Annotated in this window: 41 protein-coding genes (1 of these 41 running past the window's edge); 23 read left to right on the top strand and 18 right to left on the bottom strand. The window is 64.8% G+C overall.

Going from position 1 to position 57671, the window contains the following annotated elements; genetic code table 11:
- Nucleotides 1-80: 80 nt before the first annotated feature.
- From E4O92_RS10375 to E4O92_RS10400, 6 genes are all read right to left on the bottom strand, one after another.
- A complete protein-coding gene (locus tag E4O92_RS10375; RefSeq protein WP_135189696.1) occupies nt 81-2813 on the bottom strand; it encodes an ATP-binding protein in 2733 nt (910 codons plus the stop codon).
- Entirely contained in the window at nt 2810-3397 is a 588-nt protein-coding gene (gene kdpC, locus E4O92_RS10380; RefSeq protein ID WP_135189697.1) for a potassium-transporting ATPase subunit KdpC, read from the bottom strand. The genes E4O92_RS10375 and kdpC overlap by 4 nt, the downstream gene beginning before the upstream one ends.
- A gap of 15 nt (nt 3398-3412) precedes the next feature.
- On the bottom strand, nt 3413-5524 hold the full coding sequence (gene kdpB / locus E4O92_RS10385; protein WP_167759756.1) for a potassium-transporting ATPase subunit KdpB: 2112 nt from the start codon (nt 5522-5524) through the stop codon (nt 3413-3415).
- A gap of 18 nt (nt 5525-5542) precedes the next feature.
- A complete protein-coding gene (gene kdpA / locus E4O92_RS10390) occupies nt 5543-7303 on the bottom strand; it encodes a potassium-transporting ATPase subunit KdpA (RefSeq protein ID WP_135189698.1) in 1761 nt (586 codons plus the stop codon).
- Nucleotides 7303-7392, bottom strand: a complete 90-nt coding sequence (locus E4O92_RS10395) for a potassium-transporting ATPase subunit F (protein WP_135189699.1) — start codon at nt 7390-7392, stop codon at nt 7303-7305. Before E4O92_RS10395 ends, kdpA begins: the two co-directional genes overlap by 1 nt.
- A 125-nt stretch (nt 7393-7517) precedes the next feature.
- Nucleotides 7518-8054, bottom strand: a complete 537-nt coding sequence (locus tag E4O92_RS10400) for a hypothetical protein (RefSeq protein ID WP_135189700.1) — start codon at nt 8052-8054, stop codon at nt 7518-7520.
- A 779-nt stretch (nt 8055-8833) separates the two neighbouring features.
- Between E4O92_RS10400 and E4O92_RS10405 the strand changes: the two genes are divergently transcribed.
- Entirely contained in the window at nt 8834-9268 is a 435-nt protein-coding gene (locus tag E4O92_RS10405; protein WP_135189701.1) for a YybH family protein, read from the top strand.
- Nucleotides 9269-9393: 125 nt separating this feature from the next.
- Here E4O92_RS10405 and E4O92_RS10410 read toward each other — a convergent pair whose 3' ends face one another.
- Nucleotides 9394-9999 carry a hypothetical protein gene (locus E4O92_RS10410; RefSeq protein ID WP_135189702.1) on the bottom strand — a complete coding sequence of 202 codons (606 nt, stop codon included), beginning with the start codon at nt 9997-9999 and terminating at the stop codon, nt 9394-9396.
- A gap of 206 nt (nt 10000-10205) precedes the next feature.
- On the opposite strand from E4O92_RS10410, the gene E4O92_RS10415 reads away from it, so the two are divergent.
- From E4O92_RS10415 to udk, 3 genes are all read left to right on the top strand, one after another.
- Nucleotides 10206-12026, top strand: a complete 1821-nt coding sequence (locus E4O92_RS10415) for a DUF885 domain-containing protein (protein WP_135189703.1) — start codon at nt 10206-10208, stop codon at nt 12024-12026.
- A gap of 156 nt (nt 12027-12182) precedes the next feature.
- Nucleotides 12183-13202: an RsiV family protein gene (locus E4O92_RS10420; RefSeq protein WP_135189704.1), complete on the top strand. Its 1020-nt coding sequence runs from the start codon at nt 12183-12185 to the stop codon at nt 13200-13202.
- Nucleotides 13203-13677: 475 nt separating this feature from the next.
- Complete coding sequence (gene udk, locus E4O92_RS10425) at nt 13678-14421, top strand: uridine kinase (protein ID WP_229483229.1); 744 nt, start codon at nt 13678-13680, stop codon at nt 14419-14421.
- Nucleotides 14422-14649: 228 nt separating this feature from the next.
- Here the strand turns inward: udk and E4O92_RS10430 are convergent, their stop codons facing one another.
- The 4 genes from E4O92_RS10430 to E4O92_RS10445 form a co-directional block, all read right to left on the bottom strand.
- A complete protein-coding gene (locus E4O92_RS10430; RefSeq protein WP_135189705.1) occupies nt 14650-16056 on the bottom strand; it encodes a sensor histidine kinase in 1407 nt (468 codons plus the stop codon).
- Nucleotides 16037-16741, bottom strand: coding sequence for a response regulator transcription factor (locus tag E4O92_RS10435; RefSeq protein ID WP_307721746.1), 705 nt, complete (start codon nt 16739-16741; stop codon nt 16037-16039). The genes E4O92_RS10430 and E4O92_RS10435 overlap by 20 nt, the downstream gene beginning before the upstream one ends.
- A gap of 213 nt (nt 16742-16954) precedes the next feature.
- Entirely contained in the window at nt 16955-20272 is a 3318-nt protein-coding gene (locus tag E4O92_RS10440; protein ID WP_167759757.1) for a DUF8487 domain-containing protein, read from the bottom strand.
- A gap of 25 nt (nt 20273-20297) precedes the next feature.
- Nucleotides 20298-22751: a beta-galactosidase gene (locus E4O92_RS10445; protein ID WP_229483231.1), complete on the bottom strand. Its 2454-nt coding sequence runs from the start codon at nt 22749-22751 to the stop codon at nt 20298-20300.
- Nucleotides 22752-22974: 223 nt separating this feature from the next.
- On the opposite strand from E4O92_RS10445, the gene E4O92_RS10450 reads away from it, so the two are divergent.
- Entirely contained in the window at nt 22975-23721 is a 747-nt protein-coding gene (locus E4O92_RS10450) for a FadR/GntR family transcriptional regulator (RefSeq protein ID WP_135189707.1), read from the top strand.
- 28 nt (nt 23722-23749) lie between these two features.
- Here E4O92_RS10450 and E4O92_RS10455 read toward each other — a convergent pair whose 3' ends face one another.
- The 3 genes from E4O92_RS10455 to E4O92_RS10465 all read right to left on the bottom strand — a co-directional run bounded on the left by E4O92_RS10455 (nt 23750) and on the right by E4O92_RS10465 (nt 29626).
- The gene (locus tag E4O92_RS10455; protein ID WP_135189708.1) at nt 23750-25207 is read right to left on the bottom strand and encodes an efflux transporter outer membrane subunit; all 1458 of its coding nucleotides are present in this window, start codon (nt 25205-25207) and stop codon (nt 23750-23752) included.
- A gap of 170 nt (nt 25208-25377) precedes the next feature.
- On the bottom strand, nt 25378-28497 hold the full coding sequence (locus E4O92_RS10460; RefSeq protein ID WP_135189709.1) for an efflux RND transporter permease subunit: 3120 nt from the start codon (nt 28495-28497) through the stop codon (nt 25378-25380).
- The gene (locus E4O92_RS10465) at nt 28490-29626 is read right to left on the bottom strand and encodes an efflux RND transporter periplasmic adaptor subunit (RefSeq protein ID WP_135189710.1); all 1137 of its coding nucleotides are present in this window, start codon (nt 29624-29626) and stop codon (nt 28490-28492) included. The genes E4O92_RS10460 and E4O92_RS10465 overlap by 8 nt, the downstream gene beginning before the upstream one ends.
- A gap of 394 nt (nt 29627-30020) precedes the next feature.
- Between E4O92_RS10465 and E4O92_RS10470 the strand changes: the two genes are divergently transcribed.
- On the top strand, nt 30021-30701 hold the full coding sequence (locus tag E4O92_RS10470) for a response regulator transcription factor (protein ID WP_135189711.1): 681 nt from the start codon (nt 30021-30023) through the stop codon (nt 30699-30701).
- Nucleotides 30694-32091, top strand: a complete 1398-nt coding sequence (locus E4O92_RS10475; RefSeq protein WP_135189712.1) for a sensor histidine kinase — start codon at nt 30694-30696, stop codon at nt 32089-32091. The genes E4O92_RS10470 and E4O92_RS10475 overlap by 8 nt, the downstream gene beginning before the upstream one ends.
- On the opposite strand, the gene E4O92_RS10480 is transcribed toward E4O92_RS10475, so the two are convergent.
- Nucleotides 32063-32914 carry a TlpA family protein disulfide reductase gene (locus E4O92_RS10480; RefSeq protein ID WP_135189713.1) on the bottom strand — a complete coding sequence of 284 codons (852 nt, stop codon included), beginning with the start codon at nt 32912-32914 and terminating at the stop codon, nt 32063-32065. The genes E4O92_RS10475 and E4O92_RS10480 overlap by 29 nt on opposite strands.
- A 128-nt stretch (nt 32915-33042) precedes the next feature.
- On the opposite strand from E4O92_RS10480, the gene E4O92_RS10485 reads away from it, so the two are divergent.
- Nucleotides 33043-33708: a response regulator gene (locus E4O92_RS10485; RefSeq protein WP_135189714.1), complete on the top strand. Its 666-nt coding sequence runs from the start codon at nt 33043-33045 to the stop codon at nt 33706-33708.
- A 116-nt stretch (nt 33709-33824) separates the two neighbouring features.
- On the opposite strand, the gene E4O92_RS10490 is transcribed toward E4O92_RS10485, so the two are convergent.
- Complete coding sequence (locus tag E4O92_RS10490; protein WP_167759758.1) at nt 33825-34448, bottom strand: tetratricopeptide repeat protein; 624 nt, start codon at nt 34446-34448, stop codon at nt 33825-33827.
- Nucleotides 34449-34814: 366 nt separating this feature from the next.
- On the opposite strand from E4O92_RS10490, the gene E4O92_RS10495 reads away from it, so the two are divergent.
- The 15 genes from E4O92_RS10495 to E4O92_RS10565 all read left to right on the top strand — a co-directional run bounded on the left by E4O92_RS10495 (nt 34815) and on the right by E4O92_RS10565 (nt 55507).
- Entirely contained in the window at nt 34815-35771 is a 957-nt protein-coding gene (locus E4O92_RS10495) for a helix-turn-helix transcriptional regulator (RefSeq protein WP_135189716.1), read from the top strand.
- Between the two features lie 400 nt (nt 35772-36171).
- A complete protein-coding gene (locus tag E4O92_RS10500) occupies nt 36172-37521 on the top strand; it encodes a hypothetical protein (RefSeq protein ID WP_135189717.1) in 1350 nt (449 codons plus the stop codon).
- Nucleotides 37522-37532: 11 nt separating this feature from the next.
- Nucleotides 37533-38687, top strand: a complete 1155-nt coding sequence (locus tag E4O92_RS10505; protein ID WP_135189718.1) for a hypothetical protein — start codon at nt 37533-37535, stop codon at nt 38685-38687.
- A gap of 338 nt (nt 38688-39025) precedes the next feature.
- A complete protein-coding gene (locus E4O92_RS10510) occupies nt 39026-40141 on the top strand; it encodes an alginate lyase family protein (RefSeq protein ID WP_206076846.1) in 1116 nt (371 codons plus the stop codon).
- Nucleotides 40142-40401: 260 nt separating this feature from the next.
- Nucleotides 40402-41439 carry a LacI family DNA-binding transcriptional regulator gene (locus E4O92_RS10515; protein WP_135189719.1) on the top strand — a complete coding sequence of 346 codons (1038 nt, stop codon included), beginning with the start codon at nt 40402-40404 and terminating at the stop codon, nt 41437-41439.
- A 26-nt stretch (nt 41440-41465) separates the two neighbouring features.
- Nucleotides 41466-42221, top strand: coding sequence for an SDR family NAD(P)-dependent oxidoreductase (locus E4O92_RS10520; protein ID WP_135189720.1), 756 nt, complete (start codon nt 41466-41468; stop codon nt 42219-42221).
- Nucleotides 42222-42237: 16 nt separating this feature from the next.
- Nucleotides 42238-44232 carry a DUF4962 domain-containing protein gene (locus E4O92_RS10525; RefSeq protein ID WP_135189721.1) on the top strand — a complete coding sequence of 665 codons (1995 nt, stop codon included), beginning with the start codon at nt 42238-42240 and terminating at the stop codon, nt 44230-44232.
- Between the two features lie 12 nt (nt 44233-44244).
- Nucleotides 44245-45210 carry a sugar kinase gene (locus E4O92_RS10530; RefSeq protein WP_135189722.1) on the top strand — a complete coding sequence of 322 codons (966 nt, stop codon included), beginning with the start codon at nt 44245-44247 and terminating at the stop codon, nt 45208-45210.
- A 56-nt stretch (nt 45211-45266) separates the two neighbouring features.
- Nucleotides 45267-46586 (top strand): MFS transporter, encoded by a 1320-nt coding sequence (locus E4O92_RS10535; RefSeq protein ID WP_135189723.1) that lies wholly within the window; start codon nt 45267-45269, stop codon nt 46584-46586.
- A complete protein-coding gene (locus tag E4O92_RS10540; RefSeq protein WP_135189724.1) occupies nt 46583-47359 on the top strand; it encodes a polysaccharide lyase family 7 protein in 777 nt (258 codons plus the stop codon). The genes E4O92_RS10535 and E4O92_RS10540 overlap by 4 nt, the downstream gene beginning before the upstream one ends.
- Nucleotides 47360-47412: 53 nt before the next feature.
- The gene (locus tag E4O92_RS10545) at nt 47413-48135 is read left to right on the top strand and encodes a ribonuclease activity regulator RraA (RefSeq protein ID WP_135189725.1); all 723 of its coding nucleotides are present in this window, start codon (nt 47413-47415) and stop codon (nt 48133-48135) included.
- A gap of 345 nt (nt 48136-48480) precedes the next feature.
- Complete coding sequence (locus E4O92_RS10550; protein WP_167759759.1) at nt 48481-51126, top strand: TonB-dependent receptor domain-containing protein; 2646 nt, start codon at nt 48481-48483, stop codon at nt 51124-51126.
- Between the two features lie 205 nt (nt 51127-51331).
- Nucleotides 51332-52327 (top strand): LacI family DNA-binding transcriptional regulator, encoded by a 996-nt coding sequence (locus E4O92_RS10555; protein WP_135189727.1) that lies wholly within the window; start codon nt 51332-51334, stop codon nt 52325-52327.
- Nucleotides 52328-52427: 100 nt separating this feature from the next.
- Nucleotides 52428-54254 carry a hypothetical protein gene (locus E4O92_RS10560; protein WP_135189728.1) on the top strand — a complete coding sequence of 609 codons (1827 nt, stop codon included), beginning with the start codon at nt 52428-52430 and terminating at the stop codon, nt 54252-54254.
- 83 nt (nt 54255-54337) lie between these two features.
- Entirely contained in the window at nt 54338-55507 is a 1170-nt protein-coding gene (locus E4O92_RS10565; RefSeq protein ID WP_135189729.1) for a glycoside hydrolase family 88/105 protein, read from the top strand.
- A 215-nt stretch (nt 55508-55722) separates the two neighbouring features.
- On the opposite strand, the gene E4O92_RS10570 is transcribed toward E4O92_RS10565, so the two are convergent.
- Nucleotides 55723-57489 carry a bifunctional metallophosphatase/5'-nucleotidase gene (locus tag E4O92_RS10570; RefSeq protein WP_135189730.1) on the bottom strand — a complete coding sequence of 589 codons (1767 nt, stop codon included), beginning with the start codon at nt 57487-57489 and terminating at the stop codon, nt 55723-55725.
- A 58-nt stretch (nt 57490-57547) separates the two neighbouring features.
- Nucleotides 57548-57671, bottom strand: the 3' portion of a protein-coding gene (locus tag E4O92_RS10575) for a DsrE family protein (RefSeq protein WP_167759760.1). 326 nt of this gene lie beyond the right edge of the window; 124 of the gene's 450 nt are visible here — the last part of the coding sequence; the start codon falls outside the window, past its right edge; its stop codon occupies nt 57548-57550.

Raw genomic sequence — 57671 nt, forward strand, 5'->3', positions numbered from 1 at the left:
GGCCTACTCAGGTCAGGACGCTGCACGTCCGTACAGTGCTTTCTTTCACGTTACGCGATGTGCAACCGCCAGGGCCGGGCTCAGCCATGTTCCTCGGCCTGCATCGCGGCCGGCACCGCCGGTGGCGTGCCCAGCGCCAGCTCGACCACGAAAGCCGCTCCGCCACCCGGCTGGTTGCCGGCCCGGATCGTACCGCCATGCGCCTGCACGATCGCGCGGCAGATCGCCAGGCCCAGGCCCACCCCCGGCGTGGCCGACTCGCGGTCGCCGCGCGTGAACTTGTCGAACACCGCCTCCTCCTGGCCCTGCGGCAGGCCCGGGCCGTTGTCAAACACCCCAATCTCAAGCTGCGCGCCACGCACCGCGGCCGACACCGTCACCGTGCTGCCCGGCGGCGTGTACTTGCCCGCGTTTTCCAGCAGGTTGGACAGCACGCGTTCGATCAGGACCGCATCGAACTGCACCAGCGGCAGGTCGTCCGGCACGCGCGTGACCACGTGGTGCCCGGCCAGCGCCGCTTGATTGTTCCGCAGGGCGGCGCCGATCACCTCCCCGACCGCGTGCCACTGCAGGTTCAGCCGCACGTCGCCGCTCTGGATGCGCGCCATGTCCACCAGGTTCGCCACCATGATGCGCATGCGCGCCGACTCGTCACGCAGCGCCTGCGCCGTCGCGCGCTGCGCGCTGGGCAGCGGCGGGCTTGATCCGGCCAGCGACTCGCCCAGCGATTCGGCCAGCGCCACCAGCGAAGTGAGCGGCGTGCGCAGGTCATGCGACAACGCCGCCAGCAGCGAGTTGCGTAGGCGCTCGGACTCGATCCGCACCAGCGCGCCCTGGGCCACCTCGATGTAGTGCACCCGTTCGAGCGCAATCGCCGCCAGCGCCGCGAACATGTCGAGCTGGCGCCGCTCTTCCGGCGCCAGCAGCCAGCGCGGCTCCTCGGCCTCGATCGCGAGCACGCCGCGCGTGCGCATCTGGGTCATCAGCGGCAGATAAAACACCGGGCTGCCCGGCAGCGTGTCGGTCCCCATCCCCGCGCTGGCGTCGTGGTCAAAGGCCCACTGCGCGATCGCCAGGTCCAGCTCCGGCATCAGGCTGGCCTGTTCCTCTTGCGGCGGCAGCAGGTGGCCGCCAGCGTCCGGCAGCAGCAGCACGGCGCGCGCGCCGAACGTGCGCCCGATCGCGTCGCGCGTGAGCTGGTGGATCTGCTCCCGCTGCAGCACCCCCGAGAGCGCGCGCGAAAACTCGTACAGCGCCCGCACCCGGCCCTCGCGCCGCGAGGCGACCCAGGCCTGGAAGCGCAGGCCCGCGGCCAGATGGCCGGTGATCAGGCCGACGGCCAGCATCACGCCAAACGTGACCACGTACTGCACGTCCGAAAACGCGAACGTGAAGCGCGGCGGCACGAAGAAGAAGTCGAACGAGATCACGCCCACGCAGGTGGCGGTGACCGAAGGGCCGCGCCCGAACGTCATCGCCGTCATGAGCACAATCAGCAGGACCAGCATCGCGATGTTTGCCCGGTCCAGGTAGTCCGCCGCCGGCAGCGCCGCCAGCGCCATGCCAAAGCTGGCCAGCGCCGCCACGCCATGGCCGAGCAGGCGCTTGCGCAGCGCCACCGGCGGCCCGGCATGCAATGCGGCCAACGAGAACCTCGGGCCGTGCTCCGCGCCTTCCGCGGCGCCCACCTCGATCAGGTCGATGTCCGGCGCCAGGCGCTCGAACCTGCGGCTGCGCGGCTGGCGCCACGGCCATATTTCGCCGCCGTGCCCGATCGCGATCTTCGACAGGTTGTGGCTGCGCGCGTAATCCACCGCCACCGGCTCGACCTGGCTGCCGGCCATGACCGCGGTCACCGCGCCCAGATCCTGCGCCAGCTTGAGCGCCCGCAGGATCTGTTCGCGCTGCTGATCGGGCAGGCGCTGCAGCGACGGGGTCTCCACATATACCGCGTGCCATTCAGCGCCCAGCTGCCCGGCCAGCCGGGCGCTGCTGCGCACCACGCGCTCGGCCTGCGCCCCGGGTCCCACGCAAGCGAGCAGCGCGGCGCCTGTCTTCCACACCGTGCCGATCGATTGCTCCACCCGGTAGGCGCGCACGTCGGTTTCGATGCGGTCCGCGGTGCGGCGCAGCGCCAGCTCGCGCAGCGCGATCAGGTTCCCCTTGCGGAAGAAGTTCTGGGTCGCGCGCTCGGCCTGCGGCGGCTGGTAGACCTTGCCTTCCTTCATGCGCGTGAGCAGCTCTTCGACCGGCAGGTCGACCAGCACCAGCTCGTCGGCCTGGTCGAACACGGTGTCCGGCACCGTCTCGCCGACCCGGATGCCGGTGATCCCGCCGATCACGTCGTTCAGGCTTTCCAGGTGCTGGACGTTCACCGTCGTGAACACGTCGATGCCGGCGCCGAGCAGTTCCTCGACGTCCTGCCAGCGCTTCGGGTGGCGCGCGCCGGGCAGGTTCGAATGCGCCAGCTCGTCGACCAAAATCAGTTCCGGCCGCCGCTGCAGCGCGGCATCGATGTCGAACTCGGACAGGCTCCGTCCACGGTATTCGATCGGCTTGCGCGGCAACATCTCCAGCCCGGTCAAGAGGGCCTCGGTCTCGGGCCGGCCGTGGGTCTCGACCACGCCCACCAGCGGATGCCTGCCGGCCGCGCGCAGCTCCTGCGCCGCCACCAGCATCGCATAGGTCTTGCCGACCCCGGCCGACGCACCGAAGTACACGCGCAGCTTGCCGCGCGCGGCCTTGCGTTCCTGGGCCTGCACCTGTGCCAGCAGGGCGTCCGGGTCCGGCCGCAGGTTCTCCTCTAGGCTCATGGCTGCCGCCTTGCCATGCCTGCGTCCAGCGCCAGGTTCAGCGCCAGCACGTTCACGCGCGGCTCGCCGAACAGGCCCAGCGCGCGGTCATGGCCGAGTGCCTCGATCAGCGCGCGCACCTGCTGTTCGGGCAGCCGGCGCGCGGCCGCCACCCGGCCGGCCTGGTAGCGCGCGGCGGCCAGGCTAATGTCAGGATCGAGCCCGCTGGCCGAGGCGGTAACCAGATCGACCGGCACCGGCGCGTGGTTGCCCGGGTCGGCGCGCCTGAGCGCCGCGATGCGTTCCTTGACTGCCGAAACCAGCGCCGGGTTGGTCGGCCCCAGGTTCGAGCCGGCGGAGCCGGCGCCGTTGTTGGGCATCGGCGTGGTGGCGGACGGCCTGCCCCAGAAGTAGCGCGGCGCACTGAACGCCTGGCCGATCAGGCTTGAGCCCACCGGCTGGCCCGCAACCAGTACCAGGCTGCCCTGCGCCTGGTGCGGAAAGGCCGCCCGTCCGATGCCGAACACCACAGCCGGATACACCACCCCGCACAGCACCGTCAGCACGAAGAACAGGACCAGCACGGGACGAACGATGGAGGACATGGTTTCTCCTCTTGACTAGACAAGGCGCAGCGCCGTCAGCAGCATGTCGATCAGTTTGATCCCGATGAACGGCAAAATGATCCCGCCCATGCCGAACAAAAGCAGATTGCGCCGCAATAGCGCGGTGGCGCCGACCGGGCGGTAGCGCACGCCGCGCAGCGCCAGCGGAATCAGGAACACGATGATCAGGGCGTTGAAGACCACCGCCGACATGATCGCCGAATCCGGCCCGTGAAGGCGCATGACGTCCAGCGCCGCGAGCTGCGGATAGGTGCCGACGAACACGGCGGGGATGATCGCGAAATACTTGGCGATGTCGTTGGCGATCGAGAAGGTGGTCAGCGAGCCGCGCGTCATCAGCATCTGCTTGCCGATCTCGACGATTTCGAGCAGCTTGGTCGGGTTCGATTCAAGGTCGACCATGTTGCCCGCCTCCTTGGCTGCCTGGGTGCCGGAGTTCATCGCCACCGCCACGTCGGCCTGAGCCAGCGCCGGCGCGTCGTTGGTGCCGTCGCCGGTCATCGCCACCATCCGGCCTTCGCCCTGGTAACGGCGGATCAGCTTGAGCTTGTCCTCCGGCGTCGCCTCGGCCAAAAAATCGTCCACCCCGGCCTCGGCCGCGATGGCGGCGGCCGTCAGCTTGTTGTCCCCGGTGATCATCACCGTCTTGATCCCCATCCGGCGCAGCTCGACGAAGCGTTCCTTGATGCCGCCCTTGACGATGTCCTTGAGCTCGACCACGCCCATCACGCGCGCGCCATCAGCCACCACCAGCGGCGTGCTGCCGCGGCGCGACGCGTCTTCCACGCAGCGCGCCACCTCGGGCGGGAACGGCTGCCCGAGCTGCTCCACGTGGCGCCGCACCGCTTCGGATGCGCCCTTGCGGATCGCGCGCCCGCCGATATCCACCCCGCTCATCTTGGTGGCTGCGGAAAACGGCAAAAAGTCCGCGTTCAGGCTCTCGAGCGGCCGTTGGCGGATATTGAAGCGCTGCTTGGCCAGCACCACAATACTGCGCCCTTCCGGCGTCTCGTCGGCGAGCGAAGCCAGTTGCGCCACGTCGGCCAACTCGTGCTCGGCGACTCCCGGCGCGGGCAGGAACGCCGCCGCCTGCCGGTTGCCGAGGGTGACGGTGCCGGTCTTGTCCAGCAACAGCACGTCCACGTCGCCGGCCGCTTCCACCGCGCGGCCGGAAGTGGCGATCACGTTCGCGCGCATCATGCGGCTCATGCCCGCCACCCCGATTGCCGACAACAGGCCGCCGATCGTGGTCGGGATCAGGCACACCAGCAGCGCGATCAGCGCGGTGACCGCGACCGGCCTGCCCGCCCCGGCATTCTCCACCGCAAACAGCGAGAACGGCAGCAGCGTGACCGTCACCACCAGGAATACGATGGTCATCGCGACCAGCATGATCGTCAGTGCGATCTCGTTGGGCGTCTTCTTGCGCTTGGCGCCCTCGACCATCGCGATCATCCGGTCGAGAAAAGTTTCGCCCGGGTTGGAGGTAACCCGCACCACCAGCCAGTCCGACAGCACACGGGTGCCGCCGGTGACCGACGAAAAATCGCCGCCCGATTCGCGGATCACTGGCGCCGATTCGCCGGTGATCGCGCTCTCATCGACCGAGGCCACGCCCTCGACCACGTCGCCGTCAATCGGGATAAGGTCGCCCGCCTCCACCAGGATGTGGTTCCCCTTGCGCAGGTCATCAACGCCGGCCGGCTGCCACTGCGCGCCATGCTTGCCATTCGCCAGCTTCTTGGCCATCGCCTTTTCCTTCAGCCCGCGCAGCGATGCCGCCTGGGCCTTGCTGCGGCCCTCGGCCAGCGCCTCGGCGAAATTGGCGAACAATACCGTGAACCACAGCGACACCGCCACGCCCAGAATGAAGCCGCGCGGCGCCTCGCCGACGCCCAGCAGCGCCTGCAGGTACAGCAGGCTGGTGAGGATGCTGCCCACGTAGACCACGAACATGACCGGACTGCGCAGCTGGGTGCGCACGTTCAGCTTGCGCAGCGCATCGAGCAGCGCCGGGGCGATGAGGGTGGTGTCGAACATCGTCAGGCGCTTGCCGCCCAGCGTCGGCCGGGGCATAGGGCCCGCGTGCGTATGAGCTTGGGACATCTCGGACTCCCTGTATGATCAATGCGGAAACAGCTGCAGGTGCTCGACGACCGGCCCGAGCACAAGCGCCGGCACGTAATTGAGCACGCCCACCAGCACCACCACCCCGATCAGCAGCACCACGAACAGCGGCCCGTGGGTTGGCATGGTGCCCGCGGTCACCTGCAGGCGGTGCTTGCCCGCCAGCGCACCGGCGATGGCCAGCACCGGCACGATCACGGCAAAGCGGCCGAACCACATAACCAGGGCCAGCAGCCAGTTATAGAACGGCGTGTCGGCGGCCAAGCCCGCGAACGCGCTGCCGTTGTTGTTGGCGGCCGAACTGAACGCGTACAGGATCTCCGAAAAGCCGTGCGCGCCGGGGTTCGCAATGCCGGCCCTGCCCGCGCCCGCCATCACCGCAATCGCGATCCCCGCCAGCACCAGCGCCGGCGTCACCAGGATCGCGATCGAGGTCATCTTGATTTCGTAGGCCTGGATCTTCTTGCCCAGGTATTCGGGCGTGCGGCCGATCATCAGGCCGGCGATGAACACCGCCATGATCGCGAACACCAGCATACCGTACAGGCCCGAGCCGACGCCGCCGAAAATCACTTCGCCGAACTGCATCAACAATAAAGGAATCATCCCGCCGAGCGGCATCAGCGAGTCGTGCATGGTATTGACGGCGCCGCAAGACGCCGCGGTGGTGACCGCTGTGAACAGCGTCGAGGCGTCGATCCCGAACCGTACCTCCTTGCCTTCCATATTGCCGCCCGACTGCAGCACGCCTACGTGCTGGTCGACGCCAAGCGCCTGCAGCGCCGGGTTCAGCTGCTGCTCGGCGCCCCTCACGAAACACGTCATCACCACGAACAGCACCGTCATTGCGGCCACAATGGCCCAGCCCTGGCGCCGATCGCCGACCAGCCGGCCGAAAGCAAAGCACAGGCCCGCCGGAATCAGGAAGATCGACAGCATCTCGACGAAATTGGATAGCGCCGTCGGGTTCTCAAACGGATGCGCCGAATTGGCGTTGAAGAAGCCGCCGCCATTCGTGCCGAGCAGCTTGATCGCTTCCTGCGACGCCACCGGGCCCATCGCGATGGTCTGGGTGTTTGCGGTGGCCAGCCGACCGGGCATGGCCTGCGTGTAGGTCACCGGATCGATCAGCTGCACGTTCCGGTAGCCTGAAAAGTTCTGGATCACGCCCTGCCACATCAGGAACACCGAGAACAACAGCGACAGCGGCAGCAGCACGTACAGCGTGATCCGCGTGAGGTCGACCCAGAAATTGCCGATGGCTTGGGCCGACCTGGCGGAAAATCCGCGGATCAGCGCGAACACGACGGCGATGCCGGTCGCCGCCGAAAAGAAGTTCTGGCAGGTGAGCGCGAGCATCTGGGTCAAGTAGCTCATGGTCTGCTCGCCGCTGTAGCCCTGCCAGTTGGTGTTGGTGACAAAGCTCACCGCCGTGTTGAAGGCCGAGCCCGCGCCAACGTTCGGCATATGCTGCGGATTGAACGGCAGCCAGGCCTGCACACGCTGCAACAGGTAGACCACGAAAGCGCCGAGCGTGTTGAACACCAGCAGGGCCAGGGCATAGTCCTTCCATCCCATACCCTGCTCAAACCGCACGCCGGCCACCCGGTACAGCGCGTTTTCGGCGTGATTCAGCCACCCGAATCCGGGCAGCGGGCCGCCTTCGGCCACGCGCGCCAGCAGCGCGCCCAGCGGCCAGGACAGCGCCAACAGCGCCACCAGGAACAGCACCAGCAACGTGATTACGCGGCTGTCCATCACAAATCCTCTGCCATCATCAATGCGTACAGCAGGTACACCAGTAGGCCTACGGCGGCCAGCGCGCCGATCAGGTAAATCAGGCTCATTTTCGTTCCCCCAGCCGGGCGCAGCCCACGGCCATGGCCCAGGTCAGGCCGAAGAACACGGCGATCGCGACGATAACGAGAATGTCCATTCGATCCCTCGAATGCGCGGTGCGGAAGGAACCAGCTTAGCGGGAAAAGCCGTGGCGGCGCGCCGCAATCGCGATGTCGACAATTCGGCGCAAGAGCCGCGGGCCCCGGCTCCGTGCGAACCGGGCGCAAGGGTAGAGCCCAAAGATGTGCTGATACAGCCCGGCGGCCTCAAGACTGCCTGCGGGGGTGAACAGCACCTGCATGCAGGGATTGAACATGCGCGCCTCATCGAGCCGCGCGGCCAGATCGCATTGCGCGCACGCCGCGACAACGATCTGGGCCGCGATCACGGCCTGGCGAAACAGCAGAGAATCGGCGACGACCGCATCGATCACGACGTCACGATAGCCGCGCTCGAAGCATTCGAGATCGGCGCCGAACGTTGCGGCCGATGCCACGCGTATCGGCAGGATCGGGCGCGCGCGGTCCAGGCCCAGGCGGAGAAAAGCGTGCTCGGGGCGAGCGTACAACAGCAGCACCTTGCGTCCACTACGCACCCGCAGGCGCGCCAGGTTTTCCGCCAGCCAGGCCCCGCGAAACGCCCCCGGCTGGTCGAGGGTTGTAACGATCATGGCCAGGCTCCGTGTTCCGGCTCGCAGGCCGATCCCTGCCAGTCCAGCCGCTTAGACCTGGAAAAGGCTGCAAGGTGCGCCAGGGTTTGCAACATGGCACACTACCGACGGGCGTCATTAGGAAGTAGTGCCCAGCGGTTGAAAAGTTTGAGTGGACTGCCCGGGGCGGAGGTGAATAAGTGTGCCCAAACCTACTTGCCATGTGAGCAACAGACCTCGTACACTGGGTCTTGCCGAAAGACCGCTATCGGCAGAAGCAGACACTTGAATTTCATTGAGGATTTCAATATGAACCTGCGTAGACCACATCTTCGCCCGCTTGGTGCGTTTGGATTCACTCTACTTTTTGCGGGTTTGTACTTCTGCTGCACGTTCCTACTGTTTCCCTTGCGCTCCGGCGCCCTAACAAATCCGTCAGGCCATGCGCTCCTTATTTGGCTGCCCGTTGCGCTTTGCGGTTCAGTGTATTCGATGACGGTTGTCGATTCCGCGCCCCGTCTCTCTAGGGTGCTTCGTACTGCTGTGGCGTCCACGCTCGCGCCCTCACTGGCGTTCGCGTTTTTCCTGTTTGTAGGTTTCGCGTGGCTCGGATGGAAAATGTAATTGCGAGAAAATGGTTGGCTATTCGACGACACCTGTCATAAGTCCGCTTTGGGTCGGTTCCCGTCACTCAGCAAGGACCGAAATCGACCAAGAGCCGAAATTCCGTGGTTGAGGCAGAATGTGCTTTTGTCGCCCGACAGCAAGCGCCCGATGCGGCAGACTCTTGGAGAATCGACATGATTCAATTGAGACATCCCGAAGACGCGCTCCAGGCGTTTCAGACCTCTTGGAACAGCCACGACATGGAGTCCTTCCGAGCATTGTTCCACGCGGATGCGACATTCGTGAACCGGTTCGGACACTATGTGCGCGGCATCGAGGCGATTATCGAGCTGCATGCGCCCATTCATGCAAGCATCTACAGCGATTCGAGGCTAGAGAACGAGCTAATCGACGTGGTCGCGATCGGCCACGATGCGGCGATCGTGCACTTCTGGAGCCGCCTGATGGTTGGTGCAGCACATCCAGCGGGGCCGCACGATGTCGACACGCTGATCCTTGCCGTACTGACGAGGCAGGTTGACGAGTGGCGAATCAAAGCGCTTGAGAACGTCACCCTGGTGAATCCTCGCACGGGGGAAGCCGTTTTGCGAGACCGCCAGGAATTTTGATTGAGCGACGAAATTGCTTCGCGCTGAAGCTAACGATAGTGGTCAGGTATCGGCTGATTGTGCGCAAGAGATGCTTCGCAATCTGACTTCGACTTAAAGAACCGATAAAAACGCTCTTGTCTGGTTTATTTTCCCGGCGCGGACGTCGATGCCGGCTCAACGGCGATCGCCAAGGCTTCAGAATAAACGGCCCGCACCTGGTCTCCCTTTTTGACGCGCTTTAGCTGGTCCGGATCTTGTACCTCAAGATCGACCAGATTGCCTTGGGGCCCGCGCAATGTGACCACCTTGTTCTTGGGATCGACGGCTACCACGTCCGCGAGAATGTCGACCTGCGTGCCCACCTTGCCGCCCGGCTGAGCGCCGACCGGCGCCCTCGTCACCTCCGTCGTTCCTGAACCCTTGGCGGGGGCTGAACCGCCCTTTTCCAGATTCAGTGAAAGGGCCTGTGTGTATTGAGCGGTGACCTTGTCGCCCACCTTGATCTTGTCAAAATTCCTCACCTCGTCGCCCGCCTGTATGTCGATGATTCTCCCATCGGCCCGCTTAAGACTGATCGTCCTGGTGGCCGGAACGATGCCTACCACGGTGGCGGTCGTCTTGACTGTATGTTCGGCCCTTGCCCCTCCCGGCGATCTGGAAATGTTTGACGATTCAGTCGATGTTTGGGCAGGCAGCAAAGGCGCGACGGCAAACAGGGAGGCGAGAACGGAAACGTGAAGCGTCTTCATGACACACCCCTTGGAATGTCCGCAATGGGGTACGGACCGGCGTTCCACAAGCTTAATTGGCAAGCCGACAGTCTCAAATGGGACTTTGGCCCACAGCCGCGCCGGAGGAAACTGGACTTATAATTCCTATCAGAAATCAAAATACGCCAGCCAAGGCGAACGGCAGGAAGACACCCAGGGCTGCTCATACTTCTTAAGGAACCAAGATGTCTCGTATCCACGCTTCGCTGCGCGCCAGCGCAATGGCTGCCGCACTGTTGACTGGAGTCGTTTCCAGTCCCGCTGTCCTCGCAGCGCCCCAACCCGCCGCCGCGTCGAAACAGGCAGCAAAGCAACTCGATCGCCTCGCCCAGGCGTTCTACGACGCGCGCGCCAAATTCGACCCGCTGCTGTATGCAACCGCCAACGGCGACAGCCGCTATAACGACCAGATCGGCATGGCGATCGCGCCAGCGGTGCGCGCCTCGCAGTTCGCGCTGTACCACAAGATGCAAAAGCAACTGCAGGGGATTGACCGTACCGGGCTCTCCGCGAGTGGCCAGCTCAACTACGACCTGCTCGGTTTCGAGATCGCCGCCATGCTGGATCTGGAACCTTTCCCCGAACATCTGCTGCCGCTGAATCAATTCGACAACGTGCCCAGCACGCTTGCCAACTATGCCAGCGGTACCGGCTCGCAACCGTTGACCAATCCAAAACAGTACCGCGACTACCTGAGCCGGCTGAATCAATTGCCGGGCTGGATAGACCAGGCAATCGCCAACATGAAACAAGGCATGCGCCAAGGTGTCGTCCTGCCCAAGGCGCTGACCGCGAAGATGCTGCCGCAGTTTCAGCAATTGAGGAGCGCCAAGCCAGAGGCAAGCATCTTCTACACGCCGGTCAACATCATGCCGGCCCAGTTCTCAAGCAAGGACAAGCAGGAGCTGACTGCCGGTTATCGCCAGGCTGCCGCGAAGATCGGCACGGCAATCGACCGCCTAGGCCAGTTCATCGAGAACGAATACCTGCCCGCAAGCCGCGACACCGCGGGATTCGGCGCAATGCCAAACGGCCAGGCCTGGTACCTTGCGCGCATCAAGCACAACACCAACCTGCCGCTCACCGCCGGCGAAATCCACGAACTGGGCCTCAAGGAAGTGGCGCGCATCGAACAGCAGATGGCCGAACTGGGCCCGAAGCTCGGTTACACCGGACCCGCCAAGGGGCTGGCGCAATGGGTGAGCGCGCAGGACAAGTTCAAACCATTCAAGACCGAGGCCGAGGTGCTCGACGCCTACCGCCAGATCTACGCGAGGGTCGAGGCAAAGCTGCCCCAGTACTTCAGCCTGATGCCCAAGGCACGGCTTGACATCCAGCTGGAACCGGAGCTCACGCGCGAAACCGCATCGGATCACTACACCCCGCCGGCGGCCGACGGTTCGCATCCGGGTGTCTTCTGGGCGGTGGTGAACGACCCGAAGAAGTACAACGATGTGGGCATGGTGAGCCTGCTCATGCACGAAGGCGTGCCCGGCCACCACTTGCACGCCGCGCTTCTCAAGGAATTGCCGCTGCCGGACTTCCGCAAATTCGACACCGAACATTTCAATGCGGCGGCCTACACGGAAGGCTGGGGCTTGTACAGCGAGACGCTGGGCAAGGAATTCGGCTTATACGACGATCCGCGCTTCTATTACGGCCACCTGAACGCCGAACTGCTGCGTGCAGTGCGGTTGGTGGTCGACACCGGCATGCACGCCCAGGGCTGGTCGCGCGAGAAGGCGATTGCGTACATGGCGGACACGCTCGGCACCGGCGAACAGCGCGCCACCAACCAGATCGAGCGCTACATGGCCTGGCCAGGGCAGGCGCTCAGCTACAAGATTGGTGCACTGAAGATTCTCGAACTGCGGGAAAAGGCGCAGAAGGCGCTGGGGCCGAAGTTCAGCTTCCAGAAATTCCACGAGGTGGTGTTGAGGGATGGCACGCTGCCCCTGCCGATTCTGGAGGCGCAGGTCGAGCGCTGGATCGCCAGGGAAAAGTGACAGTATGGTGAAGGACAGCAATCGGCCAGGTACGGACGGTCGCGCAAGTCTCAAACGTATGACAAAACGTGCCAATATACCTTTGTGGAAATAAAGCCGTTCCATGAAGGACGTACAATCGCCGAGCTGCAGTTCAATTTCTCGTGCGAGGTCTCGATGAAAGCGTTGACGTTTGGTATCTTGTTGCCCGTGGCAGCGTATGCCGCGTACGCTGATGTGCCTCGGAAAGAAGATTTCATGGCGGCGCGCGACCGCATAGAATGGAACGCTGGCGCGTTGTACGACGGCCGATTCGAGGACGGCGTCGCGTTCGAGATCGAGCTGGCCTATCCTGCACCCGCAGGGGTGTCGAAGCGCGACGCCGACGGCTTCGTCCAGACGGTCTGGGAGCCGCGCCATTACCAAGGCGAGCCGTCGGGACTGTTTGCCGTCAATGCCGGCGACGCCACAATGCGCCTGAAGGTTCTGGATGAGCATAGCGCGGAGAACGGCGCCATTTATACGATCACGCTGGCGCCCGACCGCGCAACCGGCCGAGGCACCCTGACGGTGCCGGCCGGCAAGCCACGTTCGTTCACCCTGCGGCGCAGCGTGCCCTACACCGGTATCGTGGTAACGCGGCCAGCACCACCCGACTTGGTCGACAATTCCTACTACAAGCAAAAGGGCTTCGTGTTCTCGACCTTCTTCCCGACACTGGGCGATCCGGCCGCGGACGCCTGGATCCGTGGGCGCGCCGGCATCTGTCGTGACGAGGGCGAATGTAGTAATAACGTCCGTATCCAGTGGCGCTCACCCTCGCTGGTGTCGCTCACGTCGATGGTGTGGGGCGATTCGGGCGGTGCCCACGGCGATGGGTATTTCGAGACCCGGCAATACCGGCTCGACGGCCGGACCATGACGCCGCTCGGTCTGGACGCCTTCATCGACTTGGGCGACGATTGTCGGGCGACGATCTCGGCGTACATGGTTGCTAAGCTACGTGCGAAAGCGATGCCTCAGGCCGACAAGGGCACGTTGGATGGACGGGACGCAGCCCCGTTCACGCCGACCTCCAACGGCATCGCCTTTCATTTCAATTTGTACGAACTAGGCGGGTACGCGTATGGCGCACCGACGGTGTTCGTGCCGCGCGCGCAGATGGGGGCATGCGTGAAGTACCTGCCGGCCGATTGAAAACGAGAGGATGCAAACGGAACAGTGTCGGCTGGCGCTGATAGCCAAGCATACCGGTGAGCAACCGACGCGCCGAGTAAATGCCTGCTCCGGGCAGGATGGAGTTGGTCGTTGAACGGCGGGCCCCGGCCAGAAGCGGACATCTCTTCTATAAAAAATATCGGTTTTTGAGGTGGTAAATGAGTGCAAGGTATGCGGACGGAGCGGGGTATCTAGCAATGTACCCCGAACTGAGGCGCTGGATAAATATGTGCGTCTGCTGCCAATTTAGCGGTTACAAGCCTGAGATGCCGCCAAACGATGGCCCTCTTTTCAAAGGGCAGAATTTGAGACGCTAACTTTTCGCCACTTGAGGTGAACTCTGAAGGTCTATGCCCTCAGTGCAGCGCTGCGTTGAGCCGATAGCTGCCTGCTGTTGTTTGAAGGGCTGCTTCGGGTCGAGAGCCGCCGGCCGCGACAGGCAATAGCGGACCAGATGCAGACGTTCACGGCCTCCGGCATCCGTCACAGGATTGCCGAACACTTCATTTTGGATCAATCGGCCCCAGCCAGTGCGCCGCTCCGGTATCATTCAGGGATGAATGAGATTTCTTTTTTCCCGTATGTTATCGGTGTCGCTGGGGGAAGCGGCAGTGGCAAGTCAACGGTGTCCCAGCAAGTGCTAGCTTCGTTCGGCGCTGACACTGTGTCGGTCGTGATGCAGGACGATTACTACCGCGACCAATCCGATCTCTCCCCTGAAGTCCGCCGCAAACAGAATTACGACCATCCGCAGGCCTTCGACTGGCCACTGCTGGTACAGCACGTCCAGGCCCTGCGCAATGGCGAAGCGATCGAGATGCCAGAGTACGACTTCACGATCGACAACCGCTCTAACAAGACCATTCTGGTCAAACCAGCCCCGGTCATCGTGATCGAAGGGCTGTTTGCCTTGTATGAGGCGGACTTGCGCAAAATGATGTCGCTGAAGATCTTTGTCGACACCGCCCCTGACGTCCGCTTCATCCGCCGCATGCAAAGAGATATTACCGAACGCGGCCGCACGCTGGAGAGCATCGTCGGCCAGTATTTGGAAACAGTACGCCCGATGCACAAGCAATTCATCGAGCCAACCAAGCGCTACGCCGATGTCATATTGCCCCACGGCGCTAATGGCCCGGCAGTCGATGTGATTACGACCAAGGTAGCGAGTGTCATCGGCCAGTTAAAGCGGGCCTGATCTTATAGCCTAAAATTCTCCTGCCACGGCCAATGACGGCCAGCCCGAACTGGCGCTGGCCGCCAACTATGTTTTGCTCGCCCGGCCCCCGGGCACGCTACAGAGTGCGCCACTTTGCCCAACCCGGCCCCCATCGTCAATGCGGGCGCGCTGAGCTGTGGCGAGCGCGCCAATTGCCTTTCAGCCCTTATAAATGAGGTGACAACAGGCCGGGTTGACTGTCTGGTATCAGTCGGCTTGCGAAGCCGGGCCGGACTCGCGAGAGACCGGCACCAAGGGCAACAACAGGCTTGCCTCCAGCCCGGGATTGGCGTTGGCCAGCGCGAGCCGGCCGCCGTGCAGTTGGGCAATCGCAGTGACGATCGACAGCCCCAATCCGTTGCCCGGCAGGTGGCGGCTGCGGTCGACCCGATAGAAGCGTTCGCACAGCCGGTCCAGCTCAGATGGCGGCACGCCGGGTCCGTTGTCGCGCACCGCCAGCGCCATGACATCAGCCATGCGGCGCACGCTCACTTCCACCCGCGCGCCCGGCCCGCCGTACTTGATCGCGTTGTCGATCAGGCTGGCCAACGCGCTGCCCAGCAGATCGCGGTCACCCCGCGCGGGCAACGGCCCGTTGGCCGACACGGCCAGCGTCACGCCCTGCTCCTCTGCGACCGCCTCGTACAGTTCCACCATATCGGTCGCGATCGTGTGCAGGTCGAGCGTCTCGAACGACGCCGCGCGCACGCCCGATTCGGCTGCCGCGATCTGCAGCAGCTTGTCGAACACCGCAATCACGCCGTCAATGTCCTCGATCGCCTCCCGCGCACCGGCAGCCAGCTCGCCCGGACCAGTCGCCGCCTGTAGCGCATTGTCGAGCCGGACCCGGACCCGGCCGAGCGGCGTGCGCAAGTCGTGCGCAATTGAGTTTGACACGTGGCGCACGCCCTCCATCAGGTCCTCGATCCGGTCGAGCATCCGGTTGATGTCGGCCGACAGGCGCGCGAACTCGTCATCGCCCTGCACCGCGACCCGGCGCGACAGGTCGCCGGCCTCGACATGGCCCACGGTCCGCCTGATCTTGCCGATGCGCGATTCGACCTGTCGCCGGAACAGCAGCGCACCGGCGCACGCAAGCAGCACCGACACCACGGAACTGACCGCGAGCGCGCGCTCGATGACTGCCCTGATCCCGTCCAGTTCGCGCAAGTCGCGGCCCACGACGATGCGCGATCCGTCGTCCAGCAGGCGCGTGACCAGACGCCCGGAGACCCGCACGCCATCGCGCTCCAACTCGGCGAAAACGAGCCGGTCCGGCGGCGGCAAGGCCCCCGGCCATGCCGGCAGATTGCCGACCACCCGGCGCCCTTGTGGCGAGAGCAGCAGGAAAATCTCCGTATCGCTGTCGCTGCGGTCGGAGAGCTCGGCTTCAATCTCGCGCAGCAGCGCATGCTCTCCCCCGGCGCGGTAACGCCCGGCCAGGCGCTCGGCGATGGAACTGATCTTGGCGTCGATCGAGCGCTCGAATACCCCGACGGTACCAAAATAGAACACCGTGGAGATGGCGGCGATCGACAGCGCCATCAGCAAGCCGTACGCGATCGCAATGCGCACCGCGATCGAATCGCGCAGGCTACCCCGAGATAGCGGCATCGCCTGCCAGCACCTTGAGCGTGTACCCTGCCCCGCGCACCGTATGGATCAGCGGCGGATAAAAGCCCTTGTCGACCTTGCCACGCAGGCGGCTGATCTGCACGTCGATCACGTTGGTCTGCGGATCGAAGTGGTAGTCCCATACGCCCTCGAGCAGCATGGTGCGCGTGACAATCTGGCCTTCGTGGCGCATCAGGTATTCGAGCAGGCGGAACTCGCGCGGCTGGAGCGCGATTGGCGTGCCGCGCCGCGTAGCGCGCATGGCGCGCGCATCGAGCAGCAGGTCGGCCACCTGCAGTTGGGTGTTCTCGCGCGCCGGGGCGCTGCGCCGCACCAGGTTTTCCACGCGCGCCAGCAGTTCGGCCATCGCGAACGGCTTGGCCAGATAGTCGTCGCCGCCCGCATGCAGGCCGCGCACACGCTCGTCGACGCTGTTCAAGGCGGACAGGATCAGCACCGGTGTCGCGTCGCCGCCGCGGCGCAGCATCTCGATCAGCGCGACGCCATCGACTTCACCGGGCAGCATGCGGTCCAGGACCACCACGTCCCAGCTGCCGTCCTGCAGCAGGCGCTGGGCTTCGACGCCGTTATCGCAAGACGTGACGGCATAGCCGCTGCGCTGCAGTCCGCTGCACAGGTAGCGCCGGGTCTCGGCGTCGTCTTCGATTACGAGGCAATGCAACATGGGATGGGCTGGCCGGAACGGTCCGCTCGGCTGGGATATCCCGCGGACTATAGCACAGGGCAGCATGGCGTTGATTACCGAACCGTAATGTTCAGCCGGCGACCGCCAGGTGGGCGTAGGGTGCGCACCTGTGCGCACGCGGTACGGTTGAATACCGTTGGCTCCGGTATGCACACGTACCGCGTGCGCACGGGGTGCGCACCCTACGACTGCTTACTGCTGCTTCGGCCGCGCCCTGCGTTTGTCGTCCATTCCGGCCTCGTCCACGTCAGCGGATACGGAACGCGAGCGCTTGTATTCCAGCTCGCCCGTCTCCTCCGGCAGCTTAGGCCCCGTGTAGAGCACCGCCACATCAGCCAGCGCGCTCGCGCGATCCGCGCCGAACCCGGACAGCGACGTCAGCCTGAGGTAGCGCGCGGACAGGTTCTGGTCGAACAGCACCTGCTGCGGATCGAAGGTCGATCCCAGCGCGGCGCGCTTGACCTCGCGCCAATCCTTGCCGTCGTCGCTCACCTGGATCAGCCATTCGCGCACGTCGCCCTCGTGGTCGCGGTGATTCTGGCGCGGCATCAGCACCAGGCCCTTGAACGGCACCGGCGCCGGAAACTCGATCGTCAGCTCCGGCTGCGGGCGCTCGGCTTCGCCTTTGCCGCTCACCAGCGCGTAGGTATTCGGGTCGCCGTCGATGGCGTTGCCCGCATCCGGCCATCCGCTGGCCTTGGCGCCAAGCTTGCGCATCACGCGGGTGTCAAACAGCGTGCTCCGGAACGCGCCAAGCGTCACCTCGGTCCGGGGTTCGAAGGCGCTGCTTGCCATGTAGTCCAGCACCGACTTGCGCAGCTGGCGCGCGACCACGCGCTCGTCAAGGCGGCTTTCCAGGTCGGCGGTCGAGACCATCAGCTTGCCCTTGCCAACGCGTGCCTCGAACAGCATGCCCAGCTTGTAGTTGCGGTTCCAGTCGTCGATCGGCTGGACGATCGGCTGCAGGCCACGCGGCAGGCGGTCCAGGTTCATCGCGCGCGCACCGGCCACCAGTTCGGTCCACTGCCAGTTGAAGTGCGCCTCGGTCGGGAAGCCGGCCAGCGCCGGATGCTTGCGGTCGATCCACAGGCCGAGCATGCGGCCCCAGCCCGGGTTCATCAGGCGGTTCCAGAACACCGGCACATCCGCCAGCGGCGGCGAGGTCCAGTCCAGGTCCGCCTTGCGCGGCATGTACAGCACGGTGCCCCCAAGAGCCAGGCGCTGTTCCGCTTCATCCCACGAATGCGTGACCAGCACCTGCGACGGGGCCTCGGTCGCCACTTCGGCCGGGTACAGCCAGAAATTCCAGTCGTTGACGATGCGCTTGCCGGCCAGGCCCACCACCAGCTTGTACTGGCCCGGCGCTGGCAGGCTGGAAAGGCTTGCCTCGATGCGGCCAAGCTTTGTGATTCCCCCGACTGGAATCGCACTCGTATCAAAGCGCCCCTCGAGGACAGTCTTGCCCTGCGCGTCCTGCACCTTCCAGTACGGGTGCGCGCCGGCCAGCGGCTGCTGGCCGTAGTGGACAATCTCCACTGGTACGTCGAGCCTGTCGCGCGTGCTCAGGGTCAGGCGGGTCAGGCGCGCCAGTGGCACCGTCTCGCCGTTGAAACGCCTGAATTCCTCGGCGGTGGCGTAGCCCTTCGGTTCCCAGAAGGTGTCGAGAATGCCCACCAGCGCCGTGCCCTGGCCCAGGTAATCGTGCAGGTCCAGCAGCTGGTAGCCGCTCATGCCATGCGTGCGCATGATGGCTTCGATTTCCTCCTTGTAGCAGGCCAGCTGGTAGCGGCCCGAAGCCCAGGCGAATTCCTTGTTCTTGTCGAGTACTCCGTGTTCGCGAGCCGAATCGCGGAAGATCTCGTAGTTCCCCGGACGCAGGTAGCCGGTGAATTTTTCGATCACGCTAAAGTCCGGATAGGCCACCCACTGGCCGGTCTCGTGCGACAGGACCGGAACATTGATACCTTCGAGCGAATCGGCGTAGTCACGCCCGAACCAGCCGGTCTTGTTACGCAGCGGCTTGGGGCCAATACGCTGGATCGCCAGGTAGTCGGTGCCCTTGTCGACATCCGGCACGCGCGGCTCGGTGTGGCCGGTGCCGTTGGTGTAAAGGCGGCGCGGATCCAGCTGGCGATAGTGCGCGATCCACTTGTCGAACGCTTCCTTCCATCGTCCCGACGGTTCGTTACTGGGGCTGAGCAGGAGGAAGGACGGGTGGTTGCCATAGGCACGGATCATGCGCTCGGTTTCCTCGTACAGCATGGCTTCCATTGGCGTACCGGGCGATACGCTGTTCCACATGCCCGGCTCCGGCTGCAGGTAGATGCCCACCTCGTCCGCCGCCTGGAACGCCGCTTCAGGCGGGTTAAAGGAGTGGAAGCGGATATGGTTGATGCCCCATTCCTTGTTGATGCGGAAGACCTTCTTCCAGTAGGCGACGTCGGTCGGCGGGTAGCCGGTCAGCGGGAAGTCGCCGCCGTGATGGGTGCCGCGCATGAAGGTGGGGCGGCCGTTCACGAGGATATCCTGGCCCTGGGCCATGATCTGCACAAAGCCGAACGATAGCGTGCGCGCGTCGTTCGCACCAGTACCTGTCAGCTTGAGCTGCAGCTTCTGCAGCACCGGGTTCCATTCGTCCCAGGTCTTGGCGTTCTTCGGATACTGCACGCGCACTTCAAAGCTGCCGCCCTGCCCGGTCCAGGTCACCGGTACGCGTTTGCCGTTTGCCACCAGCGTGCCACTGCCGGCCTTGCCGAGCGCATTGCCGATCTTGACGCGCACCAGCGCGCTCTTGTCTTCCACGTTCGGGTAGACCTGGGCGTCGTCGATATACACCGGCGAGGTCGCGCGCAGCTCCACCTTGCCGACAATGCCGTTCCAGCTCATGCCCAGCGAATCGGAGACGCTGTGCGCGTCCGGCCGGTAGCTCATCAGCATGCGGCTGTCCACGCGCACCGAAATGCGGTGCTTGCCCGGCGCAAGCGCGCCGAGGTCGTAGGCATGTTCCGCCACCAGGCTGCGATTGGTGCCGACCTCGCGATCGTCCACCCACGCCGTCGAACCCCAGCGTGGACGCTCCATGAACAGCACCACGCGCTTGCCCTGCCAATTGCGCGGCACCTCGATCTCGCGCTGGTACCAGGCAGCGCCCAGATAGTGGCGCGGCGGCTGGCTCAGGAACGGCACCTTGACCTGGCCCGGTGTTGTGTACGCCTTGTACGCGTCGCGCTGGTTCCAGCTTTTGTCGTACAGCGACAGGACCCACGGAGTCTGCACGCTGATCTCGTCGCCATATCCCTGCGCGTTAAGAATGCCGGGCAGCTTGATACGGTCCGGCAGCGTGCGTTCGAACCAGCGCTGGGCCACGCCCTGGTCCTCCCGGTCCAGCGAAAAGCGCCAGGAACCGGCCAGGTCCAGCACTTCGGCGGAATATGCCGGCATGGCGAAGGTATTGAGAACACCTGCCAGCAGCGCGGCAGAAAGCGGTTTCGATGAAGTCGTGTGGATCATGTGCGAGCTCATAAAAGTCAACAACTCAAAAACGTGCCTGCGCGCGGTACACCGGCGCCACCTTCACGCCACGCAGCAGCGCCGCCTGCGGCTTGCCGCCGAAGTCCGGCCAGGCTTGCTGGTCCAGGTAGATGGGCGCGTCGGCGCGCAGCGGCAGCACCTGCAATGTGAAGGCGCGGCTGGTGCCGGCCGCGAGCGGGTATTCCCAGCCATAGCCGGAGTAGTACCAGTCGTCGACCATGGCCACGCCATCGAACAGGCGGGCGACGTCGCCGACCAGGTCCGGCTGCAGCAGGTACTGTTCCACCTGCGGCGCCTTGGGCGCGCTGGTGCGCAGCGTCCATGCCGCGGCCGGACGGAACTGCTCCGGGTACGGGATCATGGCGGCGTTGGCGCGGCCGCCCACCGGTACCGGACGCACGTTGCCGGCCTGGCGCAGCACGAACGCCTCGGCCTGCCCACCTACCTGCGCCACGCGCGCGTCGAAGCGCTGGAACAAGCCATCCTTGCGCTCGGTCCAAACGGCGCCGACAGGCGCTTTGGCAAGGCGCGGATAGACCGCAAAGCTGAAGGAAGGATCGTCTTTGGAACGCAGTTGCAGCCCCTTCTCGTCGAACCACACCTGGGCATCGGACAGGACCAGGCGGCGCTGCCCGGCAATAACGCCCACCGACAGGGAACGTGCCTGCTCGGGTGTGAGCACCATCACGCGCACGCGCTTGTCCGCAACGCGCAGGTTGATCTCGACATCGGATGCCGGACCCTCGACGCGCAGCAGCACATCCTGCGGCTTGTCCTCGATCCGCGCGGTGGTGACTGCGCTGGATTTTTCGATGCGAACCGGGCTGACACCGGAAATCGCAAATTCCACCGGAATGTCCGGCGTCGCTGCAAACACATAGGTCACGTCACCCTTGCCTGTGTCGAGCCTTGCCAGCGGCTGTGCGGTGGCATAGGTCAGGTGCACGCCGTCCATGTCGAAGTTGATCGGCCAGATGAAATACGCCCCGTTCTTCACATCCACCGGCTGGCTCGGAAAAGTCAGCGTCTGGCCGGGCAGCTTGACCGAAAAGCGCACCGCAGCCTGGTCGGGCATCGCGTACTGGCGCACGTGGTTGTTCACGAACAGGAAGCCACTATCGCCAAGGCTGCGCACCGAAAAGCGCGGCATCGCCAGGTCGGTGTGATTGGCCGGGACCAGGTCTGGCTTGCGCACCACCATGGGCGCCAGCCGCTCGCCAAAGTCGCGCAGGAACAGGTGCTGCTGGCGCAAATAGCCCAGCACCGGCCGCTGCTGCCCGTCCGGCCCGAGCGGGGCCTGGAAGTCGTAATTGATGGCGGGGGTGTCGTTGTAGCCGCCGGTGGCCGCGCTCTCCTCCATCGTCGGATTTGCCACCGGATTGCGCCCGCCGTGGAACATGTAGTAGCCGAGCAGGTTGACGCCCGATCCCAGCTGCACCGGCAGCATGGACGCGATATCGTCAGGCGACACGATCGGACGGCGGCGGTACATGAACGGCAGCCCGCCGCCATATTCGGCGCCGAGGAAAGGCGTGGTGTTCATGTCGGATTCGGCCGTGCCGCGCTGGTTGCCCCGGGTTTGCGCCCCCAGGTCGCCGCTCACGCGGGTATCGAACCGGAACGCGTAGGTCTCCTTGGGCGGCAGTTCCTTGCGCGACGCCGCCCATGGCTCATCAGGGTAGCCGCCAAAGACCGGCGTGACTTCGCCGGAAGGATACAGCGCGCGGTCCCAGCCGGTGACTGTGTAGAGCGGAACGTCCAGCCCGGCCGCACGCGCCAGTTCCTTGAGCTTGAGGATGTGGGCCGCGCCCTCGCCTTCTCCGCCGAGGTTGTATTCGTTCTCCAACTGGACGCCGATCACGGGGCCGCCGTCCTTCCACAACAAGCCCTTGAGCTGGCGCCCGATCTGGCCGTACAGGCGCGCCACGTACTCCAGGTACTGCGGGTCGTTACGGCGCGTGGGCATCAGGTTGACCACCCAGTCCGGAATGCCGCCGAAGCGCACCTCCGCATGGACCCAGGGGCCGACGCGCACCATCACGTCCAGCCCCGCGCGCCGGGCCAGCTCGACAAAGCGGCGCAGGTCGCGGTTGCCGCGCCAGTCGAAGCGACCGGCCTCACACTCGTGGTGGTTCCACATGATGTAGGTGGCGACGATGTCGACGCCGGCCGCCTTCATCTTGCGCAGCTCCGCTTCCCACTGCTGAGCAGGCGCGCGGCTGTAGTGGTACTCGCCCATCACCGGCAGCCACGGCTTGCCGTCCCGCGTGAGATAGCGGCTGTTCACGCCGATCGCATGCCCGGTGGTTGATACCGTCGTGCCCAGTTTAAGGGTGTTTTCCAGCGCAGCGGGCGCCGGCGAACTCGCATCGACTGCCAGGATCGTTTCGGCGCTGGCGCAGGTCATGGCCAGGCACAGGCTCATCCAGCCCATGCGGCACGGCAAGCGGAATGTCATATTATCTCGTGTTGTTTAATTACCACCGCTGCCCGCCTCCGGTTATGATGTTGCTGTATTGCTAGTGCAGCAGGGTCTCAGGGGGAAATGAAATCCGGCGTGGCTTGACAACATGCTTGGCGATATTATCAGATAATTTTTAGACATTGACAGTTGGCAAGCCGCAAACCGATCAAGATGCTGATTTGTTTGCGAACTCGAACTAGGGAACGGAATCCGCGTGATGAGCGAAAAGGAAGATGACAAGCTGGAAAAGACGGACGGCGGCAATTTGACGAAACGGATTGTCGCCGACCTCGGGCGTGCAATCGTCACCCAGCAATTCACTGCCGCGATCCCGTTTCCCGTCGAGGCTGAACTTTGCCGGCAATACGGCGTGAGCCGACCGGTCGTGCGCGAAGCGGTAAAGATGCTGACCGCAAAAGGCCTGCTGCGCGCACGCCAGCGCGCGGGCACCATCGTGGAACCGGAAGATCACTGGAACCTGCTCGATCCCGACATCCTGAAATGGATGCTGGAGCGCGAATTCTCGATCGACCTGCTGATCGATTTCACCGATGTGCGCATGTCCATTGAACCGCGCGCGGCCGGCCTTGCGGCATACAGCGCGACCGGACCGCAGCGGCAGCAAATAGTCCTGGCCACCGAGCGCATGTTTGCCGCCGAACGCGGCGAAGATGATCCACTCGAAGCGGACATCGCCTTTCACACCGCGGTGCTCGCCGCGAGCAATAACCGCTTTCTGCGGCAGTTCACCGACCTGAGCGAAACCACCCTGCGCTTCAGTATCCGGCGCACGAACGCCTATGCCGGCGTTGCGCGCGCCAGCGCCGCCGACCACGCGCGCGTGGGTGAAGCGATTATTAAGGGTGAACCGCAACGCGCGGTGCAATTGATGCGCGAACTGATCCAGGACGCGCTCGATCTGCTGCTTGGCGCGGGTGGGCACCCGGCGCGCCCGCCAATCTAGCCCGGGCCAGGCCAATCCGCTGCTGCGGCTAGTCGCCCGCGCCCCGATCGTCCTCACGGTTCCACCAGCCGCCGCCCAGCCCCTGGAACAGCGCCACCGTGTCGGCGTAGCGGGCGGCCTGCGCCTGGACCAGCGCGATTGACGCCTGCTGGTAACCCTGCTCCGCCTGCCACAGGGCCGGATAGGCGATCATGCCGAGGTCCAGCTGTTTGCTGGCGATATCCAGGCTACGGCGCGCTGCGCGTTCGGCGTCATGTGCGATCCGCAGCGACCGGGCATCGGCGTCGATCGCATGCAGCGCCGACGCGACATCCTGGAACGCCACCAGCACAGCGCTCCGGTACAGCGCTGCCGCCTGATCGTATTGCGCCTGTGCCGCGCGCTGCTGGTGCATCAGCGCGCTTCCTTTGGACAGGGGCTGGACGAGGTCCGCGCCAATGCTCCAGAAACCCGTGCCCGTCTTGAACAGGGACCCGACGTCCAGCGCCGAACTGCCGAGCGTGGCGGACAGCGTGATGTTGGGCAGGCGCGCAGCCTTGGCAACGCCGATCTGCGCGCTGGCCGCGTGCAGCTGCGCCTCGGCGGCCCGCACGTCCGGCCGCTGCTCGACCAGCCGCGCAGGCAGGCTGAGCGGCAACTCCACCGGCAGCCTGAGCGTGGCGAACTCGAAGCGCTGCGTGACCTGCTCGCTCGGCAGGCGTCCGGCCAGGACGGCAAGCAGATCGCGCTGCCGGGCGAGCTGCTTCTCCAGTGGCGGCAGGCCCGCCTCAATCTGCGCCACCGCGGCCGCCTGCGCCGCCACGTCAACCGTGCCGATCTGCCCTGCCGCGCGCTGGCGGCGCACAGCCTCGAGCTGCTTATATGCCAGCGCCACCTGCTCGTTCATGCTCTTGATCTGAGCGCGCAACGCGGCTTCCTGGATGGCGGCGGCCACCACGTTTGACGTCAGCGTGAGCCAGGCGGCGTCGCGCTGGTGGCGTGCCACCTCGGCCTGGGCGTTTGCCCCCTCCACCTGGCGCCGCGTGCCGCCGAACACATCAACCACATAGCCGATATTGAGCTGCGCGGTATGGAGCGTATAAAGATTGCTGTCCGAGGCCAGCGGACTCGCAAGCGTATCCCCGACCTTCTGCCGGGTCGGCGTCAGCTGCGCATCCACGGATGGTAGATAGGCGCCACGCTGGGCCGCAGCATTTTCGCGCGTGGCGCGCAATGCTGCTTCCGACGCTTTCAGGTCCGGATTCGCCTGCAGCGCTGCGTTCACCAGCTCGTTAAGTGGCTCAGAACCGAACAGTTTCCACCAGTCGGCCGGCACGTCCTGACCCTGCGCAAAATGCTGAGCGGCGCCGGCGTCGACCGGCGCGGATGCGGTCTGCGCTGGCAGTGGGCTGTCCGTATAGCGCTGAACCGTCGGTGCGGCCGGGAGCTGAAAATCGGGACCAACGGCACACCCGGACAGTGCCAGCAATCCGGCCACAGCGAACATTCGTAGGGTGCGCACCTGTGCGCACGCGGTACGGTTGAATATTGTTGGCGCCGGCTTGCACACGTACCGCGTGCGCACGGGCCTCGCCGGCCGCGTGCACCCTACGCCAATGCATACGTCACGATCCGATAACAAGGCGCGTACGCGCGTCCAAAACATCCGATTCATTTTCACGATTCTTCTCCTTCCAGCGACGCCCAGGCCACCTGCGCCTCCGGCGGCTGGCGCCGGGCAACCCGCTCCTCGATTAGATAGTACAGTGCCGGCAGCAGCACCAGCGTGAGCACGGTCGCCGTCACAAGGCCGCCGACGACCACGGTGGCGAGCGGCCGCTGCACGTCGCTGCCCAGGCCATGCGCCAGAGCCGCCGGCACCAGACCAAGCGCAGCCACCGTGGCTGTGGTCAGCACGGGTCGCAGCCGTTCGCGTGCGCCTTTGATGACGGCCGCCTTCAAATCGGTCGGAGCCAGCCACCTCCAGCGATTCAGGTTGGCCAGCATCACCACAGCATTCAGTACCGATACCCCGAACAGCGCGATGAAACCGACGGCCGAGGATACGTTAAGAGTCATGCCGCGCAGGTGCAGCGCAACCAGTCCACCGAGCAGCGACAAGGGCACGGCAAGCAGGATCAATCCGGGCTGGCGCAGGTTGCCAAATTCGGCGAACAGCAGCACGAACATCAGCGCCAGCACCGCCGGCACGATGACCGCCAGACGGGCTTGTGCGCGCTGCTGGTTCTCGAACTGCCCGCCCCAGGTGATCTGGTAATGCGCATGGTCATAAGCCACGTCGCGTGCGATGCGCGCCTGGGCGTCGGACAGGAACGACGACAAGTCGCGCCCGCGCAGGTTGGCCCGCACCGTCAGGTGGCGCCGGCTCATCTCGCGCGTGATCGTCGTCTCGCCCTCGGCAAAGCTGATCTTCGCCACCTGGGCCAGCGCCACGTGGGCGCCATTGGCCGCGCGCAGCAAGAGATTGCCGATCGCCTGCGGGTCATGGCGCGCGACGCCGGTGAACCGGACAGCGACATCGTAGCTGCGGTCGCCAACGTAGACCTGGCTCACCGGCGAGCCGCCGATTCCGCTCTGGACCAGCGCCATCACGTCGGCCACATTGATGCCCAGCCGCGCGGCAGCGGCGCGATCGACATCGATGCGCACCTGCGCCGCCGGCGGTTCCTGGTCGACGATGACGTCCGCGGCGCCCGGCACTGTGCGCAGCACACCTTCGACGGCCTTGGCGAGCCGGCGCGTCTCATGGAAATCGTCGCCGTAAACCTTCACCACCAGATCGCTGTGCGCGCCGGCCAGCTTGTCGAGCACGCCGTCGATCATCGGCTGCGAGAATCCAACGGCGGTGCCCGGCAGTTGGCGGTAACGCGCGGCCAGCTTGTCGATCAGGTCCTGTTTGCTCATGCCGGACGGCCAGCTGTCGTACGGCTTGAGCGCCACCGCGGTTTCTATATGGGACGGCGTGAACGGGTCGGTGCCATCGTCGTTGCGGCCCAGCTGCGTCACCACGTGCGCAACCTGTGGCTCCTCCAGCGTCGCGGCGCGCAGGGCGTCGGCCATCTCGGTTGCCTTGTCCAGCGAAATCCCGGGCGGAAGCGTGACCTGCAGCCAGATCGAGCCTTCGTCCAGTGTGGGCAGGAAGTCGCGGCCGATGGTCGAACCCAGGACCAGCACGGCGGCAAGCGTGGCGCCGGCGAGCCCCAATACGGCGCGCGAACGTCCGACCAGCTTGCCCAGCAGCGCTTCGTAACGCGGCGCCAGCCAGTCGAGCAGCCGGTTGTGGAAGATCTTGCGCGGCTTGTGGAACGTCCAATAGGCCATGCCCGGCACCAGCATCAGCGTGGTGGCCAGCGCCCCGAGCAGTGCGAAGCCCACTGCAAAGGCCATCGGCGAGAACAGCTTGTACTCGATGCGCTGGAAGGCGAACAGCGGCAGGTAAGCGGTCATGATCACCACCATGCCGAAGAAGGTCGGACGCACGACCTGCAGCGCCGCCTTCATCGTGTCCTTGCCAGTCATCGGGCCTTCACGTTGGGCTTCGCGCCGGCGCAGGATGTTCTCCAACACGAAGATCGCGCCGTCGACAATGATGCCGAAGTCGATCGCGCCGAGCGACAGCAGGTTTGCCGGAATCCGGAAATGGTGCATCAGGATGAACGCGATCATCAGCGATATGGGGATCGTCACCGCCGCGATCAGTGCCGCACGCACGCTGCCGAGGAACAGCAGCAGCACGAGCGTCACGAGCACCACGCCTTCGATCAGCGTCTTGCCCACCGTGTGCACAGTGGCGTCGACCAGGCTGCTGCGATCGAGGTAGGGCACCACCTTGACGTCCTTGGGCAACAGGTTCTCGTTAAGCTCGCGCACCGCCTCGTGCACCCCCGCGATGACCTGCGACGGGTTCTCGTTCTTCAGCAGCAGCACGATGCCGGAGACAGCGTCGGCATTGTTGTCTTTGCCGACGATGCCATGGCGCTCCTGGTGCCCCAGCGTCACGCTGCCCAGGTCCTTGATCAGCACCGGCACGCCATCCTTTTGCGTGACCACGACATTACCCAGGTCGTCGAGGCTGCCGATCAGGCCGACTCCGCGGATCACCAGGCCCTGTTCGCCGCGCGTCATGATGCTGCCGCCGGCATTGGCGTTGTTATCAAGGATCGCCTGCGTAACTTGCGCCAGCGAGATGTGGTACTTCGCTAGCCTGGCGGGGTCGAAGTCGAGCAGGAACTGCGTCCTCAAGCCGCCGAAGTTGGTCACGTCGACCACGCCCGACACCTGCTTCAGGCGCGGCACGACCTTCCAGCGCTGCAGCTCGGACAGCTCGCGCAGGTCGCGCGTCTTCGATTCGAGGGTGTAGCGGTAGATTTCGCCGATCGGCGAAGTGAGCGGATCGAGCGACGGCTGCGCGCCGTAAGGCAGCGCAACGCCGGCGATGCGCTCCTGCAGCCGCTGGCGCGACCAGTAATCCTCGGAGCCGTCCTTGAAGACGACTGTGATCAGGGAAAGGCCGAACGTGCTCTTCGAGCGCATCACGTGCATGCCGGGCGTGGCCATGATCTCGCGCTCGAGCGGGATCGTGATCTGCTGTTCGACCTCCTCGGCCGCCAGTCCATTGACCTGCGTGACGACCTGTGAGGTGGTGTCGGCGATGTCCGGGTAGGCTTCCAGCGGGAGCTCGGTCCAGCAGTAGGCGCCGTACAGGGCGACCAGCAGGAACACCAGCGAGACGATGCCGCGCCGGTTGAAGCACAGGGTGACGAGACGTTCAATCATTGAGCAGCACCCCATTCTTGACCACGACGCGCTCGCCCGCCTTCAGTCCCGCCACCACTTCGGTGTGCTCGCCAACCTGCGGGCCGAGCGTGACGGCACGGGCCTCGAACTGCCAGGGTGCGACCTCGACGAATACGCGATTGGTGAACCCGGACAGGATGACCGCCGTCATCGGCACCGTGATGCCCGTATGTGCCGGCGCCAGCAGGGTCGCCTGCGCGAACATGCCGGGCTTGAGGCGCCCGGCGGTGTTATCAAGCGCCATGCGCACCTTGACCGTGCGCGTGTCCACGTCCAGCAGCTCGCCGACATAGCGCACTTTTGCGTTCAGGCTGTCCGGATAAGCGTCGAACCGCACTGCCGCCGACTGGCCGACGAAGACTTGGCCCAAGTCCTTCTCCTGCGCGTTGGCGGACACGTACACCTGCGACAGGTCGGCCACGGTCATGAGCGGCGCGGTGGCGTCGTTCCAGTAGCCGCCAGCGGCGGCGGCCAGTTCGACCACGCGTCCGGAAATCGGCGAACGCACGGCGAGCAGGTGCCCAACCGTGCCGCCCGCCTTGGCACCAAGCTGGGACAGGCGCGCATCGGCGCGCGCCGCTTCGCTCGCGGCCTGTTCAAAATCGCTCTGCGCCTGTTCCAGATCGCGCTTGGCGCCGATGTCCGCGATGTCAAGTTCACGCTGGCGGGTCAGGTTGCGCTTGGCCAGCGCCAGCGCAGCGCGCGCCTTGGCCGCATCGGCGCTCGCCTGGGCCAGGTCGGCCGAATCGATCGTCAACAGCAGTTCGCCCGCCTTGACCGGATCGCCGAGCTGCTTGTTGAGCGTGACGATGCGGCCGCTCAGCGGGGTCTGGATCTTCACCAGCCTGGCCTGGTCGGCTTCGATCACCGCCGGCAGCGTGAACGGGACGGACACGGTTTGCTCGCCGATCGCGGCGATGGCGAGGCTTTTGCGTAGTGGCGACTGTTCGGGCACGACGATGCGCGCCCCGTCATGGACCAGCGACGCCGGCGCTGCTTCCGGCGCGTCCGTTGCGCTGGCGTGCGAAGCCAGCAGGCCCCAGGCGGCGGCGCCGAGCGCGCACAGTGCCGCCAGCCCGAACGCGAGGGATTTGTATTGTTGTTTCATGATGTACTCCGATAGGGGCCGCCGCCACGCGCGCTCTTGCGGAGCGCGCGCACCGATCGACCCGGCGTGCGAAGGCACAGCCTGTCGCCATCCCGTTCGGGATGCGTGCTAATGCGATTGATGAATGGCCGTGCTGACGCAGCGGCTCGGGCTTGCGCCGTCGGGGAGACGCGGCTCGGGCGATCCGTGCCGCTGAAGGAAAATCAGGGGTTCAGATCAGACCGGGCGCTGCCCGTCGGCGCACAGCATGACTAGAGTCCGGATCCATGTGTGCTCCTTGTGCATTTGAGAAGTGCCGATATGTTACGCAAGATCGCTGAATTACACCCTGAATCTTTCTTCAGAAAACAAGCCCCACCCCACTGGTATACTTTGGCCGTTGCGAAGGGAACCCATGAACATCCTGCTGGTGGAAGACGATCACAAGGCTGCGCGTTTGCTCGCGCGCGGCCTGCAAGAGGAAGGCTTCGCGGTCGATCTTGCGCAGTCGGCAGCGGACGCCGAGGCGCGGCTTGGCCCGGCATGCGGTCTCGTCATCCTCGACTGGCTGTTGCCGGACAAGGAAGGCATCCGCCTGTGCCGTGAGTGGCGCGAACGCGGCGTGCTGACCCCGATCCTCATGCTCACCGCGCGCGACGCCGTCGCCGACCGCATCGCCGGACTTAACACCGGGGCCGACGACTACCTGACCAAGCCGTTCGTCTTTGACGAGCTGCTGGCGCGCGTACGGGCGCTGCTGCGCCGCGCGGAACGAGCCCATCCTCCTCTGCTCCAGGTTGCCGGCCTGGTGCTCGATCCGCATACCCATGCAGTCACGCGCGGTGGCGCCGCGCTCGATCTCACCCCCAAGGAATACGCGATCCTGGAACTGCTGGTACGTCACGCGGGCGGCGTGGTCAGCCGCCAGCAACTGGCCGAACACGTCTGGCACGCCGACCTGATCGCCATCGACAACCTGATCGACGTGCACATGAAAAACCTGCGCCGCAAGGTCGACCCGCTCGGCGCGGTTGCGCTGGTCGAGACCGTGCGCGGCCGCGGGTTCCGCCTCGCCGCCGGGGACGCCGATGCTTAGCCTGCGGCGCCGGCTGGTCCTGGTGCACCTGGCCGTGGTGCTCGCGATCGTCGCTGCGGCAGCGCTCGTAGGATGGTGGGAGCTGTCACGCTCAGTACGAGGCCAGCTGGACGCTGCCCTGCTGGCGCTCGCGGAGACCGAAGTGGGCATGCTGGCCGATGCAACCGGAGGCGCCATCCACGTCCATGAAGCGCCCGCCGGCACCGCCCCGCCCTCGCTCATGCGGCTGGACCGGCTGGTGCAGATCATCGATGCCAATGGCAATGTGCTGGCCCGCAGCGTCAACCTGGGCGTGGCCAGACTGCCCGCGCCGCAGCCATTATTGGAGCAGCTGGCGGCGGGGCAGACCGTTTACCAAACGCTGCCGCATGTGATCGAAGAGCCGCTGCGCATGGTGTCGGTGCCCGCCACCATCGGTGACAGGGCCCTGGCTGTGCAGGTGGCCGGATCGCTCGACGACGTCAACCATGTGCTGCATGCCGCAGTCATCCTGTTCGCGGGGATGGCGGTGTCTCTTCTTGCGGCGGTCGGCTTTGCGGGAGCGGCGTTGACGCGCAAGATCTTCGGCGCGGTCGACGATATCGCGCTCAAGGCGCGCCGCATCGGCGAAGCGAACCTTGACCAGCGCCTGCCGCACCCGGGCGCCGACGACGAGATCGGGCATCTGGTCGACACCCTGAACGACATGCTCGATCGGCTCGAGCGCAGCTTTGACGTCCAGCGCCGCTTCACCGCCGACGCATCGCATGAGCTGCGCTCGCCGCTTTCGCGCCTGCGCACGGAAATCGAAGTGACCTTGCGGCGCCCGCGCGATGCTGCCGAATACATCGGCACCTTGCGTTCCTGCCTTGAAGAGGTCGAGCGCATGACCAAGCTCGTGGAGGAGTTGCTGATGCTGGCACGCCTGGACGCGGGACAAGAGCACACTCCTTCGGAAACCGTATCGCTGAACGATCTGGCAAAGGAGACCTTGTGGCGCCTGGAGCCGCGCTCGCGCGAGCGGGAAATCAAGATTGTGCTCGACGCCGGGCCCTCGGTCACCGCAAGGATCGCATATGGCCCTGCCAGCCTGGTGCTGACCAACCTGCTGGAAAATGCCGTGAAGTTTTCGCCAAGTGGTGGCCAGGTGACGGTACGGGTGGCTGCCGACGGCGACAGCGCCGTGCTGTCGGTGGATGACCAGGGACCGGGCATTGCGGCGGACGACTTGCCGTTCGTGTTCGATCGCTTCTATCGTGGTGCAGGAGCGCGTGCCGGAGTGGTCGAGGGCGTCGGCCTCGGGCTGGCGCTGTCGCAGGCCATCGCGCACGCCTACGGCGGCCGCATCGAAGCAGCTAACCGGCAGGGCAAGGGCGCGCTGTTTAAAGTCTTATTTCCGCTTGCGGCTTAGGATGCCGGGCATTACCAGCTGGCGCGCGCAGGGCCTCCAGGCGCTCAGCCAGGGTCGCTGCGGATAGCCCGCCGAGCCGCCGGTCCACAAGCTTGCCCTGAGCGTCGAAGAACAAAGTCGTCGGCAGCCCTGGCGATCCGGTTTGCTGTGCAAGCCGGCCCGCCGCATCGAGCATCACATTATCCAGGGCCAGCCCTTGAGCCTGCAAGTAACCGCGAACGATATCCGCCGACTCGCCCTGGTTGGCGAATACGAAAGTCACGTCCGGATTTTCGCGCTGGGCCTTGCCAAGCACCGGCATCTCTCGTCGGCAAGGAGGGCACCAGCTGGCCCATAGGTTGAGCACCACCGGCCTGCCGGCGAGCGAGGCCAGTGCCAACTCACCCCCTTCGAGACGGGCGAGCGTCACCTCGGGCAGAGCGGGTCCGGCGCCGGATGGCGCCACCAGCGCAAGGCCGGCTGCCCAAGCCAGGCTTGCCGTGAGTACCCCGGCGATGAGGGCTTTATACTCGCCGCGATTGCGTGACGCCAGCCACCCGCCCAAGATTAGTCCCGCAGTCACCCCAGCGGCCGGCGTAAAGCCGCCGTCGCGGATATCAAGGACCTGAAGCGGCGTCTGTGAATAGAAGGACCAGTAGCGCACCACGAATGCGACGCGCGCCGCCAGCAAGGCGGCGGCCAGGACACCCCAGAGCAAACGCTCCACCCGTGCGCGCGCTGTCCCGGCGAGGAGATTGCCCACGGTCAGACCGGCGATGATCGCGCCGAATGTCACCAGCAAAGAGGCCGGGAACGAAAAAGGGCCTATCGTCAGGTCAGTCATTTGCGTGTCGCATGCGCGCTTTCAAGAAGTCGAACAAAAATAGTAAGGGCCGCCGATTATGACAGCGTTAAGGTAGCGGCGCTCCCATGCGGGTAAGATCATGGTTTTTTGCCGAAAGTGGGTACTTGATGCGCGTGCTAGTAATCGAGGACGACGAGCTTGTCGCCAGCGGCATCATCGCGGGGCTGCGGCTATCCGGGATCGAGGCCGACCACGTGAGCACCGTCTCCTCCGCCGAAACCGCGGCGCAGACCAGCCGGTTCGACGTCGCCATCCTCGACCTGGGCCTGCCGGATGCCGACGGCCTGTCGCTGCTGCGGCGCTGGCGCGCCGGCGGCAAGAATTGGCCGGTGCTGGTGCTGACGGCGCGCGACGCGGTGCAGGACAAGGTGGCCGGGCTGCGCAGTGGCGCGGACGACTACCTGGTCAAGCCGTTCGAGCTGGACGAACTGGTCGCGCGCCTGCACGCCCTGCAGCGGCGCAGCGCCGGCCGAAGCGTCGACCTGATCGAACACGGGCCACTGGTGTTCGACGCCGCCACGCGCGAGGTGACCTTGCACGGCAAGCTGGTCGACCTGTCGCGCCGCGAACTGGCGCTGTTGCAGACGCTGCTCAACAGCGGCAAGCGCATCCTCTCAGCCGAGCAGGTGAAGGACAGCCTGTACGGGTTTGGCGAAAGAGTCGAAAGCAATGCGCTGAACGTGCACATCCATCACCTGCGGCGCAAGCTTGGGCCGCACATTGTCGAAACGGTGCGTGGGCTCGGTTACCGGCTCGGAAAGGTCGGAGAATGACGCTGGGCCTGCGTCTCTTGCTTGTTGAGTTGCAGGGGGAGCAAAGCAGTTAGCTTGCCTTCAAGGTCGGGACGATCTCATTCAAACTGGAGATTTCGTGGACAGGGATCGTTTCCCTAATGCGTCACACCAAGGACACGCAGCACCTCAGCCGCATCTTTGTCACCATTTTTGGCTGACCGTTCAAGCCAGTAAATCCCGGTATTTTGGTCTTTCGGCACCCCTCTTCCGCGCAAATACAAAAAGCCCAGCCTAGCCTGTGCAGTCGCGTGTCCGTGCTGCGCTGCTACAGAATAGTAGTGGAAAGCCGCCTTGTAATTCGTTTTTCCATCTGAGGGCTTATCAAATAGAAAACCGAGATCGTATGTTGCATCAAGATGTCCAGCCTCTGCCGCTTGACTAAAATAATCCCTTGCCTTATCGAGATTCATTTCCACACCGACGCCTTTTGCATACATGAGCCCAAGATTGTAGGCAGAAATAGTATGGCCTGCGTCGGCTGCGGCCTTAAACCACTTCGCCGCTTCCACTTCCCTGCCGCCCGTCGAACTCAATATTTGGGCAAGGTTAAACTGAGCAAGCATGTGACCGCATTCCGCAGCAATTCGAAAGTGCTTGGCTGCCTCGTAATCGTCTTTTTTGCCGCCAAATCCTTGCATATGAAAGACACCAAGATTAAAGGCCGCATCAACGTTTCCCCGCCGCTCAGCCTGGGATAGCAGTTTGTCCGCTAGCGGCATCTGATTCCCTTGTTCGATCAGAGCTATAGCCCGGGCGACCTGGGGCGCATCCGCATTTGTACACCCTGGTTTCGACCAAGCAGTGATCGGGCCCAGGCATAGAACAACCAATAGGCAGGTAGCGCGGGGAGTTCGGAAAGGTCGGCTCATCGACGAGGCTCGAATGCTGGTGAATTTCATAAATAGAGGAAAAGCTGCTTTTGCGAGTCAACCTTACGCCGAATAGCTGGCTGCAGCTTACCTATCAATGTTAATAGGGCATGGAGAGAGTATTAGATGCAAGTATAGCAACGCCCTTAGCTGCACATATGCATGCAAGCCCCGCCTGTCATCAGGCCAGGCAAGGCACCCACAGGAGAACGTTTCATGCTCGACGGTTCCGGTCAGCGCTTGCATGGCCGTTTGCTGGGCCATGCCGACCTCGCCGAGGCGCTGCCCCTGGTGCCCGGCTGGTTGCCGCTGGCACCGTCGTTGCGCGCCGCGCTGCCTGTGGTGTGGACCCGGCTGCTCAGTCACAGCGGCTTCAATGCCGACGTCATCGAAGACCTGAACCGCCCGCACGGGGAGCGTCTCGTGGGCCTGGGCATGGCCATCGCGCTCGATGACGACTGGCGGCGGCGCCTGACGGACTCGCCGCCGCCCTTCGCCGCGGCGCAGCTCTACGCCGCTCTGGCGGAAGGCCACTACCAACCTCCTTCGGACAAGGAACTTGCGCGCCTGAGCGGCCGCGGGGAGGTTGCCTTCCTCGTGCTGCACTATGAGCAGGTGCTCACGGATCAGGCCAACCCCGACACGGTGGAGATGCTCGGCATGGCCATGTCGAGGTTCCGCCAGGCGCACGCGGGCTACCGCTTGCAGCACCTCTACCAGGAGGGCCTGGGCGAGCAGGCCGCCTACTTGCAGAGCATGGGCTTTCGCACCCGCACCGCACGCGCCCAGGACGGCGTGCCCGAACTCTACGGACTCTCCCGCGACGAGGCCGCACTGATGCTGCCCGGCTCGCCAGTGCGCGATGCCTTCCAGTTCACGCCGCCGCGCTTCGGCTTCTCGGCCGCCGAGCGCCGGCTGCTGCGGCTGGCCGTCACGCAGCTGACGGACGAGGAGATTGGCGACGAACTGGGCGTGTCGCTGCACGGCGTGAAAAAGCTCTGGCGCTCGGCGCAGCAGCGCTCGCTGCAGGCCATGCCCAGCCTGTACGACGGCTTGACCAGCGCCGAGGCCGACACCGGCGCGCGCGGCCCCGAGAAGCGGCGCACGCTGCTGCACTACCTGGGTCAGCATCCCGAGGAACTGCGGCCCTACCTGAGCCCGGAGCCTGGCTGAGCCGGGCCAGCGTCGATCCCCCCTAAAAGAGCGGTACCCAAATAGAGGTCTTCCGGCAGCGGCGGCGAACGGCGAACATCTCGGCTTCGCCAATCCCACCAGACGACCCGCCATGCTCGACACCACTTCCGCCTTTTCGCCGCACGACGCCGCGAACAAGGTAACCATGCCCATCGAACCCTCGGCGCAGCTTGCGCCCCGCCCACGCTCACACCTCGCGCTGGCAGCCTTACTTTGCTCCGTTTTGCTGCTCTGCGCCTGCAACGGCGATGGCAACGCCCGATTAGCCGAAAGCGCGTTCCAGCTGGGTGATTCGCCTTCCACGCCTGCCGCACCTTCCACGCCGTCCACGCCGTCCACGCCGCCCAACCCTGGCGGCTCCCAGGCCACGCCCCCCGGTATGCTCCAGGGCCCCGCCGCCTCGGGCAGCATCGGCGCGGCAGGCGGCGAGGTGACGAGTGCAGACGGCCTGCTCCAGATCAGCGTGCCGCCCGGCGCGTTCGCTCACCCCACGCAGGTGACGATCCTGTCCATCACCAACACCGCCCACGGCGGTCGCGGCCAGGCCTACCGCATCACGCCCGAGGGCCTGCAGGGCGCGGTGCCGCTGACGCTGCGGTTCCAGGTCGACGACGCCATGCTCCAAGGCAGCGCATTGGATGTCATGAGCATCGCCACACAGGACGCCGACGGGCGCTGGCACGCCTACCGCCAGCCGGTGCGCGACAAGACGAAGAACACGCTCGAGGTTCAGACCACGCACTTCTCCGACTGGGCGGTGATCGCGGGCGCCCAACTGCGGCCCGCCACGGCCACCGTGCCGGTGGGCCAGTCGATCGATTTCATACTCGTGACCTGCGCAGCCCAGGCCGAAAGCAACGGCATCACCGCCACCGTGGACGCGTGCACCGAGCGGCCGGCGGCCGTGGGCGAACTGTCCGACTGGGCCGTCAACAGCATCCTCGGCGGCGCCGCCGCGCTCGGCACCATCACTGAACTTGCGCTCACGGGCCCGGCGCAAGGCGAGATACCACATCGCGCACGCTTCGACGCGCCGCTGCAGGTGCCCGCGCACAACCCGGTCGCGGTGTCGGTGCGCTACCATGAACTCGCGCCCGGTGCCCAACCCGTCACGCTGGTCTCGAACGTGCTTATCACCCGATACCAGGATTGCCAATGGCTGCGGGACGCGGGCTCGCTGCATTTCGAGATCGAACTGGAATACCACTACAACGGCCCGGGTCCGGAAGGCCCGACCTCGCTCAGCCAGTCCGGCATCATCCGGGGCGAACTGCAGAGCATGTACCAGAATGACTTTCAAGGTGCCTGGCAAGGCATCACCACCCAGGGCACGGCCTTTCTCAACGACCAGGTCGCCAAAGGCGATGACACCTTGCGGCTGTCCGGCAGCGGCGCCCCGGCCGTAGGCAGCGGCATCGACGCCGGCCAGTCCAGCGGCGCCCAACTGGTAGTCAACTACAGTGACTGCACCTACCACTTCGGGGGGCGGATCACCGTGCTGGCCAGCAGCGGCAAACCCAACGATCCGCCGCGCGTGACCGAAGTGGGCAACTTCGCGCTCAACGGCTTCGTCCCCATCGACCGGGTCGACGGCATCGGCGGCTTCCATGAGATGCCTCTGCGCCAGGAGGCCAAAACCATCGGCACTTACTCGCCCGGCGGCCTGGGTAACGGCGTCACGGACGGCAAGGCCATGGCGCGCTGGATCGTCCACCGCATGACGTATTGAAGGAATCAGCCATGACTTTTACGAACTCACACCGTGGCCTGCGGGCCGCCCTGGCCGCACTGGCCCTGGCCGCCGCCGCGCCCGCGGCCCTGGCCGAGATCGATTGCTGGATGGATGCCGAGCACCCGCAAACGGCCGACCAGCTGGCCGTGGGCGACGCCCGCGTGGCGCCCTTGCGCCAGACCCTGCACCAGATCAACGCCCTGCTGCATCGCCAGAGCGCACTGCATGAGCTTCCTCGCACCCGTCTGCGCAGCAGTTGGCAGATCGGTGGCCTGTGGAACATGCCGTCGCGCGGCGCGAACTTCCTGCTGCGCGATCACCGCGAACCCATGTGGCGCGGCACCTGTGACGTCATCAAGGGCGCCGACCGCTGGGAGCCTCGCGCCACCATCGTGGTGACGGTCAACTCGCCCAACACCTTCTTTGCCACGGCGGTACCCGAGTTCCGGGACGAGCAGCTCGAGGCCTACCGCGAGCTGCCGGCCACCGGCCGCCTCGGCGGGCACACGCTGTACGGCGGGCACATGCTGGTGTTCACGCCCGGAGGCCGCCTGCCCTGGGTGCCGGTGAGCACCGCCGAATACCTCGACTTCATGGAGCGCTCCCTGCAGCGGCAAGCAGTCGAGGCTGACGCCAACCGCCAGGCCGCGCGCCAGGCTGCCGCCCCTGAGGCGCAAGAGGCCATGATGCAGCGCGTGGCCGAGGGCCTGCGCAAGGTCGACCCGGCCAAGGCCGAGCAGATGATGGCCGAGATCCGCGCGCAGCAGGCAGGGGCGCGCGCGCACGCCGAAGCCGTCGAGGCACGGCGGCGCGCCAATCCAGCCATCGACAACGACCCCACGCGCACCATGCTCGCCAAATTACGCGCCTGGCGCGCCGCGCTATCCCCCGCGCAGCTGGCGCAGCAGGCGCGCCTTGGCCTGGACGGCCTGCAACCTCAGAACGGGCCCGCGGAAAACTACCCCTTGCTCGCCAAACCCGATCCGGCCTTCCCTTGGGACCGCCAGCACCCGGCGCGCGCCCAGATGTTGATGGTGTCGGTACGCGGCGGCGATACCTTCGAAATGCCCATGCAGCGCGTGCTGCAAACACTCGACCTGGCAGGCCTGCAGGCGCTGGTGGCAACGCCGAACGGCGGGCGCGGTGAGGTGGCGGTGCGCTGATTGCGCTCTCCAATCGGCCGGCGTCACGAGGCTTCGCTTTACTTTCCTGAAGAGTTGCCATATTCTTAGGAAAACGTTTAACTACAAATTTGCGGATGGGGGCACGCCTTCCCCACTCGGCCGAGTGGATCGCACAGTCGCCGACACGAATACCGCATGCCTTTTAGTTAAACGCTTCAAAAAAACTAAGGAGACATGTTTTGAACGAGGAAGCAAAAACGCTGGGCTCACTGTTACGTTCGGCCCTGCTCGCGGCCGGGCTCGGTATTTGCCTGTCAAGCCCTGTGCAGGCTGCATCGCCGTCCCAGTTTTATACTTACGACCCGGCCGATTTGGCCTTGGCAAAACAAAAAGTCGCGGCGCACGACCCGCTCTACCAGCCGTCCTACGACAACCTGCTGAAGGAAGCCGACGCGGCGCTCACTCACAAGCGCTACAGCGTGGTCGACAAGACCCTGGCGCCCGCCAGCGGCGACAAGCACGACTTCTTCAGCTTCGGCCCGTACTGGTGGCCCGACCCGGCCAAGAAGGACGGCCTGCCCTACATCCGCAAGGATGGCTTGCACAATCCCGCTTCCTCGACCAATGGCACGGACAGCACCCGCCTGGGCAAATTCTCCAAGGACGTGACGGTTCTGGCGCTGGCCTGGTATTTCACCGGCCAGCAGAAATATGCTGACAAGGCAGGCGAACTGGCACGCGCCTGGTTCCTCACGCCGGAAACCCGCATGAACCCGAACCTGGAATACGGCCAGGCGATTCCCGGCCGGGTGAATGGGCGCGGCATCGGCATTATCAGCAGCCGCAGCCTGATCGATGTGATGGACAGCCTGTCGCTGATCCAGCCGACCAATGCCTTGAGCGATGCTGAGAACGACGCAGTGCGTGGGTGGTACCGCGAATACCTGAATTGGCTGCTCAATAGCCGCAATGGCTTCGAAGAGAGCAACGCGCACAACAACCACGGCACCTGGTATTCCGCGCAGGTGACCGCGTTCGCGCTGTACACGAACCAGCCGGAGATCGCGAAACGCGAGCTGGAAATCACGAAAATCCGCCGGATCGCCGGGCAGATCGACCGCGAAGGCAAGTTGATTGCTGAACTGGAGCGCACTCGCCCTTCCGGCTACATCAATTTCGCCCTCGAAGCGTTCGGCAACCTGGGCCGCTATGGCGAACTGGCCGGCGTGGGCGTCTGGGAACACGGCCAGGACTCGCACAATATTGAGCAGGGCTACCGGTTCGTCGCGCGCTACGTGAACGGAGAAAAGTGGCCCTACCCGGAAATCGATCCCAAGGAAGGCACGGCGGACGGCATCAACCTGCATACGATGCGCAACATGCTGACCGCCGCGCGCGCCTACAAGGGCGAACCGGTCTTCGCAGAGAAGGCGCGCTGGCTGCTTGAGCACTATCCTGGCCAGCTCAGTGCGCTGATCACGCCGTTGAAGTAAGGCTGTCGGCCCTGGCGCAAGACCACGAATGAGGCGCCGGGGCTATCCAACGAGTTAGCAAACATTTTTGTTGACTTTTTGCAGCTTTGCTTTAAGCTCACTAAATCGTTGCAGTAAATCGATTTACCTTTCCTCGTTTGCCGGGTCGCACTTCGGACACGGGCAAAGAAGGTCGACAGTATTTCCGTATCAAAATTTTTTTAACGCTGCACTGCAACGTTACAGTAAATCGATACACCGCTTGCTTGCATGAGAAAACAATGAGCGAACCAAAGATCAAGGACGTGGCCCGGCTGGCTGGCGTATCCCCGTCCAGCGTTTCGAATTTTCTCAACAGCCGCTTCCAGCAGATGCGCCCTGAGACCCAGCGCAACATCCAGGAGGCGATCAAGCAGCTCGGGTACCGGCCCAACAATGCCGCGCGCCAGCTCAAGACCGGGGTCGCCTCCATGGTCGGCCTGCTGGTGCCATCGCTGGCGAACCAGTTCTTCGGTGCGCTCGCCTGCGCGGTGGAAGCCGCCGCGGCCAAATACCATTGCCACGTGATGACCTTCAGCACCTTCCGCAATCCAGCACGGGAACGGGCGGTGATGGCCGACCTGATGGCCCATGGCGTGAAAGGCATCATCACCGGTTCAGCATTGAACGACACCGAACACTTGGCCGCGATGACGTCGCGCTGCCCCGTCGTCGCCTTCGACATCCGGCGCTCGGACGAGAGCCACGAGCGCATCATCACGATCTCGGTCGACAACGCCGCCGCCACGGCGATGGCGGTCGATCACCTGGCGTCGCTGGGTCATCGCTCGATCGCGCTGGTCACGCCCCCGCCGCAGACGCTGAACCGCCAGGACCGGATCCGCGGATTCGAGCAGGCCGTCGCGCGCGCGGGCATCGCCGGCGAACTGGTGATCGTGGATTCCACCGACGCTCCCGCCGATCCACATGGCGATACCCAGTTGTTCGAAATGGGCTGCAGTGCCGCCGAACGCATCCTGGCAGCGCCCTCCAGACCAACGGCGGCGATCGCGATCAACGACATGATGGCGATCGGGATCGGGATCGGCCTGAAGAAACTGGGCCTGAAGATACCGGAAGATTTGTCGCTGATCGGGATCGACGACATCTTCTTCGCCGGCGCGCACGACCCACCCCTGACAACCCTGCGCCAGCCAATCCAGGCGATGGCCGACGCCGCGGTCCAGCGCATCCTGGCACCGGCGTCGGCTCCGGCTGACGAACTGTTCGCGCCGGAACTGATCGTGCGCTCGTCGACCGCGGCGCCACCGAAACAATAAATCACCCACCAGAAAGAAAGCGACACATGGAATTAGTTGGAAAACGCGCCCTCGTCATGGGCGGAGCATCGGGCATCGGCAAGGCAACCTCGCTGGCCCTCGCAAATGCAGGCGCGGATGTCGTCCTGACCTACTTTAGCAGCAGCGATGAAGCGCAGGACGTGGTTTCGCAGATCCGCGCCATGGGCCGGCGCGCGCACGCAATCAAGGCTGACGTGAGCGACAGCGACATCGCCGAAGCGGTGTTCGCCGAAGCGGAAAGCCAGATCGGCGAGATCGACACGCTGTTCGCCAATATCGGTGGCCTGATCCAGCGCTGCCGCGTGGTCGACATGCCGCTGTCGCTGTGGAATGAGGCCATGAACCTCAACCTGACCAGCACCTTCCTGATCTGCCAGGCCGCGCTCAAGCGCATGGAAGCGCGCAAGAGCGGCGTGATCGTCACCATGTCCTCGCTGGCCGCGTTCGACGGCGGCGGGCCGGGTTCGGCGCACTATGCATCATCCAAGGCCGCCGTCGCCACGTTCACGCGCGCGCTCGCGAAGGAAGTGGGACCGCTGGGCATCCGCGTCAACGGGGTCGCCCCGGGCCTCATTGCCACGCGCTTCCACGATACCTTCAACACCCCGGCGAACCGCCAGGCGATCGCCGAGCGCACGCCTGCGCGCCGTGAAGGCCAGCCGGATGACGTCGCCGACGTCGTCGTCTTCCTCGCATCAAAGCGGGCCGCCTTCCTGGCCGGCGAAATCATTCAGGTCAACGGTGGCCTCGGCCTCTACTGAGAATTAGGAGAGCGTGATGAAGCAAATCTTCGGCAGGCGACGTTTTCTCGGCGCCGCAGCCCTCTCCTTGCCCGTACTGGCCACGCGCCAGGCCTTGGCGCAGGATGCGCGCGAGTCACTGGGCACGATGATCGGCAAGGCTACCGGCGGAGCGCACCCGCTGGAGACAATCATGCAGGCGCATCCGGCGGCCTTGCGCCCCGAGCTGAACGGCGTGCACCCGCGCGTGTTCACCACCAAGGCCGGCCTGGAGCAACTGCGCCAGCGCGCCCGCAGCAGCCATCGCGCGATGTGGGCAAAAGCGCTGGACGGCCTGGTCGCCATGCGTGAAGACCCGCCACCGGCGCCGGCGCAGAAACGGCGCGCGCAAAACACGGTGGCGATCGGCATCGTGGGCGCCGCCCTGGCCTACCAGATCGAAGGCGACGCCCGCTACCTCGAGGCCGCCAAGCGCTACATGGACGCGGCGGTGAGCTACGACGTTTGGGGCTACACCTACAGCAAGCCCAACATCGATCTGGCAGCCGGCCATCTGCTGTACGGGATGGGTACCGCCTACGACCTGCTGTACGACGTGCTCTCCGCTGAGGAGCGCACCCGTTACCGCGACAAGATCGTGCGCCAGGCGCGCCTGTTGTCGGCGCACTTCAAGCCGACTCCGGGCAAGTCTTATTCGTACAGCCAGAACCATTGCTTCATCCCGATCGCCGGCCTGGCCATCGCTGCCTACGCGGTGTGGGACGAGGTGCCGGAAGCGGCGCAATGGGCGGCGCTGTCACGCGCCATCTTCACCCGCGTGCTCGAAGTGGCGTCCTCGGACGGTTATTTCTACGAGGGTGTCGAGTACTGGGTGTTCTCGATGCCGTGGATTATCCACGCGCTCGACGCCTTCGCCCACGCAGCGGGCGACGACATGTACGACGAGCCGAGCCTGCGCAAAGCCCACCTCTACATCGCGCACTCGATCACGCCCAATGGGCAGGACGTGTTCGACTTCGGCGACGTGTTCGAAGGTCCGATCACGCGCTCGCGCATCGGCGAGGAGCCCGCGCGCACGCACCCGAACGGCAAGCTGCATTCGAACTACAACCTGCTGTACCGCCTGGCGGCGCGCTTCGGCAACCCGGAGGCGCAGGGCGTCGCAGCCTGGATGGCATCGCTGGGCCACGTGTGCCAGGAAGACTACTGGAGCCTGCAGTGGTTCGACGCGGCCCTGCCGGCCAAGCCGATGTCGGCCATCAAGCCGCACCATCACTTCGAGGAACTGGGCACCGTGTACTGGCGCAGCGACTGGACCGCCAAAGCGACCGCATTCGCCTTCCGGGCCGGCCCGCCGGAGGGCCACCACGTCACCGCCCTTCGCGGGAAGCTGCCCGACTGGCATCTCGAGATGGGGCACTCGCACCCGGATGCCGGCAGCTTCATCCTGTACGGCGGCGGCAGTTACCTGACCGGCCCGATGGGGTATGCCGGCATCCCGAGCAGCAAGTTGAGTAATACCTTGCTGGTCGACGGCCAGGGCCAGGCCAATGAAGGCGGCGGCCACGACGCGTTCCGCGGCTACCCATATGAACGGCTGGACAAGATCCGGATCACCAGCGTGAAGCTGGGCCGCGACCATGCCGACATCGTCGCCGAACTCGCCGGCGCGTATCGTCCCGAACTGGGGATCGAGCGCCTCGAACGCCGCTTCAGCTATGCGAACAAAACCTGGACAACGACCGACCGCATGCACGCCAATAAGCCGGTGGTCCTGACCGCGCAAGTGCACGGCGACCAGGCGATCAACCAGGTGGGCGCGCAGCGCTTCGTCATCGCCGGCAAGCCGTCGTCGCTCAAGGTTGACGTGCGCACGCAGGGCGCGAAAGCGGTCATCGAGCCGGGCGTGGTAATCGCGGCCGGCCCGCCGGGCAAAGTCGACAGCGGCCCTCGGGAAGAACGCGGCATGGTGCTGCGCCTGTCGCTGCCCGCCAGCCAGGACGCGACGCTGGTCACCAGCATGCGGTTCTAAGGAGCGCCAGCCATGGACAATCCGGACGTCATCACCTTCGGCGAAGCGATGGCCCTGCTGATCGCGCGCCAGAGCGGGCCATTGGCGCAGGTCGGCGAATTCGAGCGCGCCACCGCCGGCGCGGAACTGAATGTGTCGGTTGGGCTCAGCCGGCTGGGGTTGAAGGTCGCCTATATCAGCAGCCTGGGCGACGACAGCCTCGGGCACAACCTGCGCTCCTTCATGGCCTCGGAGGGGCTCGACCTGCGCCATGTCCGGATGGACGAGCGCTACCCCACCGGCTTCATGCTCAAGGCGAAGGTGGACGACGGCACGGATCCGGAGATCGAATACTTCCGGCGCGGATCGGCCGCCAGTCATATGGGGCCGTCCGACGTTCCGGAATTGCCCGTCGCGCAGGCGCGCCTGCTGCACCTCACGGGCATCACTCCGGCACTGTCGGCCAGCTGTCGCGAGCTCGCGTTCAAGCTCGCGGTGCAAGCCCGCATCGCCGGGCGCACAGTCAGCTTCGACCCCAACCTGCGGCCGCGCCTGTGGCGTTCGCAGGCGGAGATGATCGAGACCGTGAATGCGCTGGCCGGCATGTCCGACCTGGTCATGCCTGGCCTGGCCGAGGGCCGGCTGCTGACCGGTTGCGAGCACGCAGCCGGCATCGCCGACTTCTACCTGGCCCGCGGCGCGCGCCAGGTCGTGGTCAAGCTGGGGCCGGAAGGCGCGTATTTCGCCAGTGCGGAAGGCAGTGGCACGGTGCCGGGCCTGCCGGTGGCGAACGTGGTCGACACCGTCGGCGCCGGCGACGGCTTCGCGGCCGGCGTCATCAGCGCGCTGCTCGAAGGCCTGCCCCTGCAGGCAGCGGCAGCGCGCGGCAATACGATCGGTGCGCGCGTCCTGCAGTTCCGCGGCGATTGCGAAGGGCTGCCGAATCGCCAGCAACTGGCTGCGATGCAGGGCTCGGACGGGCCGCCCGGCATCAACTAAAACCGCGCTCGCCGTCATACCAGAACAAACACAAACAGAATATTGGAGACATCGGCATGAGAACAATGAAGGGGCTGCGCTGGCTGGTCATCGCGCTGGTGGCCGCCGCCACGATCATCAATTACATCGACCGCTCGGCACTGGCGGTCATGTGGCCGGGGATCGCGGACGAACTGGGCATGGACAAACGCGACTATGCCAACATCATCACCATCTTCCTGGTCGGCTACGCCATCGGGCAGTCGCTGTTCGGCAAGCTGTTCGACGCCCTCGGCACCCGGATCGGCTTCCTGCTGTCGATCGTCGTGTGGTCGGCCTCCATCGCCCTGCATTCCGCCGCGCGCTCGGCCATGTCGTTCGCGCTGTTCCGCGCGCTGCTGGGCGTGGGCGAGGCCGGCAACTGGCCGGGCGCGACGAAAGCCGTCGCGGAATGGTTCCCGGTGCGCGAGCGCGCCCTGGCGCAGGGCATCTTCGGCGCCGGCGCTTCGATGGGGTCGATCGTCGCGCCGCCGCTGGTGGCCTTCCTGTATGCCTTTGTAGGCTGGAAGAGCACCTTCATCCTGATCGGCGCGCTGGGCCTCGTCTGGGTCGTGCCATGGCTGATCGTCTACCGGTCCGGACCGGACGCGCACCCCTGGATCAGCGCCGAGGAGCGCGCCTACATCCTGACCGGACAACGAGCCGCCGACGCAGCACAGGCGCAATACGTGCCGACGTGGTCGCAGTTGCTGCGCCATCGCCAGAGCTGGGGCGTGATCGCCGCGCGCTTTTTCATCGATCCGATCTGGTGGCTGTTCGTCGGCTGGCTACCGCTGTACCTGAACGAAAAATTCCACTTCGACGTGAAGCAGATCGGCATCTTCGCGTGGGTGCCGTATGTCGGCGCCGCCATCGGCGCGCTCCTGGGCGGCTGGCTGTGCGGCCGGCTGCTGCAGCGCGGCTGGTCCGTCAACGCAGCGCGCAAGCTGGTGATCGGCCTGGGCCTCGTGGTGATGTTTGTCGCCTCGCTGTTCAGCGCAACGGCCGATACCCCGCTGCTGGCGGTCCTGTCGATCGGCGCCATCCTGTTCGGCTTCCAAGCGGCGATCAGCAACATCCAGACCCTGCCGAGCGATTTCTTCTCGGGGAAGACGGTCGGCTCGCTGGCCGGCATCAGCGGTACCTCGGCGGTGCTGGGCACGATCGTCTGCATGCAGCTGGTGCCCGAACTGACCGCAGGCGGCAACTACACGCCGTTCTTCATCCTGGCCGCGGTGCTGGTGCCGCTGGTCTTTGTTTCGCTCTGGCTTGGCGGCCGCGTCGCCCCGGTCGAGCCGCGCGAGTCTGCCGATTCGGCGCACAACCCTCAACAGTCGACCATCAAGGAGTCTCAATGAATCTGCTTCAGCGAACCTGCGGCCTGTCCCTGCTTTGCGCAGGCCTGCTGGCAGCGTCCGGCCACGCCCAGGCCCAGGCGCCCGGCTTCACGTCCAAGGAGGCTTTGGAAAGCCTGTTCGAACTGGAGGGGAACTCGCCGTTCTCAACCCCGCACGACGGCACGCTCACCTTCAGCGCCCTCACCTCCAAGTTCGCCACCGCGAATGGTCATGGCTACCGCAACGAGCTGAAAATCGGGAAGAAGAACCGTCTTCCGATCGAACAGACGAACGAGCACTTTTCCGCTGTCGTCACGCCGACGCTGTCCAATGGCGCCAAGACCATCGTGGCGCAGTATCACGTCGAGGGCCTGGAGACGATCGTGAAGGTCTACGTGCAGGACACGGAAGATGGCCAGCTGCTCGATGGCAAGGCCAACAATGGCGTGTTCGACATCGTGGCGAAGATCTTCAGCACCAGCGGCAAGGATGTCGCTACCGCGCTGGGCACGATCCGCTCCGGCGAAAGCTTCGACCTGGATATCAAGTTCGATAAAGGCGATGCGACCGTGACTGCGAAGACCGCCACCAACGGCACCATCCAGACGGCACGCACCCGGATCAAGGGCGACCATCGGAATATCTACTTCAAGTTCGGCGACTACCTGCAAGCGCTCGATCCGGCCACGAACGGGTTCACCTCGAGCACGGCCAAGTGGGACGAGTACTACCGACTGAAGCACATCGACAGCAGCAGCATTCGCTTCAGCCACACCACGTTCGAACGCAATTGAAAAACGGCGCCGCGGCATTGCTGCCGGCGCCACCGATGCAACTGGAGACAGACATGAATCAAGCGGTAGATTCCCGCACACTGGAGCTGCTGAAGACCGTCAGCACCTCGACCCTGACCACGCTGCTGTACAAGCGCGGCTTTCGCAATGTGTTCATTCAGGGCGCGCGGCCTTTGAAGACGGGCCAGCGGCTGGCCGGCCCGGCCTACACCCTGCGCTACATTCCGTCGCGCGAGGACCTGGACGGCGTGGACGCCTTCCGCGATCCGCGTCATCCACAGCGCGTGGCGATCGAGGAAATTCCGCCGGGCGCGGTGCTGGTGATGGATTGTCGCGGCGATACCTCGGTGGCTTCGGCCGGCAGCATCCTGTCCACGCGCCTGCAGGTGCGCGGCGCGGCCGGCATCGTCACCGACGGCGGCTTGCGCGACGCCTCCGCCATCGCCAGGCTGGAGATCCCGGCCTGGTGCTCGGGCCCCTCGGCCCCCACCAACCTGATACGCCACCACGCGCTCGACCTGAATGCGCCCATCGGCTGCGGCGGCGTGCCGGTCTACCCGGGCGACATCATGGTCGGCGACGACGACGGCGTGGTCTGCATCCCGTTTCACCTTGCCGACGAAGTCGCGCGCGACGCGGTCGAGATGGAGCGCTTTGAGGATTTCGTGCTTGAAGAGGTGGCGCGCGGCGCAACGATCATCGGCCTGTATCCACCCACCGCGCCGGAGACCCGGACACGTTACGAAGCATGGCTGGCAAGCCATGCGGCCGATTAACCGCTTGACGCGGGCGGGCGCGGGTTAAACGCTTTCCAAACATATGCATTTGCGACGCAACGCATTGGCAATCACGTGCCGTTATTGTTACTAAATTACGACAATAATAACGGCCTTGCAATAAGAGATCGAGAGAGCTGCAGCGAAAAACTTTAGCTCAAGCATTTTTTTCGATACGATGTTAATCGATTTCCAAAATTGATCGTGCGTGGGACGCGGAGCATCGGCCCAACGACTCAGGTTTCTACAACAACAGCAGGAGACATCGCTTTGAACAACAACACGAAAAATCTGCGGTACACACCGCTCCCAATTGCTTCGGCAGTCGCCATGGCCTTGCTGGCCATGAGCGCACCTTCCTTCGCGCAAGAGGCGCCGACCGAGGACACGATGACCAAGGTCGAGATCACCGGCTCGAGCATCAAGCGGGCGACCGCGGACCAGGCGCTGCCGGTCACCGTCACCAAAGCCGAAGACTGGATCGCGCAAGGCGCGGTGACGGTTTCCGACATCCTGATGACGATGTCGACCGCCGCCAACTACGAGCCGAACTCCACGGCCGGCAACGGCAATAGCGCCAATATGCGCGGCATCGGCGCCGCACGCACGCTGGTGCTGCTCGACGGCAAACGCCTGCACGACAGCTCGATCGACCCGAACACGATTCCCGTCAGCGCCCTGGACCGCACCGAAGTGCTGCGCGACGGCGCCTCGTCCGTGTACGGCAGCGATGCGATCGGCGGCGTGATCAACTTTGTCACCAAAAAGTCCTACACCGGGGCGTCCATCACCGCGAAGGGCACCGTGCCGCAAAAGAAGGGCGGCGGCGAAACCGAAGGCCTGAGCTTCATTGCAGGTAAAGGGGACCTGGCCACCGACGGCTGGAACGTCTACGTGACGGGCGATGTCAACAACCAACTGCCGCTGCGCCAGAGCGCCCGCCCGAACATCACCAATACGGATAGGCTGCAGAGCGCCGGCTTCGAACCGCCCAAGCTGAGCAAGGGCAGCAATGCAGTGCCGGCCAACGTGACCCTGGCCAACGGCTCGACCAAGGTCGGCAGCACGACCATCACCGGCAATCCTTACTACAGCACCGGGTGCCTCGCGCCCTGGTCCGTCCCAGGCACGAGCAATACCTGCGCGTCGACCTACAACGCGAACTCGCTGACGTTGACGACCGCGAAAAAGCAGGCGTCATTCTTCGTCAAAGGCTCGAAGATGATCGGCGACGACAAACTGACGGCGACCCTGCTGTATTCGTCGATCTTCACCCGTCCGGTCAAGAACCCGACCTTCGGCATCAACGCCTCGGTCACCAACTTCCCGGCGCTGACGATCACCCCGAGCAGCCCTTACTACCCGGGCAAGGGCATCACGCCCGCGATGCCGGCCATCACCAACCAGACGCTGACGCTGGCCTGGTCGCTGATCGGCGATCTCGGCCCGACGGTCCTGAACTACCAGAAATCGGAGTCGCGCTTCACGCTCGAGGATGAAGGCCGCCTGGGCGCCTGGGACTACAAGGTCGGCATCTGGAATGCGATCTACGCGACCCACACCACCTTCCATTCGGGCTTCGTCAACAGCTTCAAGCTGCTCGATGGCGTCGCCAACGGCAAGCTCAATCCCTTCGGCATACAAAATGCGGAGGGCAAGGCCTACCTGGACAGCATCTCGACCAATGGCGAAACGGCCAGCAAGGGCCTGACGCGCCTGACCGGCGCGAACCTGGCGGTCAACCGCGAGCTGATGGACCTGCCGGGCGGTGCCCTGGCGTTCGCGGCCGGCGCCGGCATCTACCACGACTTTGGCCGCAACTTCATTCCGACCACTGTCGCGCTGTCCGGCGGGCAGACGGGCACCACCGCGGCGACCGACGTGTCCGCGTCGCGCAATGTGGCATCGGTCTATGCGGAACTGTATGCGCCGCTGACCAAGTCGCTGGACGTCGACCTGGCGGTGCGCACCGACCGTTACAACGACTTCGGCAGCACCACCAATCCCAAGCTCAGCTTCCGCTACAAGCCGACGGAATGGGTGATGTTCCGTGGCGCCGCCGGCACCGGTTTCCGCGCCCCGACGCTGAACGAACGCTATTACGGCGCGGTCAACGGGCCGACCGGCGTGACCAGCTCGACCTACAACGATCCGCTGCTGTGCCCGGGCGGCAAGGTCGGCGGCAATACCGGCGGCACCGCACTGCCCGGCTATACCCCGACCACCGTCTGCGCGGCCAAGCTGCCGATCAACACCGGCGCCAACCCGTCGGTCGGCCCGGAAAAGTCGAAGACCTTCAACTTCGGCATCGTGCTCACGCCGACCAAATCGCTGCTGGTGTCGCTCGACTACTGGGACGTGCGCATGACGGACGCGATCGGACAAATCGCGCAGGCCACCCTGTTCCAGCCGCAATACGCCGACCGGTTCATCCGCGATCCGAAGACCAACATGCTGATCTACATCGATGACCGCCTGAACAACATGGGCGGCCAGCGCACGGACGGCATTGATATTACGACCACCTACACGTTCCCGAAAACCAGCTGGGGCCGTTTCGGTGTGCAGCTCGACGGCACCTACGTCCACAGCTTCAAGACCCAGCTGACGAACGACAGCGACTGGATTTCCAGCGTCAACAAGTTCGGCCCGCTGGATGCCAACGTGTTCACGTACCGCTGGAGGTATACCGCGTCCCAGAAATGGCAGAGCCCCGGCGGCCACTGGACTACCACGCTGACCGAGTCGTACCGCCAGAGTTTCGAGGACCTGAACGCGTCGTCGCTGTTCTACCACCGCATCGACCCGTACCTGCTGGTCAACTGGTCGCTGTCCTATAAGGGCTTCAAGAAGTGGAACATCATGGGCGGCGTGAACAACGTGTTCGATCGCGATCCGCCGGCCGCGAACTACCGCAACGAGGGCTATCTGAGCGGCCAGGCCAGCCCGATCGGCCGCGCGTTCAACATGCGCGCGACCTATACGTTCTGACTTACCTGAAGGGCCGTTGGCTTGCACCTGGAGCGATCCGTTTTGCGGAAAAAGCTCCAGGTATAGCGGCGAGATCCCGAAGCGATGCCGCCCGGGCGACCGGGCGGCATCTTTTTTGTCCGAACCGATCGGCGACGCCTCGCGCGCAACGTAGCCACGGCGAGAATGCGTGCTAACATGCCGCGTTGAATAACGATTAACTCCCATGAAAAAAACTGCCCCGACCATTCGCGACGTGGCCGCAGCGGCCCAGGTGTCGACCGCCACGGTGTCGAAATACATCAACGGCGCGCAGCGTTTCTCGCCCAAGGTCGAGGCGGCACTCGCGTCCGCGATTTCCAGCCTGGGCTACAAGTCCAACCCGCTGGCCAAGTCGATGATCACCGGGCGCACCAACACCATCGGCCTGTCGGTCCTGGACATCACCAACCCGCACTTTTCCAGCATCCTGAAAGGCGCGAACCGGGTCGCCAACGACCAGGGCTATTCGGTGCTGCTGGTCGACACCGAAGAGACGCCCAGCCGCGAGCGGCGCACGCTGGAGGACCTGAGCCTGCGCGTGGACGGCATGATCGTGTTCTCCCGCATGCGCGAACACGAAATGGCATGGATGACCGAGATCGACAAGCCGCTCGTGTTCTTCGGCAGCCTGTCCGAACTGCCGCTGCCGACCGTCGCCAGCGACGACCACAGCGGCGCTTTCATGCTGAGCCAGCACCTGCGCATGCTCGGCCACAAACGCATTGCCTACCTCGGTTTTTCCAAGTCGCGGCGGGACGAGGAGCGCCTGGGCGGCATCCGCGAATGCCTGGACGCGGCGGGCCTCCCGCTGACGATCTATGACGCCGACGCACCGTCGCTGGCCGAGGGCGAGCGCCTGTGCGCGAGCATCGTGCTGGGCAGCGAGCGGCCGGACGCGCTGATCTGCTACAACGACCTGATGGCGCTCGGCTTCATGAAAGAGGCCGAGAACCTGGGCGTGGCCGTGCCGCACGACCTGTCGGTGGTCGGGTTCGACAATATCCCCTACGGCAAATACACGACGCCAGCGCTGACGACTGTTGACCTGCAGAGCGAACGCATGGGCGCGACCGCGATGGAGAAGCTGCTGGCCGTGATCCGCGGCGAGCCGGTCGAGAAACTGACCAGGATCGCTCCGCAACTGATGCTGCGCGCGTCGACCATGGCGCGGCGCGCCTGATCACGCCGCAGATCCCCCCGTGGTCAATCCCTGAGTTTACTTTCCGGACGAGTTAGCCTAAATTAGGAAAACGTTTAACAAGAAGGAGACAAGTATCACCATGCGCCTCACCCTCCCCGCCCTCGCGGCTGCGGCCCTGCTCGCCGGCCCGGCCCAGGCCGCAGCGCCACTGCACCAGACTGTCGAGCAAGCCTATCCGCAGCTCGAGTATTTCTTCCAGAAGCTCACGCAGGAAAAGGACCGGCTGACGATGGACGGCACCAAGCCGTTCGAAAGCCACGACAAATTCCTGCCTGGGAAAATCGCAGCGGGCCTGGGCGACCTGCTGCTGCACACTCCCGCCGACGATCCGCGCCTGCCCGGCATGCTGCGCGACTATGCCGCGCTGGCGGACCTGACCGTCGGCATGGAGAACGATACCTGGGGCATCTATTACTACATCGGCTCGCTGTACAAGCTCAAGCAGGCCGGCCTGCTCGAGCGCGCGGTCCGTCCCGCCACGCTCGACACCTTGCGCAAGAAGCTCGACTGGCGCACCTTCGTGCGCCTGCCCAGCTATGAACTGATCAATCTGCCGACCAACTACTACGGTGTCGCCTTCAGCATCGCGCGCCTGCGCCTGCTGATGGGCTGGGAAGACGCGCAAGGCAGCGACGTCCTGCTGGACAAGATGCTCAAGCACTACGCCACCTATTCCGGCACCTACGGCTTCTCGGACGAGACCGATGGCCAGGGCCGCTTCGACCGCTACAGCATCCTGCTGGCCGCCGAGATCTGCGAGCGCTTCATCGAGACTGGCCTGACGGTGACGCCGGAACTGAAGGCCCTGCTGCGCAAATCGGCCGACATCGCCTTGAATGCCGCAAGTAGCGACGGCAGCGGCTTCACGATGGGCCGCAGCCTGGGCCCGTATGGCGAAACGGCGATGCTCGAAATCCTGTCGACCGCCGCCTACCTGGGCGTCCTGAGCCCGGAGGAAAAGGAGTACGCCTACGCCTACTCGGCACGGATCGGCGAACGCTACATGAACTTCTGGTTCGACCCGCAGATGCATTCGGTCGACATGTGGGGCAAGGGACGGCGCACCGACACCTACCGCGGCAAGCACCGCATCCTGGGCGAGAACTTCTCCCTGCTGCACCAGCTGATCACCACCTCCGAAATGTGGGACAAGGCCGGCATGAAGGGCGCTGTTCCGCGTGCGGACCTGGACGCCTGGCTGACGCGCGCGCGCCCGGCCTTCAGCCTGACCCGTTTCGCCAGCGGTGAATACGACCGGGCGCTGGCCATCTGGCGCGACGGCTCACACGTATTCAGCCTGTCGATGATCAACGGCGGCATCAGCCAGCACGCCAACAGCCCGTACTACCCGCTGCCGTTCTCGTACGGGATCGTGTCCGGCATCGCCGACTCCGGCGCCGCGCATCCCCAGCTGCTGCCCAAGTTCAAGCTGGCCGATGGCAGTGAACTGATCGCCACCGCCTTCATGAAAGACATCCGCACCAAGCCGGAGGGCAGCGGCTATCGCGTCACCTACCATCAGGACGCGCTGACCCGCCTGGGCAAGAACGTGCCGGTCAAGGACACCCGCATCACGGTCGACACAGAGTACAGCCTGGACCACGGCGTCATCACCCGCACCGACACCTACCGCGCGGCCGCACCGCTCGACGTGGCTGGCCTCACCCTCGAATTCGCCTCGTTCTCAGATGGGGCCAGCGCCGAGGGCAACACCATCCGCTTCAAGGACGGCGCGGTGAAGAGCTTCACGGTGACTGGACTGGAAGCCTGCCAGGCAACGCCGACCGCCGGCAACGAACTGTATCGCGCGCCATACGGGCCGATGGCGAGCGTGGTCAGCTGCCACAGCAGCGCCTTCACGATGCAAAAGCCTTTGACGATTACCTGGACCATGCGCTACCAGTGATCGCCCTGCCCCGCGCCCGCGCGCGGGGCAGGCTTCTTACCCGGCTTCTTACCCGGCGCACCATCAAAGAATCATAACGAGACATGAACATAACCACCCGCCTGCGTTGCACCGCCCGCCTCCTGCTGCTGCCCGCCGCCCTGCTCGGCGCCTTCGCTTCCCCTGCTTTGCACGCCGCGTCTGCCAAGCCCAACGCCGCAAGCACCATGCCGGCCGACGCCTCCGTGCTGGCGCCGGCCACCGTGCTGGCCACGATGGAACGTGTCGCCGACTGGCAGCTCGCCCACCCGAGCACCCATCGGCCCGACGAATGGACGCAGGGCGTGGGCCATGCAGGCTTCATGGCGCTGTCCAACCTGTCTGCCACACACAAGTATCGCGACGCGATGGTCGCCATGAGCGAACACAATGAGTGGAAGTTGGGGCCGCGCGGCTATCATGCTGACGATCACGTTGTCGGCCAGACCTACGCCGAACTGTACCTCCAGCTGCGCAAGAGCGCGATGCTGGCACCGCTGCGCGAACGCTTCGACGACATCCTCGCCAACCCGCACGACGGCACGCTGGAATTTACCGTGCCCGGCAACCAGGACCGCTGGTCGTGGTGCGATGCCCTGTTCATGGGGCCGCCGACCTGGATGCGCCTGTATGCCGCCACCGGCGACACGCGCTACCTCGACCACGCGGTCGAAGGGTGGTGGCGCACGTCTGACTACCTGTACGACCCCACCGAGCACTTGTACTACCGCGACAGTAATTACTTCAGCCAGCGCGAAGCCAATGGCAAGAAGGTATTCTGGGCGCGCGGCAACGGCTGGGTGATGGGCGGCCTGGTGCGTACGCTGCAATATCTGCCCGCCAAGCACCCGGCGCGCGCCAGGTTCGAAGCACAGTTCCGCGAAATGGCGGCCAAGGTCGTCGACCTGCAACAGCCTGATGGCCTGTGGCGTGCGAGCCTGCTCGACCCGGATGCCTACCCTGCGCGCGAGACGAGCGGCACCGGCCTGTTCACCTATGCCCTCGCCTGGGGCCTGAACCAGGGCCTGCTGGAGCGCGCCCGCTACGAGCCGGCCGTGCGCCGCGCCTGGACCGCGCTCGCGGCCAGTGTCCAGCCGGACGGCAAGCTCACCCACGTGCAACCGATCGGACGCGCGCCTGTCAGCTTCCCGGAGGACGCCACCGAGGTCTATGGCGTTGGCGCCTTCCTGCTGGCCGGCAGCGAGGTGTTCCGCATGGGCCTGCAGGGGCAGTAAAAGGTCACGCCAAGCGCACGCCAAAACAATAGTTAGCCCAAAAAAATCGTCGTGCCCGGCACTGCCGGACCCGACTCCCCGCGCAGGCGGGAACAGCGCCACTGGCGCTGTTCCCGCCATAGGCAGCGTGAAAGGACGCTCGGCATGGGTTCCCGCCTGCGCGGGAACGACGAAGTGTTTTTCGTGCGCCGGTAATTCACGTTAAGCGTCGAGCCTTAAAGCGAAGGAATAGCGACCAACGGCTCGGCCGGCACACCGCCGAGCGGCTGGATCTCCTGGTTCCCATACGCAGCCGCAGGCAGCTTGCGTACCAGGTTGAACCGGTTCAGTTTCAGGTTATCCCTGGTGACCGTCTGCTTTGGCAGGCTTGAAAGGTACTGCGCAACCACTTCAACCGCATCCATCGGGTTGCCCTGACCGTCCTTGAGCACTTCGATGTCATGCGCACGGGTACGGTTAATCTCCTGCGGATCCTCTTGATAGTAGTACCCCGCCACCGAGTAACGCTTGTTCGGGTCCACCGCGGTCCCGTTGACCAGGAAGTTGGAGACGTAGTTTTGCTTTCCTCCGTACGGATTCAGGTCCAGGGTCGCGCCCGACATGCCCGCAACCCAGCCGCCAGTCCAGCCCTGGACGACGTCAGTGGCAAGGCAGGCATACGCCGAGTCTTCCACCATCTTTTTAAGTTGGTGGCCGGTCATCGTGCCCTTGGCGATCATGGGGCCGATCGGTATGTAGTGGTAGAGGTCTTCGCGCGTGACCGGGCCGGGCGCCACGTGGGTGCCGTAGCGAAAGCCGCGGATGAGCCCGATTTCCGCCTTGGCGACACTGCGGAACGCATCGGTGAGGAAGTCGTGTGAGGAGCCTTCAATTACGCCCGGCATCTCCTCTCCCGCGAAATTGGAGCGGTACAGCGGCACCTCGGTATAGCCGACGACCGTGTCGATCGGATGCATCAGTTTGAGGCCATTGATCGGGTTAACCCATTTGCCGGGAACGAAATCAGGCCCGCTGACAAACGGCGCTCGTACCTGCTTCACCAGCGCTGCGATTCTTGCATCAGGCTTGATGTCGGTGGTGATGCGATGCTGCTTGAACGCCACCATCGCAACTTTCCCGTTGCGCTTCGTCAGGGTCATTTCATTGAGCACCTGCCCGTCCTGGCCCACATCCACGATCAGGGTTCCGGTCCGGGTCCGGATGACTTTCGAGGTCATCTCGTGCATGTCCGAGGACAGGATCACGTCCGCGCCCGGATAACGGTTGGCCAGTTCGACGTTCGGGCCAAGGCCGAGTTCGGAAATGACGACGACAATGTCGACCTGCTTCACGTTGCGCAGAAGGTGCAGGAATTCCGGGAACTCCTTCTCGCCGTCGGTCAAGCGCAGGCCGCGCGTGATCTCGGTCTTGACAGCCTGGGGTCCGCGGCTTGCCGTGTAGCCGATGAACCCGACCTTCAGGCCGTTGATCTGCTTGATCCAGTAAGGCTGCAGCACCCGCTCCCCGGTCTTCTTTTGATAAGGCGCACCGTCGTAATACAAGTTGGCGGCAATGGCGTTCGCGCGAAAGCGCGGAGCCGACCCGGCGAATTGCTGGATAAACACGTCCCGTCCGTACAGGTAGTCCCAGTTGCCCGGATTGTCCACGTCGATGCCGAACTCGTTGAGCACGTCGATGACCGCCTGCCCCTGGGTGAACAGCGCCTCCGCCGACCCCTGCACGGTGTCGCCGCCATTGACCGTGATGGTGGAGCCCGGGTGCGCCTTGCGGATCTTCCTGACCACGGTGTACATGCGCGCGAGCCCGCCCATCATCGCGCCCTTGCCATCGGAGCGCAGGTTCGGGTGCTCGACCAGGTGACCATGCACGTCTCCCATGTGGATCAGGGTGACTTCGCGGGCCGCTCCTGCGTGAGCGGGGTTTATGGAAAATGCTGCGGCGGCGGCACCCAGCAGGGCCGCCATTCGAATACTTCTCTTCATTCCTGCTCTCTTCAGAAATCGTTGGTGTCTTGTTGTTCGTTCGGTCGACAAGCGGGGGTCAAGGCTGCAGGTAAATCCAGCCTTCTTTCTGGCGCTTCACCAGTTCGGCGACTCCCGATGGCACTGCGGTAATGCCAGGGAACATGTCATCGATCGTCAGCTTGAATTTGGCGAGCGAGTTC

The sequence above is a fragment of the Massilia horti genome (assembly GCF_004614195.1).
GTDB lineage: Bacteria > Pseudomonadota > Gammaproteobacteria > Burkholderiales > Burkholderiaceae_D > Telluria > Telluria horti.

Bases quoted from the DNA above. Each gene is read 5' to 3' on its own strand.
- E4O92_RS10505 (WP_135189718.1), top strand. From the start codon at position 37,533: ATGACTTTTACGAACTCACACCGTGGCCTGCGGGCCGCCCTGGCCGCA.
- E4O92_RS10475 (WP_135189712.1), top strand. From the start codon at position 30,694: ATGCTTAGCCTGCGGCGCCGGCTGGTCCTGGTGCACCTGGCCGTGGTG.
- E4O92_RS10515 (WP_135189719.1), top strand. From the start codon at position 40,402: ATGAGCGAACCAAAGATCAAGGACGTGGCCCGGCTGGCTGGCGTATCC.
- E4O92_RS10565 (WP_135189729.1), top strand. From the start codon at position 54,338: ATGAACATAACCACCCGCCTGCGTTGCACCGCCCGCCTCCTGCTGCTG.
- kdpA (WP_135189698.1), bottom strand. From the start codon at position 7,303: ATGGACAGCCGCGTAATCACGTTGCTGGTGCTGTTCCTGGTGGCGCTG.
- E4O92_RS10570 (WP_135189730.1), bottom strand. From the start codon at position 57,489: ATGAAGAGAAGTATTCGAATGGCGGCCCTGCTGGGTGCCGCCGCCGCA.
- E4O92_RS10540 (WP_135189724.1), top strand. From the start codon at position 46,583: ATGAATCTGCTTCAGCGAACCTGCGGCCTGTCCCTGCTTTGCGCAGGC.
- E4O92_RS10520 (WP_135189720.1), top strand. From the start codon at position 41,466: ATGGAATTAGTTGGAAAACGCGCCCTCGTCATGGGCGGAGCATCGGGC.
- E4O92_RS10550 (WP_167759759.1), top strand. From the start codon at position 48,481: ATGAGCGCACCTTCCTTCGCGCAAGAGGCGCCGACCGAGGACACGATG.
- E4O92_RS10480 (WP_135189713.1), bottom strand. From the start codon at position 32,914: ATGACTGACCTGACGATAGGCCCTTTTTCGTTCCCGGCCTCTTTGCTG.
- E4O92_RS10400 (WP_135189700.1), bottom strand. From the start codon at position 8,054: ATGATCGTTACAACCCTCGACCAGCCGGGGGCGTTTCGCGGGGCCTGG.
- E4O92_RS10545 (WP_135189725.1), top strand. From the start codon at position 47,413: ATGAATCAAGCGGTAGATTCCCGCACACTGGAGCTGCTGAAGACCGTC.
- E4O92_RS10485 (WP_135189714.1), top strand. From the start codon at position 33,043: ATGCGCGTGCTAGTAATCGAGGACGACGAGCTTGTCGCCAGCGGCATC.
- E4O92_RS10495 (WP_135189716.1), top strand. From the start codon at position 34,815: ATGCTCGACGGTTCCGGTCAGCGCTTGCATGGCCGTTTGCTGGGCCAT.
- E4O92_RS10450 (WP_135189707.1), top strand. From the start codon at position 22,975: ATGAGCGAAAAGGAAGATGACAAGCTGGAAAAGACGGACGGCGGCAAT.
- E4O92_RS10500 (WP_135189717.1), top strand. From the start codon at position 36,172: ATGCTCCAGGGCCCCGCCGCCTCGGGCAGCATCGGCGCGGCAGGCGGC.
- E4O92_RS10440 (WP_167759757.1), bottom strand. From the start codon at position 20,272: ATGATCCACACGACTTCATCGAAACCGCTTTCTGCCGCGCTGCTGGCA.
- E4O92_RS10530 (WP_135189722.1), top strand. From the start codon at position 44,245: ATGGACAATCCGGACGTCATCACCTTCGGCGAAGCGATGGCCCTGCTG.
- E4O92_RS10555 (WP_135189727.1), top strand. From the start codon at position 51,332: ATGAAAAAAACTGCCCCGACCATTCGCGACGTGGCCGCAGCGGCCCAG.
- E4O92_RS10415 (WP_135189703.1), top strand. From the start codon at position 10,206: ATGTCTCGTATCCACGCTTCGCTGCGCGCCAGCGCAATGGCTGCCGCA.
- E4O92_RS10490 (WP_167759758.1), bottom strand. From the start codon at position 34,448: ATGCCGCTAGCGGACAAACTGCTATCCCAGGCTGAGCGGCGGGGAAAC.
- E4O92_RS10375 (WP_135189696.1), bottom strand. From the start codon at position 2,813: ATGAGCCTAGAGGAGAACCTGCGGCCGGACCCGGACGCCCTGCTGGCA.
- E4O92_RS10435 (WP_307721746.1), bottom strand. From the start codon at position 16,741: ATGTTGCATTGCCTCGTAATCGAAGACGACGCCGAGACCCGGCGCTAC.
- E4O92_RS10470 (WP_135189711.1), top strand. From the start codon at position 30,021: ATGAACATCCTGCTGGTGGAAGACGATCACAAGGCTGCGCGTTTGCTC.
- E4O92_RS10410 (WP_135189702.1), bottom strand. From the start codon at position 9,999: ATGAAGACGCTTCACGTTTCCGTTCTCGCCTCCCTGTTTGCCGTCGCG.
- kdpC (WP_135189697.1), bottom strand. From the start codon at position 3,397: ATGTCCTCCATCGTTCGTCCCGTGCTGGTCCTGTTCTTCGTGCTGACG.
- E4O92_RS10405 (WP_135189701.1), top strand. From the start codon at position 8,834: ATGATTCAATTGAGACATCCCGAAGACGCGCTCCAGGCGTTTCAGACC.
- E4O92_RS10460 (WP_135189709.1), bottom strand. From the start codon at position 28,497: ATGATTGAACGTCTCGTCACCCTGTGCTTCAACCGGCGCGGCATCGTC.
- E4O92_RS10465 (WP_135189710.1), bottom strand. From the start codon at position 29,626: ATGAAACAACAATACAAATCCCTCGCGTTCGGGCTGGCGGCACTGTGC.
- kdpB (WP_167759756.1), bottom strand. From the start codon at position 5,524: ATGTCCCAAGCTCATACGCACGCGGGCCCTATGCCCCGGCCGACGCTG.
- E4O92_RS10445 (WP_229483231.1), bottom strand. From the start codon at position 22,751: ATGACATTCCGCTTGCCGTGCCGCATGGGCTGGATGAGCCTGTGCCTG.
- udk (WP_229483229.1), top strand. From the start codon at position 13,678: ATGCAGACGTTCACGGCCTCCGGCATCCGTCACAGGATTGCCGAACAC.
- E4O92_RS10535 (WP_135189723.1), top strand. From the start codon at position 45,267: ATGAGAACAATGAAGGGGCTGCGCTGGCTGGTCATCGCGCTGGTGGCC.
- E4O92_RS10420 (WP_135189704.1), top strand. From the start codon at position 12,183: ATGAAAGCGTTGACGTTTGGTATCTTGTTGCCCGTGGCAGCGTATGCC.
- E4O92_RS10525 (WP_135189721.1), top strand. From the start codon at position 42,238: ATGAAGCAAATCTTCGGCAGGCGACGTTTTCTCGGCGCCGCAGCCCTC.
- E4O92_RS10455 (WP_135189708.1), bottom strand. From the start codon at position 25,207: ATGTTCGCTGTGGCCGGATTGCTGGCACTGTCCGGGTGTGCCGTTGGT.
- E4O92_RS10395 (WP_135189699.1), bottom strand. From the start codon at position 7,392: ATGAGCCTGATTTACCTGATCGGCGCGCTGGCCGCCGTAGGCCTACTG.
- E4O92_RS10560 (WP_135189728.1), top strand. From the start codon at position 52,428: ATGCGCCTCACCCTCCCCGCCCTCGCGGCTGCGGCCCTGCTCGCCGGC.
- E4O92_RS10430 (WP_135189705.1), bottom strand. From the start codon at position 16,056: ATGCCGCTATCTCGGGGTAGCCTGCGCGATTCGATCGCGGTGCGCATT.